Source organism: Pedobacter ghigonis (genome assembly GCF_903166585.1).
GTDB classification, from domain to species: Bacteria; Bacteroidota; Bacteroidia; order Sphingobacteriales; family Sphingobacteriaceae; genus Pedobacter; species Pedobacter ghigonis.
Genome location: NZ_CAESCM010000020.1, coordinates 57,672 through 102,029 on the forward strand (window position 1 = coordinate 57,672; position 44,358 = coordinate 102,029).

Annotated in this window: 41 protein-coding genes (1 of these 41 cut by a window edge); 17 read left to right on the forward strand and 24 right to left on the reverse strand. The window is 40.7% G+C overall.

What is annotated here, in order from left to right:
- Positions 1 to 1,954, forward strand: partial view of a M1 family metallopeptidase gene (locus tag HWV58_RS22125; RefSeq protein WP_175636183.1) — the 3' portion only. 608 nt of this gene lie to the left of the window's left edge; 1,954 of the gene's 2,562 nt are visible here — the last part of the coding sequence; its start codon lies beyond the left edge, outside the window; it ends in the stop codon at positions 1,952 to 1,954.
- Between the two features lie 190 nt (positions 1,955 to 2,144).
- Here the strand turns inward: HWV58_RS22125 and HWV58_RS24540 are convergent, their stop codons facing one another.
- The 6 genes from HWV58_RS24540 to HWV58_RS22150 all read right to left on the reverse strand — a co-directional run bounded on the left by HWV58_RS24540 (position 2,145) and on the right by HWV58_RS22150 (position 7,720).
- Positions 2,145 to 2,279 carry a hypothetical protein gene (locus HWV58_RS24540; RefSeq protein WP_262890337.1) on the reverse strand — a complete coding sequence of 45 codons (135 nt, stop codon included), beginning with the start codon at positions 2,277 to 2,279 and terminating at the stop codon, positions 2,145 to 2,147.
- Between the two features lie 203 nt (positions 2,280 to 2,482).
- Positions 2,483 to 3,553 (reverse strand): aminotransferase class V-fold PLP-dependent enzyme, encoded by a 1,071-nt coding sequence (locus HWV58_RS22130; RefSeq protein WP_175636184.1) that lies wholly within the window; start codon positions 3,551 to 3,553, stop codon positions 2,483 to 2,485.
- A gap of 74 nt (positions 3,554 to 3,627) precedes the next feature.
- The gene (locus HWV58_RS22135; protein WP_175636185.1) at positions 3,628 to 4,830 is read right to left on the reverse strand and encodes an acetate/propionate family kinase; all 1,203 of its coding nucleotides are present in this window, start codon (positions 4,828 to 4,830) and stop codon (positions 3,628 to 3,630) included.
- A gap of 1 nt (position 4,831) precedes the next feature.
- Positions 4,832 to 6,919 carry a phosphate acetyltransferase gene (gene pta, locus HWV58_RS22140; protein ID WP_175636186.1) on the reverse strand — a complete coding sequence of 696 codons (2,088 nt, stop codon included), beginning with the start codon at positions 6,917 to 6,919 and terminating at the stop codon, positions 4,832 to 4,834.
- 139 nt (positions 6,920 to 7,058) lie between these two features.
- Positions 7,059 to 7,442, reverse strand: a complete 384-nt coding sequence (locus HWV58_RS22145) for a transmembrane 220 family protein (RefSeq protein WP_175636187.1) — start codon at positions 7,440 to 7,442, stop codon at positions 7,059 to 7,061.
- A 59-nt stretch (positions 7,443 to 7,501) separates the two neighbouring features.
- Positions 7,502 to 7,720, reverse strand: a complete 219-nt coding sequence (locus HWV58_RS22150) for a DUF6965 family protein (protein ID WP_166211874.1) — start codon at positions 7,718 to 7,720, stop codon at positions 7,502 to 7,504.
- Positions 7,721 to 7,916: 196 nt separating this feature from the next.
- Here HWV58_RS22150 and HWV58_RS22155 point away from each other — a divergent pair, with 196 nt between their 5' ends.
- A complete protein-coding gene (locus HWV58_RS22155; RefSeq protein WP_235972796.1) occupies positions 7,917 to 8,579 on the forward strand; it encodes a competence protein CoiA family protein in 663 nt (220 codons plus the stop codon).
- 170 nt (positions 8,580 to 8,749) lie between these two features.
- Positions 8,750 to 9,145: a response regulator gene (locus HWV58_RS22160; protein WP_175636188.1), complete on the forward strand. Its 396-nt coding sequence runs from the start codon at positions 8,750 to 8,752 to the stop codon at positions 9,143 to 9,145.
- Positions 9,146 to 9,181: 36 nt separating this feature from the next.
- On the opposite strand, the gene HWV58_RS22165 is transcribed toward HWV58_RS22160, so the two are convergent.
- Positions 9,182 to 9,769, reverse strand: a complete 588-nt coding sequence (locus tag HWV58_RS22165; RefSeq protein ID WP_175636189.1) for a DUF4142 domain-containing protein — start codon at positions 9,767 to 9,769, stop codon at positions 9,182 to 9,184.
- A 251-nt stretch (positions 9,770 to 10,020) separates the two neighbouring features.
- Here HWV58_RS22165 and HWV58_RS22170 point away from each other — a divergent pair, with 251 nt between their 5' ends.
- From HWV58_RS22170 to HWV58_RS22180, 3 genes are read left to right on the forward strand one after another with little or no spacing between them, the layout of a single operon-like run.
- Positions 10,021 to 12,387, forward strand: coding sequence for a TonB-dependent receptor (locus HWV58_RS22170; protein WP_175636190.1), 2,367 nt, complete (start codon positions 10,021 to 10,023; stop codon positions 12,385 to 12,387).
- A 30-nt stretch (positions 12,388 to 12,417) separates the two neighbouring features.
- On the forward strand, positions 12,418 to 13,644 hold the full coding sequence (locus HWV58_RS22175; protein ID WP_175636191.1) for a DUF4374 domain-containing protein: 1,227 nt from the start codon (positions 12,418 to 12,420) through the stop codon (positions 13,642 to 13,644).
- Between the two features lie 39 nt (positions 13,645 to 13,683).
- Entirely contained in the window at positions 13,684 to 14,997 is a 1,314-nt protein-coding gene (locus tag HWV58_RS22180; protein ID WP_175636192.1) for a PepSY-associated TM helix domain-containing protein, read from the forward strand.
- Positions 14,998 to 15,044: 47 nt separating this feature from the next.
- Here the strand turns inward: HWV58_RS22180 and HWV58_RS22185 are convergent, their stop codons facing one another.
- Complete coding sequence (locus HWV58_RS22185; RefSeq protein ID WP_124559904.1) at positions 15,045 to 15,254, reverse strand: hypothetical protein; 210 nt, start codon at positions 15,252 to 15,254, stop codon at positions 15,045 to 15,047.
- 236 nt (positions 15,255 to 15,490) lie between these two features.
- Here HWV58_RS22185 and HWV58_RS22190 point away from each other — a divergent pair, with 236 nt between their 5' ends.
- Positions 15,491 to 16,135: a Crp/Fnr family transcriptional regulator gene (locus HWV58_RS22190; RefSeq protein WP_235972797.1), complete on the forward strand. Its 645-nt coding sequence runs from the start codon at positions 15,491 to 15,493 to the stop codon at positions 16,133 to 16,135.
- A gap of 11 nt (positions 16,136 to 16,146) precedes the next feature.
- Positions 16,147 to 16,731, forward strand: coding sequence for a molybdenum cofactor guanylyltransferase (gene mobA / locus HWV58_RS22195; protein ID WP_175636194.1), 585 nt, complete (start codon positions 16,147 to 16,149; stop codon positions 16,729 to 16,731).
- A gap of 11 nt (positions 16,732 to 16,742) precedes the next feature.
- On the opposite strand, the gene HWV58_RS24460 is transcribed toward mobA, so the two are convergent.
- The 7 genes from HWV58_RS24460 to nirB are packed head-to-tail and all read right to left on the reverse strand — an operon-like array spanning position 16,743 to position 27,083.
- Complete coding sequence (locus HWV58_RS24460) at positions 16,743 to 18,221, reverse strand: rubredoxin (protein WP_175636195.1); 1,479 nt, start codon at positions 18,219 to 18,221, stop codon at positions 16,743 to 16,745.
- Positions 18,222 to 18,231: 10 nt separating this feature from the next.
- Positions 18,232 to 18,729, reverse strand: coding sequence for a nitrate reductase associated protein (locus HWV58_RS22205; protein WP_205944117.1), 498 nt, complete (start codon positions 18,727 to 18,729; stop codon positions 18,232 to 18,234).
- Positions 18,730 to 18,744: 15 nt separating this feature from the next.
- Positions 18,745 to 22,290, reverse strand: coding sequence for a nitrate reductase (locus tag HWV58_RS22210; protein ID WP_235972798.1), 3,546 nt, complete (start codon positions 22,288 to 22,290; stop codon positions 18,745 to 18,747).
- A 39-nt stretch (positions 22,291 to 22,329) separates the two neighbouring features.
- Positions 22,330 to 23,697, reverse strand: a complete 1,368-nt coding sequence (locus HWV58_RS22215) for an MFS transporter (protein ID WP_175636196.1) — start codon at positions 23,695 to 23,697, stop codon at positions 22,330 to 22,332.
- Positions 23,698 to 23,733: 36 nt separating this feature from the next.
- Positions 23,734 to 24,129, reverse strand: coding sequence for a hypothetical protein (locus tag HWV58_RS22220; protein ID WP_235972799.1), 396 nt, complete (start codon positions 24,127 to 24,129; stop codon positions 23,734 to 23,736).
- Between the two features lie 49 nt (positions 24,130 to 24,178).
- Entirely contained in the window at positions 24,179 to 24,529 is a 351-nt protein-coding gene (gene nirD / locus HWV58_RS22225; RefSeq protein ID WP_175636197.1) for a nitrite reductase small subunit NirD, read from the reverse strand.
- A gap of 43 nt (positions 24,530 to 24,572) precedes the next feature.
- Positions 24,573 to 27,083 carry a nitrite reductase large subunit NirB gene (gene nirB / locus HWV58_RS22230; RefSeq protein ID WP_175636198.1) on the reverse strand — a complete coding sequence of 837 codons (2,511 nt, stop codon included), beginning with the start codon at positions 27,081 to 27,083 and terminating at the stop codon, positions 24,573 to 24,575.
- Positions 27,084 to 27,324: 241 nt separating this feature from the next.
- On the opposite strand from nirB, the gene cobA reads away from it, so the two are divergent.
- Entirely contained in the window at positions 27,325 to 28,089 is a 765-nt protein-coding gene (cobA, locus tag HWV58_RS22235; RefSeq protein WP_175636199.1) for a uroporphyrinogen-III C-methyltransferase, read from the forward strand.
- A 97-nt stretch (positions 28,090 to 28,186) separates the two neighbouring features.
- On the opposite strand, the gene HWV58_RS22240 is transcribed toward cobA, so the two are convergent.
- Entirely contained in the window at positions 28,187 to 29,536 is a 1,350-nt protein-coding gene (locus HWV58_RS22240) for an alpha-L-fucosidase (protein WP_175636200.1), read from the reverse strand.
- 220 nt (positions 29,537 to 29,756) lie between these two features.
- Between HWV58_RS22240 and HWV58_RS22245 the strand changes: the two genes are divergently transcribed.
- Both HWV58_RS22245 and HWV58_RS22250 read left to right on the forward strand, forming a co-directional pair.
- Positions 29,757 to 30,608 (forward strand): SDR family oxidoreductase, encoded by an 852-nt coding sequence (locus HWV58_RS22245; RefSeq protein WP_175636201.1) that lies wholly within the window; start codon positions 29,757 to 29,759, stop codon positions 30,606 to 30,608.
- 27 nt (positions 30,609 to 30,635) lie between these two features.
- Positions 30,636 to 31,460, forward strand: a complete 825-nt coding sequence (locus HWV58_RS22250) for an ion transporter (protein ID WP_175636202.1) — start codon at positions 30,636 to 30,638, stop codon at positions 31,458 to 31,460.
- A 48-nt stretch (positions 31,461 to 31,508) separates the two neighbouring features.
- Here the strand turns inward: HWV58_RS22250 and HWV58_RS22255 are convergent, their stop codons facing one another.
- Positions 31,509 to 31,817, reverse strand: a complete 309-nt coding sequence (locus HWV58_RS22255; RefSeq protein ID WP_175636203.1) for a hypothetical protein — start codon at positions 31,815 to 31,817, stop codon at positions 31,509 to 31,511.
- A gap of 200 nt (positions 31,818 to 32,017) precedes the next feature.
- Here HWV58_RS22255 and HWV58_RS22260 point away from each other — a divergent pair, with 200 nt between their 5' ends.
- Entirely contained in the window at positions 32,018 to 32,614 is a 597-nt protein-coding gene (locus HWV58_RS22260; RefSeq protein ID WP_175636204.1) for an FMN-dependent NADH-azoreductase, read from the forward strand.
- Positions 32,615 to 32,662: 48 nt separating this feature from the next.
- Here HWV58_RS22260 and HWV58_RS22265 read toward each other — a convergent pair whose 3' ends face one another.
- Complete coding sequence (locus HWV58_RS22265; RefSeq protein WP_175636205.1) at positions 32,663 to 33,025, reverse strand: response regulator transcription factor; 363 nt, start codon at positions 33,023 to 33,025, stop codon at positions 32,663 to 32,665.
- A 291-nt stretch (positions 33,026 to 33,316) separates the two neighbouring features.
- On the opposite strand from HWV58_RS22265, the gene HWV58_RS22270 reads away from it, so the two are divergent.
- Entirely contained in the window at positions 33,317 to 33,631 is a 315-nt protein-coding gene (locus tag HWV58_RS22270; RefSeq protein WP_175636206.1) for a hypothetical protein, read from the forward strand.
- A gap of 144 nt (positions 33,632 to 33,775) precedes the next feature.
- On the opposite strand, the gene mnmA is transcribed toward HWV58_RS22270, so the two are convergent.
- Positions 33,776 to 34,867: a tRNA 2-thiouridine(34) synthase MnmA gene (mnmA, locus tag HWV58_RS22275; RefSeq protein ID WP_124559919.1), complete on the reverse strand. Its 1,092-nt coding sequence runs from the start codon at positions 34,865 to 34,867 to the stop codon at positions 33,776 to 33,778.
- 408 nt (positions 34,868 to 35,275) lie between these two features.
- Between mnmA and HWV58_RS22280 the strand changes: the two genes are divergently transcribed.
- A complete protein-coding gene (locus HWV58_RS22280) occupies positions 35,276 to 37,561 on the forward strand; it encodes a GH92 family glycosyl hydrolase (RefSeq protein ID WP_217707047.1) in 2,286 nt (761 codons plus the stop codon).
- A gap of 104 nt (positions 37,562 to 37,665) precedes the next feature.
- On the opposite strand, the gene HWV58_RS22285 is transcribed toward HWV58_RS22280, so the two are convergent.
- From HWV58_RS22285 to HWV58_RS22300, 4 genes are all read right to left on the reverse strand, one after another.
- Positions 37,666 to 38,079 (reverse strand): EamA family transporter, encoded by a 414-nt coding sequence (locus HWV58_RS22285; protein ID WP_175636207.1) that lies wholly within the window; start codon positions 38,077 to 38,079, stop codon positions 37,666 to 37,668.
- Positions 38,080 to 38,507: 428 nt separating this feature from the next.
- Positions 38,508 to 39,431 carry an SDR family oxidoreductase gene (locus HWV58_RS22290; RefSeq protein WP_317174810.1) on the reverse strand — a complete coding sequence of 308 codons (924 nt, stop codon included), beginning with the start codon at positions 39,429 to 39,431 and terminating at the stop codon, positions 38,508 to 38,510.
- Positions 39,388 to 40,227 carry an SDR family NAD(P)-dependent oxidoreductase gene (locus HWV58_RS22295; RefSeq protein ID WP_175636208.1) on the reverse strand — a complete coding sequence of 280 codons (840 nt, stop codon included), beginning with the start codon at positions 40,225 to 40,227 and terminating at the stop codon, positions 39,388 to 39,390. The genes HWV58_RS22290 and HWV58_RS22295 overlap by 44 nt, the downstream gene beginning before the upstream one ends.
- 83 nt (positions 40,228 to 40,310) lie before the next feature.
- On the reverse strand, positions 40,311 to 41,222 hold the full coding sequence (locus tag HWV58_RS22300) for a helix-turn-helix domain-containing protein (protein ID WP_175636209.1): 912 nt from the start codon (positions 41,220 to 41,222) through the stop codon (positions 40,311 to 40,313).
- Between the two features lie 266 nt (positions 41,223 to 41,488).
- On the opposite strand from HWV58_RS22300, the gene HWV58_RS22305 reads away from it, so the two are divergent.
- The 3 genes from HWV58_RS22305 (at position 41,489) to fabF (ending at position 44,164) form a co-directional block, all read left to right on the forward strand.
- Positions 41,489 to 41,974, forward strand: a complete 486-nt coding sequence (locus tag HWV58_RS22305; protein ID WP_175636210.1) for a PaaI family thioesterase — start codon at positions 41,489 to 41,491, stop codon at positions 41,972 to 41,974.
- A 12-nt stretch (positions 41,975 to 41,986) separates the two neighbouring features.
- Positions 41,987 to 42,751: an SDR family oxidoreductase gene (locus tag HWV58_RS22310; RefSeq protein WP_175636211.1), complete on the forward strand. Its 765-nt coding sequence runs from the start codon at positions 41,987 to 41,989 to the stop codon at positions 42,749 to 42,751.
- A gap of 162 nt (positions 42,752 to 42,913) precedes the next feature.
- The gene (fabF, locus tag HWV58_RS22315) at positions 42,914 to 44,164 is read left to right on the forward strand and encodes a beta-ketoacyl-ACP synthase II (RefSeq protein WP_175636212.1); all 1,251 of its coding nucleotides are present in this window, start codon (positions 42,914 to 42,916) and stop codon (positions 44,162 to 44,164) included.
- Here the strand turns inward: fabF and HWV58_RS24350 are convergent.
- A partial coding sequence (locus tag HWV58_RS24350) for a hypothetical protein (protein ID WP_217707048.1) occupies positions 44,099 to 44,358 on the reverse strand: 260 nt, incomplete at its 5' end. The genes fabF and HWV58_RS24350 overlap by 66 nt on opposite strands.

The following is a 44,358-nucleotide window of genomic DNA, read 5'->3' on the forward strand; positions in this document are numbered from 1 at the left end:
TAAACTCCCCACATATCTGTTCTCTTTTACTGCCGGAAAATATAATTACCTAAACCGAAAAGTGAAAAACCGAAACATGGAATTTTTGCACCGCGAAACAGATTCTGCTAAAATTAAGCTCAGTGTCGATTCGGTGTTTACAGGCCATAGTGATGCGCTCGATTTTTTGGAAGATTGGACGGCCATTAAATATCCTTTTCAAAAAATCGGTTTTGCCGCCATTCCCGATTTTCAGTTTGGAGGTATGGAGCACCCGGGCGAAGTGCAATACAAATCGTCGGCCTTGTTTCTGGATCAGGGGGCTACTAAAGATCAGTTTATTTCGCGTTCAAATCTTATTTCACACGAAACAGCACACATGTGGTTTGGCGATTTGGTTACCATGAAGTGGTTTAATGATGTGTGGATGAAAGAGGTGTTTGCCAATTTTATGGCCGATAAGGTTACAGAAAAGCTGATGGGTAAAAGCACTTTCGATTTGAAGTTTTTACAAGATCATTATCCTGCGGCTTATGGTGTAGATCGTACTTTAGGTGCTAATCCTATTCGTCAGCAATTGGATAATTTGCAGGAGGCGGGGTCGATGTATGGAAACATCATTTACCACAAAGCGCCAATTATGATGCGCCAGCTGGAGCAATTAATGGGCAAAGCAGCTTTTCAGAAAGGAATTCGCGAGTACCTTAAACTTTATGCCTATAAAAATGCTACCTGGAACGATTTGATTGCGATTTTGAGTAAATACACCAAAAATGATTTGTACAGCTGGAACAAAGTTTGGGTAAACCAACCCGGTCGACCCATATTTGGTTACGAAATTAAATACGATGGCGATAACATCAGTAGCTTAATTTTAACGCAAAAAAGTGAAAATGGAGAGCCTCGCGTATGGCCTCAGGCATTTACCATTAAACTGGTTTATGGCGATAACAGTAAGATTTTAAATGTGAATGCGGCAAATGCTACTACAATTATTAACGAGGCTAAAGGATTAGCCAAACCGCAGTACATGCTGTTTAATGCCGATGGTGCGGGTTATGGCTTGTTTCCTGTTGATATGCTGATGATGGAGAATATGGATGTGAAAAGCAATCCACTGGAGCGTGCATCAATTTATATCAATGCTTACGAAAATATGCTTGCAGGCAATCACTTTAAACCTAAGTCATTGCTTAATTTTTATCTGAAAGGATTAGCCATTGAGAAAAACGAAATGAATTTAAGGTTAATTACTAGCTATCTGACTAATATTTACTGGACTTTTCTTACGTCAGAAATGCGTACAGGCATGCATACTAGCCTCGAAAATGCCATTTGGACAGCTATGCAACAGCAGGAACAGCAAAACCATAAAAAGATTTTATTCAACGCTTACCAAAATGTTTATATGGGGAAAGAAGCAGGGGAAAGGCTTTACCAGATTTGGGATAAACAATTGGCACCAGATGGCGTTAAACTGCAGGAAGATGATTATAGTAGTATGGCTTTGACCTTGGCTCTTAAAACCGATACGGCAAATAGCATTTTAAAAACACAGTTAGCACGCACCAGTAATACCGACCGTAAAAACAGACTGATTTATCTGATGCCAGCGTTATCATTGGATCCAGCTGAAAGAGATCGTTTCTTTGATAGTTTAAAAGCGCGTCAAAACCGTCAGAAAGAGGCATGGACAACTACAGCATTGGCTTATCTACATCATCCGTTAAGACAGGGAACTTCTATCAAATACCTGGGGCAAAGTTTGGCTTTATTGGAAGAAATACAGCAAACAGGCGATATATTTTTCCCGCAATCGTGGTTAGCGGCAATATTCTCGACTTATAATAGTCGCGAAGCTTATCAGGTGGTGCAGCAATTTTTGAAATCGCACCCTAACTATAACTCAAAATTAAAGGATAAGATTTTGCAGACTACAGATAACCTGCGGAGGGCACAGGAAATTGTAAACTAAAATGATTTAGCGAGGTCAATGTTACTCATTTGTTACATTGGTTTTTGCCGATAATTTCTACTTTTGTCGCGAGAGCGTTAATTTAGATGGAAAGGGGTGAACATTAATTTGTTTCGCCCTTTTCTTTTTTAAAGATTTTCGTATTTCAAGTAATTCTTTTGAAAACTGAATGCCTCTGATTTTTAGTTGTTTAATTAAAAGAAGCTGTTTCTGCATTTAACCCGTCGAGTAAGCTTTTTAGCAAAGTTTCTCTTTTGTCATCAATAGATGCATCATCCTGAACGTGAACAGTAAGATCTGTGTTTTCTGCGGCTTGTGTGTACATAAGGATAGTTTTGTTAATGTCTTTTTATTTAACGCTCATTTTTTAATATAGTTTGTAACTTTTTTATTTGACGCGTTATTTTTCCTTATCCCACACGAATACTTTTTATAAAATAAGAATATTTTACAAAAAATATTTGTTGAATTTAGTGTTTTTAAGTTATTGTATTTTAGCTTGTTAATGTTTTGTTTGAATCAACAGGTTTAAGGTTTGTCTAAAACAGTTAATAGCTTGTTCAATTCTTCCTCGGTATTATAAAAGTTGAAAGAAATGCGGGTGCCGGCACCTCTTGGCGAGCAAATGATTTGTTCAGCCTGAAGCTGTTCTACCTTTTTCTGATGAAGGGGCATGCTGATAATGGTCGATTGATATTTCCTTTCCATTAACCAGTTTGGAATTAATCCTCTCGAGTTTAGCGCTAGCCTGGCTTTGTTGCTGAGTGCCTGTGTTGTCTTTTCAATTTCATCAAAACCAATCGCGCTAAGGTTTACAATGCTTTGGTTCAGTGTGCCAAAGTTTAAAGTATCTAAATGGCCTGGTTCAAAATATAGCGATAAATGATCCTTACCTTGTAAAAACGGGGCAGTAGGTAACGCTGCAAGTTTGTTTTTTTGATAAAGCTGGTCTTTTAAAGCATCAGAAAGAAAGGCGTAACCATTACCATAACCTCCCAGCAGCCACTTGTACCCACTTCCTAACAACGCATCTAACCCCGATTTTTCGAAATTAAAGGCAGTAGTTCCTGTAAATTGAGTGCCATCGCCAATTACCAGCAGTTGTGGATAGCTGCTTTTTAACTTTTGTATCCAGTCATTATCCATCCGGAGGCCACTAATGTATTGCACCATGCTAAAAGCCAGTGCTGTTGGCTTAAATTTTTCAATGGCCTGGATCAGGTTGTTTTCCAGATTTGCATCAATTTTTACGGTTTGGTATTCAAATCCCATGCTAATTACCGGATAACTTACTGATGGATATTCTTCTTCTAAAAGTAAAAAACGATGGCTTTTATCAAGTCCGCTTAGTAGCGTATTAAAACCTACCGAAAAATTTGGGACCAGATAGGTGTTATCAGCCTTTGCGCCGAAACATGCTGATAAATTATTTCTGAGATCGTTAATAATTGCCGCATTTTCCATTCTGAAAATACTGCCACCTGCAATAAATGCTTCATCATGTGTTTTGCGCCAGGCAGCCAGCTCGGTAGATAGTAAGCCGGAGTTGGCGGTATTTAAATAAGTACAAGCTTCGAGGATAGGAAAAGATAGGTTCATAACTAAAAATAAAAGAATTAGTGAGGAAAGCGATAAAGGGTATGCAGAAAATGAATGTTATACAAAACGGTAAGCTAATTAACAGTTAAAAGATCGTAACACTGATGGGCAATTTCATATTCTTCGTTTGTTGGGATAACCAATAATTTTACTTTTGATGAGGGACTGCTGATTTCCTTCAATTCGCCTGCATAACTGTTATTTTGTGTGGTGTCTAAGCTAATACCTAAGAAATCAAGGTCAGTACATACTGCTTCGCGCATCTGCTTGTCGTTTTCGCCTACACCCGCTGTAAAAACGATTGCATCTACGCCATTTAGAATGGCAGTATAGGCACCTATGAACTTTTTGATGCGATAGGCGTATAATTTAAGGGCTAAAACAGCGGCCTGGTTACCTTCTGCTGCCAGCTTTCTAATGTCGCGCATATCGCTCGATCCGCCAACGCCCAAAAGCCCCGATTGTTTATTGAGTAAAGTGCTCAGCTGCTCTAAGGTATAGCCAGAATGCTCCATAAGGTGAAAAATAACCGAAGGATCGATATCACCAGATCGTGTTCCCATCATCAAACCGCTTAATGGACCAAAGCCCATACTCGTATCAACCGATTTACCGTTGAGAATGGCCGTAATGCTGCAGCCGTTTCCTAAGTGGACACTGATAACTTTTGTATCCCCTTTGCCCAGCCATTTTATAGCCTGTTCGCTCACATATTTGTGGCTGGTGCCATGAAAACCATACACCCTGATGGCATCTTCTTTATAGTACCATTCGGGTATGGCATAACGGTAGGCCTGCTCGGGTATGGTTTGATGAAAGGCTGTATCAAAAACGGCAATCTGTTTCGCTTTTGTAAAAGTCTTTTCGGCTACTTCAATACATTTGTAATTGACCGGATTATGCAAGGGAGCGAGTGAGAACAGCTTTTTGATCTGTTTTTTTACTTCATCGGTTATCAGCGCTGGTCCGTTAAAATGCTCGCCGCCATGTACAACGCGGTGGCCAACAGCCGCAATATCATCAGGACTTGCTATTACTGCATACTCGCCTTCACATAGCAACGCGAGTACCTGTTTTAAGCCTTCGCTGTGGCTGGCAATAAATGCCGATTGTTCTATACTGTGTTTACTGCCCGCTGTATAAACGGTATGTTTTATAAAGGAGCCTTCAATGCCAATACGTTCTACCAGGCCACTGCAAACCGGGCTTTTTTCTGGCATTTTAAAGAGTTGGTATTTTAAAGAACTGCTTCCTGAATTGATTACTAAAATGTTCATATTAAAGATCCTGGCATTGAATTGCTGTAATAACAACAGTGTTAAAAATATCATCTACCGTGCAGCCACGGCTTAAATCGTTTATGGGTTTGTTTAAACCCTGTAGCATGGGGCCAATGGCCAGTGCGCCAGTTTCTCTCTGTACGGCCTTGTAGGTATTGTTACCGGTATTTAAATCCGGGAAAATAAGTACACTCGCACGGCCGGCTACTTCCGATCCTGGTAGTTTTTGCTGGCCAACCAAAGGGTCAACAGCAGCATCGTATTGTATTGGCCCTTCAATTTTTAGTTCAGGAAACCTGCTTTTTACAATTGCTGTAGCTTCTCTTACCCGTTCTACGTCTTCGCCTTCGCCCGATGTACCCGACGAATAGGAGAGCATGGCTATGCGGGGTTCGATGCCAAACCGGGCACTACTCTCGGCCGACGAAATGGCGATTTCGGCAAGTTGCTGGGTAGTAGGATTGGGGTTAACCGCACAATCGCCAAATATGGCCACACGTTCTGGCAGGCACATAAAGAAGATGGACGACACAACCGATACACCCGGCTTCGTTTTAACAAATTGCAGCGCCGGACGGATAGTATGCTGAGTGGTGTGTACCGCGCCAGATACCATGCCATCGGCATCGCCTTTATAAACCATCATGGTGCCGAAGTAAGAAACATCAGTCATCATATCCCTGGCCATTTCGAGGTTTACATTTTTGGCCTTGCGCAGTTCGTGCAGCGTATCAACATAATTATTATACTGCTCAGAATGGATAGGGTCGTAGATTTTTAATACATTGACATCCAGATTAAGGCCAAGCCTTTTGATACTGTTCCCAATTTCAACTGGGTCGCCAAGGAGTGTAATGTCAACAATATCCTGGGCAATAAGCTTTTCTACCGCCTTCAAAATCCGCTCGTCATTTCCCTCTGGCAAAACAATGTGTTTTTTATCGCGTTTGGCCCATTTAACCAGCTGGTATTGGAACATGTGCGGTGTAATGCCCTGATAGCTAAAAGTGATAATTTTATTATCCAGCGCTTTGCTGTCTACATATTTTTCGAACAGCTCAATAGCGAGTGCGATTTTCTTTTTGTTTGCTATGGTAATTTTAGAATGAATACCCCCAATGGTAGTAGTGGTTTCGAAAGTTCCTTTTTGCACTGCAATTATTGGGATAATGGTCTGTAAACCTTCTATCAGTTTAATTATGGGCTCATCGGGTAAACTGCCAGCCGTTAAAACAATACCTGCAATTTTTGGGTAATTGGCCGATAAATTGGCCTGAAGTGCACCAATAATGATATCGCCACGATCGCCTGGCGTAACAATCAGCAGGTTATCTTTAATGTGCCTTAAAAAGTTAGGCAACATCATGGCACCGGTTACAAAATTATCAACCTGATTGTCGAGCAACTCTGTGCCAAAAAGTATTTCGCCACCCAGTGCCGATGTAATTTCTTTCATGGTTGGGCTTTGCAAGCCGGTTTCTGTTGGTATTACCGCTATCAGTAGTTCGGCCGGTAACTGATTGGTTAGGGCCTGTTTAATGCGTTCGGCCTCTTCGGGGTTAACCATATTGGCCACCACGCCAAGCACCTGTACATCCCTTAATAAAAAATTGCGGTATATATTAATTGCGCTTTTAAAAAGCTGACTGGCTGTTTTGTTTTTTCCTGATACGACAATAAGCACCGGTGCACCTAGGTTTTTTGCCATTAGCGCATTCGATTCAAACTCAAATGCCATGCCTTCGCCTAAAAAATCGCTGCCTTCAATTACCGTGAAATCATAATTGTCTTCCAGTTTTTTATACTTACTGATAATGGTATTGATGATGGTACTGCTATCATCCGATTGGTGCAGCATTTCCTGCCGTGTAAAAGCAAAAGCATCTTCGTATTTAACCGGTAGCGAAAAATAATCGAGCATGGCCTCTACATGTTCGTCTCTAACATTCGGGTCATCCTGGGCAATAATGGGTTTAAAATAACCTACTTTCTGGGTTTTTGCCAACAGCATATTGATCATGCCGAAAGCGATTACCGATTTTCCGGTATAAGGTTCGGCCGAGGCAATGAAAATATTTTTTGTCATAAAGGAAGCATCAAGGTATAGGTATAACCAATTATGCCCAATATAGTTGGAAATATTTGTTTTAAAAACTGATGCTCGTCAAGTTTTAAAATCTGCCCGCAATAATTCTAAATTTTACTTTTATCAGTTAAAAGCTGTTTTAGGCCAGTCGTTTCGAAGCTGCCCTGGTGGTTAGGTAATTAATGGCAAGTACAACAATCAGGATCAGTAAGCCTCCAAATTCGCGGGTTTCTTCTATCCATGGTTTAGTTGCTTTCATGCTCATGGCTATGTTTTCGGCAGCATGGTCGTTATACCAGTTCAATACACCGTATTTATCAAAAAAGAGGTATATGGCATAAACGCTGTAAGCCAATATTCCACCTAAATAAGCTTTACGGTAATATTTTCCACGGAAATACATCCAGCATAGCCCGGCACCAAAAAGATAAATAGGCATCCAAACATAAGGATCGGGATCGTTATACTGTAAACCGGCAGAAACAATAAACAGGATGCAGAATAAGAGGTTAAAAGCTTTCACTATTTGAATTTGTTTAATAGGCTAAAATATACCAATTTATTAAGAAAATGAGTTTGCCGTTAAGCGTTCGATTCGATCAGCAACTTCAGCATTTTAAGCCGGTGTACCAGCGGTGCATTTACCTTGGCATCGGGATTAAGCCTTAAAGGAAGAAAATGGCTCTCCAGAAAATGTTTATAATCTGTAATTACGGTAGCCTCGTTTAGATAGATTGGAACCTGCTGGGGTTCTGCGTTGGCGAAAAAATCTTCTAACTGTTTTAATTCTTCCAGGGTCATGCTGCAAAGTTACCATTATACTGCTGGTACTTAAAAACAAGTTTCGTTTTAATCTGATATATGGCTCTGGTTCAGACCAAATAATTTTAGCCTGGAGTATTATGCAGACTTGTATAGCGGATATTTTTTTTGTATGCTAATATTTTTAGTTTATTTTTGCGTATCCCTAATTAAGCAATTTTCCGGGCAATAGTTGATGAAGAAATTAAATCCCCTTCCCGAACCCGTTCAGGATGTTTCGATGCTAAAAAAAGAATTTTACAGAAAAGAAACTGCCTGGCACCGTGAGTGGAAGCTTGCTTTTCCGTCTTCTTTCAGAGAAATTGCCTTTTACGATAGCGCCAATAATGACCTGCACCGGGCTGATATCTTTACGCCTTCGGGTTACACCATAGAGTTTCAGAATTCCCCAATTTCATTAGCTGAATTAAATAGCCGCGAATCTTTCTATCCAAACCTGATTTGGGTGCTGAATGGAAAGAAATTTAAAGGCTTTAAAGTGCTAAAACACTTACCTGATGTGGATGATCCTAAATTAAAGGATTATGAATTTTGCCATAGCGACCATCTTTCGATGGTGCGAAAAATTGAGGTAGAACAGGGGAATTTATTCCCCAAACCGTTGAATTTTTACCACAATGAGTTGAAGGACATAAAATTTACTTCCAACCTCTATTCTTTTTGCTGGAAACAGCCTCATAGTGTGTGGTATTGTGCTACCGCAAAGATAATCGTCGATTTGGGTGGCCATTTTCTATATGAGCTTAAACAAAGACCGCAGTTAAACGGAAATTATCCCTATTTAAAATTGCTTAGCAGGAAGACATTTATAGAACGTTATACGCCGCCAGAGTTATAATTGCATATTTGGCTAAAATTGAGCTTTAAATGCCTGTTGAGGCTGTTTTTTTGGAAATAATCCAGCCTTTGTAAGCTGCTTTTTCTGATGTTTTAAGTGGTAGAACAGCTTATTCGGCCTTGCTCAGCTAAGGGTTTGGCTTGGGGTTTGTTAACGCTTAGGAAAAGTTAATGCAGCTACCTCATCTTAAACCTTATACCTGTGTCATAATCGACGATGATCAGATCAGTATCGATATCCTGAAAGGTTGTATTTTACGTATGAAAGAATTTACCATGTTAGCTACCTATACCGATCCGATTGCGGGGGTTGAGGCAATCCGCGCATATGGTGAAATTGATTTCCTTTTCCTTGATATTGGCATGGAAGTATCGGGCATTGATATAGCCAAAGTAATACGTGATCGCGTAAAGTACCTCATTTTTGTGACTGCCCATGAAAGGCACGCACTCGATGCCTTTAAGGTGTATTGCGATAAATTCTTTGTAAAACCTGTTGGTTACGAGCAAATCAGGCAGGCAATTGCCCATTTGGTTAGAAGAGATAATTTTAAAGGCAATTATTAATCACCTTCAACCAGTGTTGAAGGTGATTAACGTTTTTTATTTCATACCATCGTTTATCTTATTGATCATTACCAAATGGCTCTGAACAATGGGAGCAGTTTTGGTTGCAAATGATTTGAGATCGGCATCTTTTCCGTCTTTAGCCTCATCTTCCATTAACTTCAGGGTTGATTTATGTCCGCTTACCATAGCATCTACATAAGCTTTATCAAAATCTGCCCCCGTTTTTTTACTCAGGTCGTCCATTTTCTGTTTATGCTCATCATCAACTGTATTTGGTAAGGTAATGTTTTTGAGTTTGGCTATGGCCATTAATTCGGTATTGGCCATGCCGTGGTCTTTTACCATCATGGTGGCAAATTCTTTCACCTTTGCATTACTGCTTTTTTCGAGCGCCATTTTTCCCAGTTCTACTTCGGCCATGCCGCCCACAGCAGCCTGAGTGGTAAATTTGGCATCAGCTTCATCTACTGCAATTCCACCGGTAGCTGCCACATTGGTTGTGGTATCTTTCGCCATGTTTAAACTGTCGGCACTTTCTTTAGCATCTTTATTCCCTCCGCTACATGCCTGGAACGTTAAAACCGAAGCCGAAATGGCCATCAAATAAATTAAATTTTTCATATACATTGTTTTTGTTGTATAGGAAGAACATGTTTTTAAGTGAAAGGGTTTGAGTGTTTTAAAAGATTTATCCTAAGCGTTTTTTCTGCCAGGCTTAAAGGTGAGGATTAACGAAATTTAACATTTATTTATTCTTATTTGGACTTGATCTAAATAGAGGCTATATTTGCCCGAAATAAAAATGCCACACGGTTTCGGACCCGTGTGGCTAAACCGGAAATCCGGCTCACCTTTAATCTCCATTAAAAGCCATGCAAATTAAGAAAATTTTGCTATTGGGCATACTATGTGCCTGTGTAATTTTTGCTTCAGCCCAAAATCCAATACCGGGCCTTTCAGGACAAGTTAAAACCAGCGGCGGCGATCCGCTTCCTGGTGCCACCGTAAAAGTTAATAAAACAAATTTTGGTACCCTTACCGATGGTAGCGGTAATTTTAAAATCGCACAAATCCCCGCCGGAAATTACACTTTACAGGTATCGGCCATTGGTTTTAAAACCCTTAAGAAAGAGATTACCATTGGCGATAAACCGTTAAGTGGACTGAATTTTAATCTTTCCGAATCTGCAGAACAGATGGAAACAGTGAATGTAATTGGCAGAACGGCTACACAGGAGGTAAACCGGCAGGCTTTTAATGTAACTGCGGTTGATGCGAAAAAGCTGTACAATACCACACTCGATATTTCGGGAGCTTTGGATCGTGTTGCAGGCATACGGGTAAGAGAATCGGGAGGGGTGGGTTCTAACTTTAACCTTTCATTAAATGGTTTTTCGGGCAACCACGTAAGGTATTTTATAGACGGGATACCGATGGATAATTTTGGTTCTTCTTTTCAGATCAACAATATCCCGATTAATATTGCAGACCGGGTTGAAGTGTACAAAGGTGTAGTACCAATGTGGCTGGGTTCGGATGCCCTTGGTGGGGCGATTAATATTGTAACCGGCGACCGTTACCGCAACTATATCGATGCTTCTTATTCTTTTGGTTCGTTTAATACCCACAGAAGTGTAATTAATGCCGCCACAACTTCAAAAAATGGCTTTACTATTCAGTTAAATGCATTTCAGAACTATTCGGATAACGACTACAAAGTAACCGTTGAAGCATCAGATATCTGGACAGGAGCTTATGCTCCAGCCGCTAAACTGCGGAGGTTTAACGATACCTACCATAACGAAACTTTAATTGCCAATGTTGGTGTAGTAGGAAAAAGCTATGCCGATAAACTCTTATTTGGTGTTACTGTTGGCCAGAATTATAAAGAAATACAAACTGGTGCCCGGATGGCTTCGGTTTTTGGGGGCTGGCACCGCAGGGGAAATATTTTAATGCCCAGCTTAAAATACAAGAAAGAAAACCTCATCAAAGGGCTGGATGTAACCATCAATGCCAATTACAACCTGGGTAATGAGCAAAATATCGATACGCTCAATGTACGTTACGATTGGTATGGCAATAGTAAACCAAACGGATCGAATGGCGAGCGCGCAAGAAGTTTATACAAATACAAAAACAACAATGGCCTGGCCACAACCATGCTCAATTACCGCATTAACGATAATCAATCGGTAGCGCTGAGTAATGTTTTCAGCACTCTTAACCGTAAGGGAAGTGATGAACTGAATCCAACCAATGCAGAGTACGAACGGACAAAGAAAACCAACAAGAATATTTTAGGACTTGGCTATAACTTTGACGTGAAAAATAGATGGAGCGCTACGGTTTTTGGAAAATACATTAACCAGAATAATGTTAACGGAAGTGGTACTGGCGCAGGTAAAAACAACCTGGAGCGCCTGGGTTACGGAGCAGCAGCAAGTTATTTTTTAAACAGAAACCTTCAGTTAAAAGCTTCGTACGAATTAACCAACCGCATGCCCGAAGCCCAGGAAATATTTGGTGATGTAGAAAACCAGGATGCCAACCCCGGCTTAAAACCTGAGAAAAGCGATAATTTTAATTTAGGATTAAGCTATGCTTTTTCGGTTTCTCACGATCATAACTTTGCTTTTTCGGCCAATGGAATTTACAGAAACGCAACCAATTTCATTTATAGCCGCTTAAACCAAAACCAATCCAAACTGGTAGCCGATAACCGCGATGGGGTAAGAACAGTAGGTGGCGATGCCGAAATCAGGTATTCTTACAAGAACTGGTTAAGCGTAGGTACAACCGTAACCTATCAAAACCTTAAAAACCTGCAGAAATACGAAACCGACCCCAGTACCGGACAAAGATTCACTTCAATCAGTATCGTTTACCTCGATCAAATGCCCAATATCCCTTATTTATATGGAAACGGAGATGTTTCGGTATCACTCAGAGATGTTGGCCATAAAGGCAATAACCTTACTGTAGGTTATAATTTACTGTATGTACATGCTTTCTGGTTATACTGGCCAAGCCAGGGTGGTAAAACCATCAGCGACGATAAAAAGGTTATTCCACAGCAGTTTAACCACGATGTAAACCTCGTTTATAGCTTAAAACAAGGTCGCTACAACATTGGTTTGGAAGCCAAAAATATCACCAACGCCAATCTCTTCGACAATTTTAGCCTTCAAAAACCAGGCAGGGCTTTCTACCTCAACCTTCGATATTTTATCAATTAAATCAATAATTAATTATTAAAACAGTTCATAATGAAAACAAATTTAACCAAAGCGTTTATAGCTTTAGCTTTTGCTGCTGTGCTAACCTCTTGTTCTAAAAAAGAAGAAGGCGAAAGTATTCCCAACAACCCCGGTAATTTTATTCTGGCAGTAACGCCGGTAGCATCAACCGGAGTAGCAGATTACCTGCTTACTGCAAGTGATTTAGATAAAGGCAGCATTTCTACCGTTGGTAATGGTGTAGAACAAGACGGAACCTACCGTTATTACGTTACCCATAACAATAAATTTTTCAGCATGCTTTACGGACAAGGAAATCCAGGTGCTGTAACTACCTACAACATCCTGTCAGGTAAGCTAAATAAACTATCTAATTTCCAGACCGAAACGGTGCAGGCTTTTGCTCCGGTAAATGATGATATCCTTTTGGTTAAAATACCAAGAAATATTGTTACGCCACTGGCCAACTGGTACAGGGTAAATACCAATAGTTTATTAATTGCAGGCGAAGGAACCATTGACGTTCAGGCACCATCAAGCAACGGCGAATCGGCCCACTTTAGCTGGATTAAACAAGTAGGCAACAAAGTTTATGCACCATATTTTTCAATTAAGGCCTGCTGCGGTGAATCTTTTGGTACAAATTTCCCTAACAATGCCTGGATTGCTGTTTATTCTTACCCGGAGATGAAACTTGAAAAGGTAATTAAAGACGACAGAACCAGCTTTATCGGCCGGTATTTTACCGATGGTTTAGGTTTGGTAGAGAACGGCGATGTGTATGCTTTCTCTTCTTCTGTAGCTGTTACCAATGGTGTATTAAGCTCTACAAAACCATCGGCTATTACCAAAATTAAGGCTGGTACTACCGAATTTGATTTGAGTTATTTTGTTGATTTTGAATCAGTTTCTGGTGGTAACGTAATTACCAACTGGTTATATATCGGTAACAATAATTTTGTGGTAAACGCTATACCAAAAGCAGAAAAAGGTGCTTACACAGTCGGAAAAACCATCGGAATTTTAAATGTGGTTGATAAAACATTTAAAAAAGTTAACGGAATACCTGCTTCTACTGATATTTCGAGCATTACCACCAATAATTATACACCTAAAGACGGTAAAACAGCTTACATCGGTTTAAACCTTAAAGATGGAACCAGCTACGTGTACAAAGTTGATGCATCGGCACTAACCGCAACAAAGGGATTAAAAGTAGAAGGTGGTTTAATTACCGCAATCCAGCATTTAAAATAAGCTTAAAATCATCATTTCAACATCAAACAAAACAGGACAATGGCAACGGTAATCAAAACTACTCCGGCAAAGAAAAAGAATAAAGATTCGTTATTTAATAGGATCAATAAATGGCTTCATCTCTGGCTGGGCCTGGTTTCGGGCGTTATTGTTCTGATTGTTTGTATTACAGGCTGTATTTGGGTTTTTAACGAAGAAATTACCGCCTTATTAGAACCTGAAACGAAAATCGAAAGACAGGATAAACCGGTTATCCAACCTTCGCAGCTGAGCGCCATTGCTTTTAAACTTTACCCGGATAAAGTGCCTTCTTATGCGCAGTATCAGCAGGGAAGGGCTATTAATTTGAATTTAAGGGGTAAAAAAGATGAAGGCAGAAGAGGTGGCGGAACAAGCCTTAAAATCAATCCATACACCGGCGAGGTAATCAGCACGGTGGTGCATAAAAAAGGCGAGGTAGACTTTTTTAGGTTTATTTTAAACGGACACCGCTTTTTGTGGTTGCCTTACGCCATTGGCCGGCCAATTGTAAACTATGGTACGCTGATTTTTGTAGTCTTACTCATTACCGGGCTGATTTGGTGGTATCCTAAAAAATGGAACAAATCTACCCGCGATAAGAGTTTCAAGATTAAGTGGGGTGCCTCATTTAAACGGGTTAATTTGGATCTGCACAACGTACTGGGCTTTTATTCGCTTATCTTTTTATTGTTTATTGCACTAACTGGTATGGTATACGGTATCAGATGGTACAGCGAAGGCCTTTATTGGATAACCTCGGGTGGCGATAAGCTGGGCGATTTTCAGCGTTTAGAATCCGATTCGCTGGCTTTAGGTAAATTTTATACCCCTCAAAAAGCCATGGATCTGGCCTGGAACAAAGTAATCAGCAGGCATCCGAAATCAGCAGGATTTTATTATAATTTCCCCGATACCAGTAAAGCGAAAGCTACCATCAACATTACAGTTTATCCCAACAAAGGTCAGTTTTACAATAACCAGGGCTATACTTTTGATCAGCACACCTTAAAAGAATTTCAGAGAAAAGGAGTTTATGCCATTCCTTACGATGAGGCAGGTTTTGGTGGTAAGCTGCGGAAAATGAATTATGATATCCATGTGGGTAGCATTTTAGGCTTTCCGGGTAAAGTGCTTGCATTTTTGGCCGCTTTAATAGGCGCAAGCTTGCCCATTACCGGTTTTCTGATTTGGTACGGACGTAAATTCAAGAAAAAATCAACGAAAAAAGAACCTATACAAACAGAAGGTAAAGCTTTGCCGGCACAGGTAAAGCCAAGGGCAAAAATTCCGGTACGTAAAACAGGCGAAACTGTTGCAGAATATGAGCACTAAGATTTTGAATGAGTTGAATTCCCGGACATTGTCCGGGTTTTCTTTTTTTAAGCCAATACGGCTTTACTTTTTTTAGCTTTAGGTTCAGCTTTTTCAGGTAATTGAATCGATAAAATCAGATCGATACTTTCTGAGTTGGTTTCATAATCAGCGGCGATTTTCTCCCATCTTTTTAATTCGCCTTGCAGGGTTTCAATTTCCTTGCCCAATGATTCGATTTTATTCTGAATTGATTTTCTAACGTTCGTATTTGCCATAACACAAAATTATAATTTGACGGCATATCTTTAAACTTCTTTATGCACAGTTAGCCGGCAAAAAACGCTAAACGTTCATCATCAGGGAGTTTTATTGCAAGAAAATTTTCAACAATGGTGGAGAAGCTGCTAATTCGCATAAAGCGGATTAAAAATCAGCAACATTTATTACTTTTACCATCCATCCCATTGTGTATATGAAGAAAAATAGTAGTTGCGATCTTAAAACGTGCTTTATGTGTCAGCTTACTTTGAAAGAATGGCATCCTGCTATCGAAAGCCATAGAAAGAATTTTATAGCCAAAAAAGGGGAGGTGATTATTAAAGAAGGTGATCCGGTGAGCGGGGTTTATTTCGTAACTTCGGGTAATGTAAAAGTACATAAGCATTGGGGCGATAAAGAACTGATTTTGCGTTTTGCCAACGATGGTGCAATTATTGGCCATAGGGGAATCAGCAATAACATTTCTACTTACCCGATATCGGCAACAGCTTTAGAAACTACCCAGCTTTGTTTTGTTGATATCGAATTTTTTAAGGCTACCATAAAAGTAAACCAGGAATTTGCCTATGGTTTGCTAATGTTTTATGCCGATGAGCTGCATACCTCTGAGAAGAAAATGAGAGACCTGGCCTTAATGTCGGTTAAAGGCAGGTTGGCTATGGCTATTTTGAACCTGAAAGATCAGTTTGGTTTAAATGAAGCTGGTTTTTTAAACCTGGCTTTAAGCAGACAAGATTTGGCAGCTTATACCGGTGCAACTTATGAAACGGTTTTCAGGACCATGAACGAGTTGCTTGCAGAACAACTGGTTGTGGTAGCGGGTAAGCAAATTGGTATTTTAAATGAAGCGGGGTTAAAAGAATTGAGTAATAAATAAAGCAATTGGCTATGTTAGGCGTAGTTTTATGTGGCGGTCAAAGTTTAAGGATGGGCTCCGATAAGGGGTTGTTAAGCCATCAGGATAAACTTTGGGCACAGCTGGCAGCCGATAAACTTGCATCGTTGCAAATACCCGTTGTATTTTCGGTTAATGCCAGCCAGCAGGAAGCTTATGCAGGTTATTTCGGAGCAGCACAGCTGGTGGCCGATCATACTTTGCTTGACGTTAGAGGGCCGCTACTGGGCGTACTTTCTGCACATTTGTTAAGCCCCAGGCATGATTTATTTGTACTGGCTTGCGATTTATTGATGATGGAACACAGGTTGCTCAATCAATTATCAGATGCGTACCATGCCACCGGATCTTTCGATGCCTATATCTTTACCCGGAATGGTCAGCAAGAGCCATTGTGTGGCATTTATACGGCCAAAGGTTTAAAAAGCATCTGGCATTTATTACAAACGCATCAATTAACCAAACACAGTATGAAGTTTGTATTGAGTAAGCTGCAGGTATGCGAAATAGCTGTTGAAGATAATGACGATCGTTTTTTCGGGAACTTTAATTCCCATGCCGAAATTAATGGACTGTAGGCCACTTGTGTTTACAGCAATTGCAATGCAGATTGATCGATCTTGCTAAAATCACTTTTATCTCCCTCGCAAAGCGGACAGCAATATTTATCGGGCAAATCTTTAAATGTAGTTCCTGGTAAAATACCCTGGGCTTCATCTCCTGTTTTTTCGTTATACACCGTGAGGCAGCTGTTACACTGGTATAAAAAGTCGCTGCGTTTTTTTGCTGGTTCTTCAGTAATTAAGGGTTGCTGCTGATCGGTTTTGATGGTGTTTAAACGGTATTTGTAAAACCTAAACACTGCACGCCTCACTTGCTCAGGTAGCAGAAAGCTTGGATTGCTGCGACTAAAAATTTCTCCTGTACGCTCATTAGGGTTAAAATCTTTGGCGCATAAAATATCGTATACCGGAAAGAGTTTTAAGCCAAACAAATCGATTAAATGGCGTTTCCGAATCAATATGCTGCTAAACACCTCGCTTTTTTTACGGGTTTTAATGCCGAAACAAATCCCAAAGGTGCGGGTATCATCAATGCTTAAGCTTTTTACCAGAAAACTTTTGAGTGCCAAACCCTCATTGCAATTGTCTTCTACCTGAAAGTTAAGCTCATTGGCCGCATGGCGCATGTTCACTTCAAATTCTTCGAGCAGCGTATTCCAAAGCTTTTTATCTTCTTCGTTAATCCCTTTAATAATGATGGTTTTCCACGAGGTACAGCAAAGCTGGCCTAATTTGGTAGCCAGGCAGAGCTGACATAGTTTTTTTAAGAAAGCGATGCTAAACAGCTCATCGCGGCGGTATATGCCCAGCCAGTATTTATTGTTATAGCGGTTTAAACCCTCATAATACGGAAGATTAAACGATGACAGGGAAACGGATTGCTGTGCAGGTTTAATGATAAAATGATCATGATCCAGCGCCGCAAACAATTCTTCGCCATTTGCTGTAGGGTTATCTATAAATTTATCCGGATTGCTCTTTATAATTGTTTCTAAACCTTTGGTTACCTGCGCAATGTGGTTGGTGTAGCAAAGGTGGTTCCATTCGTATATTACGTTAGTTTTTGGAAAACGGACGATAACATGCCAGTAATGTTCTGATTGCGAAGACGCAATCCAGTTAATGTTACCCGTTAACATTGGGGTAATGCTCTGGTCGCTGTCGCTGATATTTACTTTAATGGTTGGTTTAAAGTCGATGCTGTCGAGAATATCCTTGTACACGCCTTCTGTTAGCCATGTTTTTTGGATAAAAATTTCTTCGGCAGGGTAAGAGCTGATGATGTTGGGGAAATTATTGGTGTTTTCTTCATAGTCAACTTCCAGCTTATCTAGTTCTGCCGTAAAAATATCAACGTTGTAAGTTGTGGTATCGATTAATAACTGTTGGCGCAGACCAAAGCGTACGTATTGTATGCGTGCTTTACTCGCTGCTACAAGGATGTTGTATAGCTTGCCGGGCGAGATAATGCCCCCTGGAAAGTTAATAATGATCGTTTTGTACATACTCAGCTGGTTAAATTCCAAATTCGATAATGGCTTTGGGGAAGTTCTTGTTTTCGTGCCCAGGCCTACATAATTTTAAAAGCGCAAATCGCTGTATGTTAGTGAGCTTTCGCCATTGGCTAATGGAAAGCTGTAGCTGCAATTCTGCCAGTTTCTCCTGAAGCATGGCTGGGATTTGGTGTAAATTGGCCCAGTCGGGCAGCGGATCAATAGGGAGAGTGGTGGCCTGGTTTCCGGTGTATTTGGCAATCAGGCTAATTAAGAACTGGTGGTATTTGTTGGTTTCCTCTTGTGTAAAAACAGGCAGTAAGGCCAGTTGCACCCGCTCTTGCGGATGAAACCGGCTCCATTCGGCGAGTTTGAGTTTTATCCCGGCAGCATCCATTTTAAAACGGACAATCATCGGGATGCAACGTACATTTTCTTCAATAAAATCTTCTTCGAACTTAAAATATTCGATGCCTTTAACGTTAATAAATTCAGAAGGACCAAGAGTTGTTTTCATCATCGCTTTCAGTTTAATTTATTCGGCCAGAGCGGCTTTAGGTTCGGTTTTGAGTACGTTTACAAAAGAATCGAGAATGGCTTTAACTTCGGGACGACAACTGCCACAGCCCATGCCTGCGCCGGTTAGCTGGCAAAGTTGTAAATGGTCTTTACAGCCATCTTTTATTTTGTTGATTAAGTTACCCTCGCCCACATTGTTACAGCTGCAAACGGTTCGGCCAATAAGCGGTTCCGTTGTTTTGCCGCTTCTTAAAAGCTGAAGCCTTTTTTCGCTCAGCTCCATCTTGTTTTCAATCAGGTTGCGGAACTCCAGGAACTCGCCTTTATCGCCAATTAATATTGCGCCTACTAGTTTGTCGTTGTGTACAATACATTTTTTATAATAGCGTTTGGCCTTGTCAATAAAAACAATTTCTTCGTAGGTAGGGTCGTTGTTGGGTATTTCGGCCAGACCTAACGAACAAAGTTCGAGACTGTGCATTTTTAAAATATTCATCAACAAGCTGCCCTGGTAAAATTTAGCAATATCGCCACATAGAAATCGTGCTACTATTTCAGCCTGTTGCTCTGCGGCGGCGGTAATGCCATACATTTCGCCTTTAAATTCGGCAATTTCACCTATGGCAAAAATGTCTTCTTCGTTGGTTCGCAGGTATTCATCAACCACCACACCTCTTTTGCAGGTTATGCCGGCTTCTTTAATCAATTCGATATTTGGCACAGTACCAATGGCGGTTACAAAAGATTCGCAATCGATCATCAACCCGCTTTTTAAGCGTACACCCGTAATATTTTTTTCGCCGATAACACGGTCTACCTCATCGTTGTAAAATATTTCGATTCCCTTGCTAATCAATTCTTCGTGTAATAACTGGCTACCCAAAGCATCGAGCTGGCGGCCCATTAAACGCGAAATCCTTTGGATTATGGCTACTTTTGAGCCTGTTTCGGCAAGCGATGTAGCCAGTTCAATTCCCAGCAAACCACCACCTACAATTACCACTTTGCCGTTGGTTTGGGTTACGTGTTTCTTAAATTCATCTGCATCTGTACGGCTACGCATGGTAAAAATACCATTCAGCTTTGGCAGGTCTTTAAGCACAAAAGCTCTGCTTCCGGTTGCAAGGAGCAGTACATCGTAATGATGCGTTTTTCCGTTGCTATCGGTAACAGTTTTATCTGCTTTATTTATTTTTTCGATACTTAAGCCACGGTGTAGCTTAATTCTGTAATCTTCCTCTTCGCTATCGCTCATTTTGATGAGGTTGTGCCATGGGAGCGTGCCGATAATGTAATCGGGAAGGAGTACGCGGTTGTAAAAAGGGAAATCTTCTTTGCTAAAAATCTCGATATCGTCGGTTGTGTTTAGTGCCCGGTAGCTTTTAACAAAACCGCAGGCTCCGGCACCAGCACCAATTACAATAATTTTTTGCCTTGCTTTTTTATAAAGCTTTACTTCTACAGCGGTAAACTTGAAATCGGGTTCTTTACTTAACGGATCAACCAGGTTGTTGGTTAGGTTGTTTACGCGGTTTAAATCGCTTTTCAAAATCAATCCCCAATGCATGGGCATAAAAACAACACCGGGTTTAATATCAGTAGAGTATTTGGCTTTTACACGCACATTGCCGCGTAAGCTTAACACTTCGATTATATCGTTGTCTTTAATGTTTCTTGCTGCTGCATCAACCGGATTTATTTCTAAAAAAGATTCGCTGATGTGTTGGTTCAGTTTGTTAACCTTCCCCGTTTTGCTGCGGGTGTGCCACTGATCTCTGATCCTGCCTGTGGTTAAAATCAGCGGATGTTCAGGGCTGAGGGCTTCCGATTGGTTGGCATCGTTTACAGATACAATGTTGGCCCTTTTATCGGGCGTAAAGAATTTATGGTCGGTAAATAAACGCGCAGTTCCATCCGTGTTTTTGTTTTTGGGGTAAGGCCATTGTACCGCCCTTTTCTCTTTTAAAATCTGGTAGTTAAGCCCGCTTATATCAATATTGGTACCTTCAGTAAGTGCTGCATGTTCATCGTAAATGGCGGCTGCATTTTTAAAGCCAAAGCCGCTGTAGCCCATTTTTTGTGCAAAGCGGCAAATGATTTCCGAATCGGGTAAAGCCTCTCCGGGTGCCTCGGTAATTTTACTCAGATAGGCAATATAGCGTCCGGCGTTGGTCATGGTGCCTTCTTTTTCGGCCCAGGCGGCTGCCGGTAGCACTACATCGGCATACTTTAGTGTTTCTACCTTATTGCTGATGTCTTGTACCACTACGAATTTGGCATTCTTTAGACCGGCTTCAGCTGCGCGTACATCAGGCAGGCTGATTAATGGATTGGTGCACAGAATCCAAACGGCTTTCAGTTTTCCTGAGTTCAGCTCGTCAAACATTTCGGTGGCAGTTAAGCCCGGTTTAGCCTGGATGGTGCCCAAAGGGATTTGCCAGAATTTTTCTACCTCGTTACGGTGGTTTTCGTTGGCAAGGTTGCGGTGTGCGGGTAATAAATTGCTTAATCCACCTACTTCGCGACCGCCCATGGCATTGGGTTGCCCGGTCAGTGAAAATGGACCACTGCCGGGTTTGCCAATATGCCCCGTTATCAGGTTGAGATTAATTAACGAAAGGTTTTTATTGGTGCCCACCACGCTTTGGTTAAGCCCCATGGTCCACATGGTAATAAAACCTTTGGCATTGCCAATGTAACCGGCGGCTAGGCGGATGTCGCTTTCTTCGATTCCGCAAATGGCGGCTGCTTCTGCTATCGTGGTTTGAAAAACAGTTTCATGGTATTTTTCGTAACCGTTGGTGCTGTTGATGATAAAATCAGCATCTGCTTTCCCGTCTTCAATCAGGCAGCGGCCAATGGCGTGGTGCAGCGTAATATCTGTTCCGGGGTTTAGTTGTAAATGCACATCTGCCAGTGAGCAGGTTTGGGTTTTACGCGGGTCGCTGACAATGATTTTTAAATTGGGGTTATTTTGTTTAGCGGCTTCAACCCGGCGCCACAGGATGGGATGGCACCAAGCCGGGTTTGCGCCAGCCACAAAAATGCAATCGGCAATTTCAATATCATCGTAGCTAATGGGTACGGTATCTTCGCCCAGGCTCATTTTATAACCAACAACCGCACTGCTCATACATAAGCGGCTGTTGGTATCGATGTTATTGCTACCGATAAAACCTTTAATTAATTTATTTACTACGTAATATTCTTCGGTTAAACATTGCCCGCTGGCATAAAAGGCCACACTATCAGGGCCATATTTTTTGATAAGTGCTTTAAATACAGCGGCCGTTCTATCCAGTGCAGTGTCCCAGCTTACCCGTTGCAAAGGCATATTTTTATTGTAGCGCATTTCGGGGTAAAGCAGGCGGTCGCTTTTATCGTTTGCGGTATAATGCAGGTTCATCCCTTTGCTGCACAACATGCCCTTGTTTACTGGGTGGGTTTTGTCGCCTTCAACCGTAATCCTTTCGTGGATGTCTTTATTTACCACAATACCACAACCCACGCCACAATAGCAGCAGGTAGTGGTATTTGGCGATATGTTTGTTTCGTTGTTCAAATGATAAACAAGGTTATAGGTAGTTTTCAGATTAGGTTTTTATTTACCGGTGCTAAGTACCAATTCATCAATTTCTACAGTTTTTTGAGCCATAATGGTTCTGATAATAAATACTGCAACGCCTATGGCTAAAATGATGAAACCCAGCAGGGTAAATGCACTTGTGTAATCAATTAAGTCTTTATGTACGTTAATGCCATTTTCGACTATGTTTTTTGAGGCATGGCCGGCTTTAGCTTTAAACATGAAGGCAATTAACATAGCACCGATATTTCCACCGGCCCCAACAATACCTGCCACACTGCCCACAGCAAGCGGATTAATGAATGGAACCAGACTATAGGTGGCTCCGTTAGCCATTTTTAGGCTCAGGCCAAATACAAACATCATGAAAATAGCCATGCTGATATTGCCCGATTTGGCAAACCAGATTAATCCAACACCTTCTACAAGTAATAGTATGGCTAAAAGGAGTGTTTTGCCGTCAAAGCCCCAGGTTTTACCTATTTTATCGGCCACGATGCCACCAAGTGGGCGGGCAAAAATGTTAATCCAGCCAAAAATACCTGCAACCATGCCTGCTACAGCTATTGTTGCACCAAATGAATCGGTAAAGAAAATCGGCGCAAAATTGTCGACCGTAATTTCTACACCGAAACAAGCTGCATAAGCAATGGTTAAAATCCAGGTACGGTAATCTTTTGCTGCAATCAGGAAAGTGTTTTGCGTGCTTTTGATGTTTTCGTCTTTGATGTTTTTAAAATCTCCCTGCGGACTATCAAGCGTGTAGCGATTGTATAAGAAAGCGCAGATTAAAAGCATTACTCCAGGGAAAATCATGGCATAACGCCAGCTATCTTCAGTGCTGCAAAAACCTAATGCGGTTAATGCCGAGGCAATCAGCGGCATAAATAAATTTGCAGCACCGCCACCTGCATTGCCAAAACCACCTGCTGTAGCATTAGCTGTACCTTTAATGTTTGGTGCAAACATAATAGAGGTATGGAATTGTGTAATTACGAATGATGCGCCAATTACGCCAATGGCTAAACGGAAAAGCAAAAAGGAGGTATAAGATTGACTGGTACCAATTAACAGTACCGGAATGGCACAAAGTACCAGTAGCCAGGTATAAATGAGTTTCGGGCCGAATTTATCAATCAGCCTTCCAATCAGTAAGCGTGCAATAATAGTAGCTGATACTGAGGCGATCTGGATATTGCCAACCTGATCTTTGGTTAAATGCAGTTGCTCGCGGGCAATTTTCATCAGTGGGGCCATTCCGAACCAGGCAAAAAAGCAGAAGAAAAAGGTAAGCCAGGTAATGTGGAAGGTTTTCATCTGAACGCCTTTAAGCGAAAATATATTCAGTTTATCTAACGGTTTGGGGGTAAGGTTAGTTGTCATAATGTTCAGTTAAGCGTGGTCAATTTAATGGTTGGATTAAAATTTATAGCCAAGGCCAACACCAGGGTTCCATTCGCCGTTTTTTGTTGCTGTTTTGGTGTTGTAGTAAAAAGGCACCTGAATAGCAAGGTGGCGGAAAGCTGCAGTTAAGCCAAAACCGAGGTTAGGGGTAAGGGCGGCATTTTTTGTTGCACCAGCGGCAACTTTATCCTCCTTTATTCTTAAACTCGGTAACATGCCGAGTAAAATGGTGTAAGGTTTTTTACTAAACTTGATGCTTGGTCCGGTGCAATTGATAAAAGCGCCATGATCTACGTATCCGGCGGTTAATATGCCTTCAAATAAAACAGCTTTTGTTTGTGATTTAGCTGAAAAAAAGAACAAAGAAAGTGCTAGGCAGCTTGTAAAAGCTACACGATTATTAAGTTTCATGTTGGTTCGGTTTGAGTTTAAATGAGGTTGTTTGTCTTAATGAGGTAGCTTAAGATTTAGGTACCGTTCCAACGTAAACAGTTCCGTTTTCTATTTTTACCGGGTAGGTTTTTATGGCGCATTCATCGCCACTTAAGCATTCGCCGGTGTTTAACGAAAACGTTTTTTTGTGGAAAGGGCATGCTACCTTAGGTTCGTCGGTAGTAGAGCCAATCATTCCACGGCTTAAAGCCATCTGTTTTTTGTGGGGACACTCATTTTGGGTGGCATACCACTCATTTCTTCTCGTAAAATAGAATAACGCAATTTGTTCTTCACCGTGTTTTACACATACCCCGCCATTTTCTACTGCGTCTTCAACACGACATGCGGCTAACCAGTTGTTTGTTGTTTCTGTCATAAGATTAAGTTTAAATTGAAAATTGTTGGTTGATTATATTTGGTTAGACTATTTTCCATTCAGCGGTTCTTTTTTGTCCGCGCATTTCTACAAATTCGATCGAAGGATCTTTCTCTTCCGGTGCATTCACAAAATGAGAAAAACGTTTTCTGATTGCCGGGTTTTCTACCGCCTCTTTCCACTCGCATTTGTAAGAGCTGATCAGTTTTTCAATTTCATGCTCCCATTGCTTGGCCATGCCCAGACTATCGTTGATCACTACGTTGCGTAGATAATCGATACCGCCTTCCATTTTATTTAACCAGGTGGCGGTTCTGGTAAGCGGATCGGCTGTGCGGATATAGAACATCAGGAACCTGTCGATGTATTTGATGCAGGTTTCGCTATCTAAATCGGTGGCAAGCAGGAGTGCGTGCTGCGGTTTACTGCCGCCGTTACCACACACATATAAATTCCAGCCTTTTTCGGTAGCAATAATGCCGAAATCTTTGCTTTGAGCCTCTGCGCATTCTCTGATACAGCCACTTACTGCCGATTTAAATTTATGTGGGGCGCGTATGCCTCTGTATCTTTCTTCAATGCGGATGGCAAAGCTAACGCTATCGTGCAATCCGAAACGGCACCAGGTGCTGCCCACACAGCTTTTTACCGTTCTCAATCCTTTTCCATAAGCATGGCCGCTTTCGAAGCCTGCAGCAATCAGTTCTTCCCAGATTACAGGCAAATCGTTCAGGTGAGCACCAAACAAATCGATGCGCTGACCGCCGGTGATTTTGGTGTATAAGTTGTATTTTTGAGCTACTTCGCCAATCACGATTAGTTTTTCAGGGGTTATTTCTCCGCCAGGTATGCGTGGTACCACAGAGTAGGAGCCTCCTTTTTGGATGTTGGCCAAAAAGCGGTCATTACTGTCTTGAGCTACATCGTTTCCTTTTTTAAGGATCATTTCGTTCCAAAGACTGGCCAGGATTGATGAAACCAATGGTTTACATACCTCGCAACCATCGTTTTCGCCCAAAGCATTCAATACTTCGTCATAACTTTTCAGCTCATGGATGTGGATGAGGTCGTAAAGCTCCTGTCTGCTGTAGTTAAAGTGCTCGCAGATCACATTTTTTATGTATTTGCCTTGCGATTTTAAAGTGTAGTTCAATAGATCTTTCACCATTGGCATACAACCGCCGCAACCTGTACCGGCTTTGGTGCATTTTTTTACATCATCTATATTTTCGCACCCGCCGCTGGTAACAGAAGCGCAGATGTCGCCTTTGCTAACTCCCTCGCAGCTGCAAATCAACGCGCTATCGGGCAAACTCGTAATGCCAGCACCAGCCGGCTCGCTGCCACCACGTGACCCCAGTATTAATTCTTCAGGGTCTTCGGGTAATGCAATTTTGTTGATGGCCGTTTGTAAGAGCATATTATAGGCCGATGCATCTCCAATAAGTATACCGCCTAAAAGGTATTGTCCGTCGTTACTTACATTAATCCTTTTATAAACACCTTTGTGCTTGTTTTCGAAAATAATGGTACGGCAATCAGGTTCGGTAATAAAGTTATCGCCAAAACTGGCTACATCTATACCAATTAGTTTCAGTTTCGTGCTCATGTCGAAACTGCTGAAGTTTTTGTTGCCTGCACACAGGTTGGTGGCTAAAACTTCGGCCATTTCATAGCCAGGTGCTACCAATCCGTAAATCATGCCATCAAACAGGGCGCATTCGCCAATAGCAAATATTGCCGGGTCGCTGGTTTGCATTTTCTCGTCTACAACAATACCACCGCGCGGACCAACTTCAATTCCACAGGCTTTTGCCAGTTCATCTCGTGGTTTAATACCTGCCGATATAACCAGCATGTCGGCTTCTAATACCGTGTCGTCAGTAAATTTTAATGCGGTAATCTTACCCTCGCCTTCAATATTAGAAGTGTTTTTATTTAAGTGGATTTGTAAGCCCAGGTCAGTTAATTTCGATTTTAGCATATCACTACCTGCGGCATCGATTTGTCTGGGCATTAGGCGCGGAGCAAATTCGATGATACTGGTTTTGTCGATTCCTAAATCTATTAGTGCTTTTGCGGCTTCCAAACCAAGTAAGCCGCCACCTATAACTGAGGCTGTTTTTGCTTTTTTTGCATATTCGCTAATCAGGTCGAGGTCTTCAAGGGTGCGGTAAACAAAAACACCTTCTTTTTCTATACCTGGGATATTCGGAACAAAAGCGCCGGAGCCCGTTGCAAAAACCAATATATCATAAGTGTAGTCTAAACCATTGCCAGTATATACCTTTTGTTGTTCGCGATCTATTTTAACTACAGGATTGTTTAAAAAGAGTGTAATGTTTTGTTCCTGGTACCAGTTTTCGGTAGAAAGCGAAAGATCGTCTGCTGTTTTACCATTAAAGTATTCGCTTAGGTGAACACGGTCGTATGCTCTGCGGGGTTCTTCTCCAAAAAGGATAAGATTAAAGGAAGATGTTTTTGATCTCAGTTTCTCGCAGAACTTATATCCCACCATTCCATTTCCGATTACGATTATTTGTGGTTCTTTCATAAATCTTAAAGGTATATTGTGATTATGGTATTGTTTTTTAGTTGTTTGGTTCTTTTTATGTGCTTTTTAAGATTGTTTTATCCTTAAAAATACATTATTCGTTTGTTTTGTGATTTTTGATATTCAAATATAGATTAAAAATGAATTAAAACTTATTGTTTTGTGATTTTTATCATAAAATATTTAATTTTTTAATATATTTTCATCACTTTTATATTTAAATAGTTAAAACATTAAAATTATGAATCAAAAAACGGTAGATTTTGGAGTATTTATAATGGGTGGAGGTCCTGGTGATCCGGAATTGATCACTATGAAAGCATTTAATGTGTTGAAAAGAGCAGAAGTTATATTATATGATAACTTAAGTAATGAAAAATTGCTTGAAATTGCACCGAAAACATGTAAAATGATCTATGTTGGTAAGCAACCATATGGAGAATACACTCCTCAAGAGAAAATAAATGAATTAATTGTAGAAAATGCACATCAATATAAGGTAGTAGTCCGTTTAAAAGGTGGCGATCCCTTTATTTTCGGTCGTGGCTTCGAAGAATTGATTTATGCAGAAGCCCGTGGTATTAAATGTCACTATATTCCAGGTATTAGCAGTATGCAGGGGGCTGGTTTTATTGATGTTCCTTTAACCCATCGCGGCATTAGCGAAAGTGTTTGGATACTAACCGGTACCAAAAAGGATGGAAGTTTAACCGAAGATTTAAAGTGTGCAATGAAGAGCTCTGCAACTGTAGTTATTTATATGGGTATGAAAAAGGTTGCCGAAATTTCTAAAGCTTATTGTGATGCAGGTTTAGGTACCATGCCAGCTGCAATTATTCAGCATGCTACACTTCCCAATCAGAAACAGGTGGTATGTTTGGCTAATAACCTGCAGGAAGCTGCTGAAGATGCTGGTTTAACTTATCCTGCTATTATTATTATAGGTAATGTGGTACAGGCAAAAGCTTATGCTGCTTTGCATCAGTCGGATTTGTTGTCGGCGTAAAATATGATGGAAGATGTGAGATGGATGATGGGGATTGGGTTTAAAAAAAAAGCCCGCAAGGTTTAGCTTGCAGGCCCGATCATTAAAATTAATTGGGTTAATTTAATATCAATTCAATTACTGGTATTTCGAAGTTGGGTTTTTTCTTCGGTAGTTTTAATACCAGGCTATTACCTTTCGATTTTTCGGTATCTATCTGAAGTTCAGAGTTATCATGTAAAAACTGTGCGTATTTTACTTTGTCTTTATAACCATCTAAAGCAATGTTGCCGGTGTTCGGGTATTCGAACATGTGGATGTATAAACGTTTAGTGTCCTTGTTGTAGGTAAGTTTGGTGCCTTCTGCTGCTTTAAAATCGGCTGGAGCAAAAGTACAGTGGTAAATTGATTTCGAATTGGAATGCATCCATATACTTAAACTGTCTAATGCCGTTTCTGCTCTGTAATCAAATTCGCCGCGGGCAGTTGGCCCTACATTTAACAATAAATTACCACCATTGGCTACCGATGTAATTAACAGGTCTAGTAGTTTTCTGTTGCTTTTCCAGGTATTTTCGTCGCGGTGGTAGCCCCATGATCCTGAAAAGGTTTGGCAGGTTTCCCATACTTTACCACGATATTTTTCCAGTTCTTTTGGCCCAACCTGTTCAGGAGTTTCAAAATCGGTGCCATCTTCGTAATCATTTAAATCTAAGCGGTTATCGATAATAATGCCCGGCTGCAGCTTTCTGATTTGTTTATATAATTCAACCGATCCCCAGTCGTCTTTACCTTTGCCATATTTACCCGGATAAGAGAAATCGGCCCAAAGGATATCTATTTTACCATATTTGGTCAGGAGTTCGGTTACCTGATCGTACATATATTTACGGTATTTGGCCATATCTCTGCCTTTATTTAGGGCTGCATATGCTTCTTCTGAATCTTTTTCAGGTCGTAAAGGGTGAACCTTATCTACCGTAAAGTCGGGGTGGTGCCAGTCGATAAGCGAATAATAGAAACCAATTTTTATACCTTCTGCACGGAAAGCATCCACAAATTCTCTTACCAAATCTCTTTTGGCCGGTGTGTTGGTTGCTTTATAATCGGTGTATTTACTATCAAACAGTGTAAAACCCTCGTGGTGCTTGGTCGTTAAAACAGCGTATTTCATGCCAGCAGCCTTAGCTTCTTTTGCCCACTGCTTTGGGTTAAATAAATCGGGGTTAAACTGATCAAAATATTTTTGGTAGTTTTCATTGGTAATGTGCTCATAATTTCTCACCCATTCGTGACGGGCAGGTAGTGCATATAAGCCCCAGTGTATAAACATGCCAAAGCGGGCATCTGTCCACCATTCCATTCTTCTGGTTTTTTCTTCGGCAGTTTCTTTGCTCAATCGTTTTTGCGCAGATCCTGTTAAGGCCAAATTGAGCGAGAGGAGCGTGAGTAAAATTGTTTTCTTCATTGTGTGGGTCTTTTGGTTAGGATATAGAGAGCTAATTTAATGAGCTATATCTGATCAAAATAATCGGATATGAGCAAATGATTAAGCTAAATTACCATGTACGAATGCAGGTGCTGAAAAGTTGAACGCTTGTTTCTTCAGTTTAAATTTTTGACTGTAAAACTTTGCAGTTCTTAAGCTTGTTTGTTATGAAAGAGAAGTTTAACCCGAAATATTAGCTATGAAAACTCAAAAAACACCTGCAAAGCAAAATAAACAACCTGGTATAGAAGCTAAAATGAACCCTAAACCAGAAGTAATAAAAGCGGGTTACAAAGCGGCAGCCAAACTCGATGGTAAAGTTGCTTTAATAACAGGTGGCGATAGCGGTATCGGGCGGGCAGTTGCTGTTCATTTTGCAATGGAGGGCGCAGATATTGCCATTGTATATTTAAATGAGGATATAGATGCCAAAGAAACCCGAAAAATGGTAGAGAAAGCAGGGAAAAGCTGTTTATTGATAAAAGGAGATGTAAAAAAGCCTTTATTTTGTAAAAAAGCAGTTGATGCGGTAATTAAAAAGTTCGGTAAAATAAATATCCTGGTGAACAATGCGGCTATACAGGTGCCGCAAAAAGATCCAAACAAAATTGATCATAAACAACTTGACGAGACTTTTCGTACCAATATATATGGTTATTTTTATTTTGCCAACGAAGTACTGGAATATTTTAGTGCCGGCGATACCATCATCAATACCACTTCGGTTACAGCTTACCGTTCATCGCCAAACCTGATTGATTATTCTTCAACTAAAGGGGCAATTACTTCTTTTACCCGCTCGCTGGCCACCAATTTGGCGAAAAGTGGTATTCGTGTTAATGCAGTAGCGCCTGGCCCGGTTTGGACACCGCTAATTGTAGCTACTTTCGATAAGGAAAAAATTAAATCGTTTGGAAGCGAAACGGCTATGGAAAGGGCAGGGCAACCTTCAGAACTCGGACCTGCTTATGTATTTCTCGCTTCTGATGATGCTTCTTATATCACTGGCCAGGTAATTCATGTAAACGGTGGCGAAGTGGTTAATGGTTAATTCTGTATCTTAGTCAAAAAAGCTTACATGGCATCAGATCGTTCGAAAGGTTGGCGTTTTAAATTGCACGAAATTATTTATGAATCGAATACGCCGGCCGGTAAGGCCTTCGACGTAGGGCTGCTGATCGCTATTTTTTCGAGTATTATTGTGGTAATGCTCGATAGTGTGGTGAGTATCCATCAGCACTACGGCAAGCTTTTTAATGTGATGGAATGGGGCTTTGCCGCACTTTTCACTGTCGAATACATTTTGCGGCTCATAAGTATCCGTAAACCATTGAGGTATGTGTTTAGTCCGCTTGGCATTATTGATATGATCGCATTACTGCCTTCTTATCTAAGCATTTTCTTTGTGGGCGCACAATCTTTACTGGTATTCAGGGCACTGCGTTTATTGCGGGTTTTCAGGATTTTTAAACTCGGACATTTTTTAACAGAGATTAATTTTTTAACAACGGCCTTAAAAAACAGCATCCGGAAAATCAGTATCTTCTTACTAACGGTTTTAACCATTACTGTAATACTCGGTTCGGTAATGTACCTGGTAGAGCAGCGCGAAAATGGTTTTTCAAATATCCCGGAAAGTATTTATTGGGCCATTGTTACCATTACAACAGTAGGTTATGGTGATATTTCGCCCATTACGCCACTGGGTAAATTCGTGGCCTCGGTTGTGATGTTAATTGGTTATGCCATTATTGCCGTCCCTACGGGTATTATAACGCACGATATAGCCATGGCTGCCAGACATAAAAAGGAATTGCCCGAATCGTGCCCGGGTTGTAGCAGGGAAGGGCATGACAGCGACGCTTTGTTTTGTAAATATTGTGGCTCATCGTTGTTTAGATAAAGAAAACGCCAGACTGATTATCAATCTGGCATTTTAACTGCATCTGGTTTATAGCATTTCGCTATCATCTTTATCGTACGCATTGGGATCGTTGTCGAGTTCTTCAATGTCTGATTCATTGTAATCATCAGTTTCTTCTTCGTCTTCATCATCATCCTCATCGTCCGGACCATTAATTTGTTCATTCAGTCGCGTGCCTTCGCCATCGGCAAACTGCACTTCATCTTCCGTATATTCTTCATCGTTTGGTTGAGCAGCTGGATGGCCTTCGGCGGCATTTCCCTGCGAACGGTTGATCTGAAACTGGTCGATATTTTGAATTTCTTCTTCTGGCTGATTGTTTTCCTGATTTTCCATGGCATTTTCTTTATGATTAAAACAGGTTGAGGCTGGATTAAGTTTACATAAAATTAAAATGTTAAACCATCAGGGTTGTATCTGTTTATGGGTACTTTGCTGCTGTTACTATACCAAAGGATAGCGCTATCCTTTGGTATAGTAATAACTTTTTGATAGCCGGTGTATATAATTTTGCCAGACATAAATAAAGGCAAAAAATGAAAATATTACATTTAATATCAAGCCCAAGAGGCGAAGCATCTTTCAGTGTGAAGTTAGGAGATGCGATTGTAGAGAAGTTACAGGCTGCAAATCCGGGTAGCACGGTAAGTATCCGCAATCTTACCAATACGCCCTTCCCACATTTAGAAGAGGTGCATATCAACTCTTTCTTTACGCCGGCCGAAAACCATACCTCGCAACTGGCCGAAGCGGTGCAACATTCTAACGAATCAATTGCTGAGCTTAAAGCTGCTGATGCCATTGTAATTGGCGTGCCCATGTACAACTTTGGGATCCACTCTACTTTAAAGGCCTGGATCGATCACGTGGCGCGTGCCGGCCAAACATTCAGCTATTCGGAAAATGGTCCAGAGGGATTGGTAAAAGGTAAAAAGGTTTATCTGGCCATTTCATCAGGCGGTGTATATTCAGACGGGCCTATGAAAGCTTACGATTTTACAGAATCGTATATGAGATCGGTGTTGGGCTTTCTTGGGATGGTAGATGTTACCGCTTACAGGGTAGAAGGCTTAAGTTTGCCAAATCTGAAAGATGAGGCTTTAGATAAAGCCGTTGCAGCAATAGCAGTATAGTTAATTGATTTCAACAGCGGCAGGTTTACCGCTGTTGAAATACAAAATTTAATTCAGCAGGTGTTTTTCTATTCTTTCGGCAAAATCGTTCAGGTCGAAAGGTTTATTAATAAAATCTTCTGCATCGCATTTGGCTTTAACTGTGTTTAAGTGGTTATTGGCCGACATCATCATGACCGGGATGTTGTGCGTTTTAATATTTCTTTTTAAAGTATTGCAGATATCCAGTCCGTTGCCATCAGGAAGCATTACGTCTAAAATCACCATATCCGGCAGGTGTTTATTCATTTGTAACCAGAAATCGTTAGTGTTGGGACAGGTTTTTACTTCGTAAAGTTCTTCAATCAGCAGAAATTCTATAATCTCCCTGATATTTGGATTATCTTCTACAACATAAATGCACTTTTTCATAAGTCCTCCTTTTAAATTAGATAACCAGTCTAGGTATCAGATGTTTAAAATAGTTGTGCACAATTACAGGGTTATTAACGTTTGTAAATGCCCTTGTCATGGCTGTATCTAATTTTTAGTTTAACTGAAAAAAATGTGAGAATAAATTTTGATACTAAATTTTTTAGTATAGATTTGCTTTTGGAGAAACCGAAAATACGTTAGGCAGATGTTGAAACCCAACGTATGGTGTGTAATTATTTTAAACAAAAAGCTGATGGCTTCGTTTGTTTGCTGATATATTTATTTTTTATGACCGTTACCGTTTTAGCCATATTTGAAACAGATTTCAGACCCGATCTTTCATTAGGGAAAATCATGAATGAAAGATTAAAAATAGCCGCTGCAGATTTACAGGATATTCACCTGCAATCTTTGCATTCAGTAGGGCAGCGTAGTGATGATTTAGTGGTTTACATGAGTTATAACCCCAAGTACAAAATCAGGTGGCGCGTGGTAAACGATGTACCCGAAGATGTTGAGCATTTTGTTGCCCAGGTGTGCGGTGATTTAGGATATATTCATTGGAAAACAGCTACCCTAAATGTTTTTAAGGGGAGTGAGTAATTATCTCCATTTCAACCGTTACCCTGAATTCATTTCAGGGTCTCATAAATAAAAGAGTTCCTTAAATAAATCCTATAGCCATTGGATTTATTTAAGGAACTGTAAAAAAAGAGGTGCTGAAATAAATTCAGCATGACGATCCTGTTAAATTAAAAATCCACCACCCAATAAATCGTTTCCTTCGTAAAACACTGCCGATTGGCCGGGTGCAATAGCCGATACATTGTGATCGAATACCACACGCATTTTGTCTTTTTCCTGCACAATTGTACTCAGCATCCCTGCATCTTTGTAGCGTATTTTGGTGATGATATCGCTCATCGGTTCTTCAATGCTGGCGTATTTAATCAGGTTAATATTCCGTACCATCGCTTCGCGGCGCTCCAGTTCTTCGGCTTTGCCCAAAACTACCGTATTGCTTTCGGGTAGGATCTGCGTTACAAACATGGGTTCGCCAAAAGCAACACCCAGACCTTTACGCTGGCCAATGGTATAAAAAGGGTAGCCTTTGTGCTGGCCTACCACCATACCGTTGCTCAGGATGAAATTACCACCTGCAACCCGGTCTTCTAAATCTTCTACTTTATGTTTCAAGAAAGCCCTGTAGTCGTTATCCGGAACGAAACAAATTTCGTAACTCTCTGATTTTTTAGCCAACTCTTCCTGACCCATATCTAAAGCCATTTGCCTGATTTCAGATTTGGCAAAGCTGCCCAAAGGAAATTTGGTGCGCGAAAGGTTTTCTTGCGAAACACCCCACAATACGTACGACTGATCTTTATTTTCGTCTTTTCCTTTCGAAATTACATAACGGCCGCTATCTTGCTGGCGGATATTAGCATAATGCCCTGTTGCAATAAATTCGCAGTCGAGTTTATTGGCACGTTTTAATAAAGCTTCCCATTTAATGTGCGTGTTACACAATACACATGGGTTTGGCGTTCTTCCAGCCAGGTATTCATCTACAAAATTATCGATTACATAATCGCCAAATTCGTCTCTGATATCCAGTATATAATGCGGAAAACCATAGTTTACAGCAAGCGTACGGGCATCGTTAATACTATCTAAAGAGCAGCAACCAGTTTCCTTGCTGCTACCTCCAGAGCTGGCATAGTCCCAGGTCTTCATGGTTAATCCAATCACCTCGTAACCTTGCTCATGCAACATTACAGCCGCTACCGAACTATCAACCCCGCCACTCATGGCAACCAGAATTCTACCGTGTTTACTCATTTTAAAAATATAGGATGCAAAAATAAGGTTTATTTAGCTGAAATTGTTTAAAGGAAGTCAGTTACTTGTAAAAAGCTTTAGCTTGTGAAATTCATAAAATAGAAATTGTGCTATTGTTAAATTGCCTGATTGTTGGGATTACCTCCTGTTAACCAGTTTGAACAATTAACCGTTTAGCCAATAAACTAGATATGTTCTATTGTTGAATTGCCTGATTGTTGGGATTAACTCCTGTTAATAAGCATGGATAATTAACCGGTTAACCAATAAGCCGGTTTCTCTAAATTTAAACCATATAAAATGTATTTTTTGTTTTACTTAAACGTTTTAGTCTGGTTATTTGTGCATATTTGAAGATAAATTTCTACCTTAGAATTTTAAAGAAAACAAGCTAATCTCAAAACGGATATGATTAAAAAAGTTATGCTGCCCTGTCTTTTGCTTTCAGGCATGGTTGCCTCGGCACAGCAGAATCTGGTGCAGTATGTTAAGCCGATTATTGGTACTTCAAAAATGGGGCATACCTATCCAGGTGCAACTGTTCCTTTTGGTGCAGTACAGTTAAGTCCCGAAACCGATACTTTATCTTACGAAGTAAACGGTAAGTACAATGGCGATGTGTACAAGTATTGTGCTGGTTATAAATATGAAGATAAAACCATTACCGGATTTAGCCACACCCATTTTAGCGGAACCGGGCATTCTGATCTGGGCGATTTTTTAATTATGCCAACCCAGGGCAAGTTACAGTTAAATCCGGGTACTGCATCGAATCCTAAAGGTGGTTACCGTTCGGCTTTTTCGCATGCAAACGAAGTGGCCGAAGCAGGTTATTACAAAGTGAAGCTTGATGATGATAACATCACTGCAGAGCTAACTTCGACCACACGCGTGGGGATGCATCAATATACTTTCCCTAAGTCAGATCAATCGCACATTATCTTAGATTTAATGGCGGGTATTTATAACTACGAAGATAAAACCGTTTGGACTTATGTTCGTGTGGTAAACGATACCCTGGTTACAGGTTACCGCCAAACTTACGGCTGGGCCAGAACCAGAACGGTATATTTTGCCATGAGTTTTTCTAAGCCTTTTAAAAGCTACGGTCGCAAAAGCTACGATGCCAAACAAGCTTACCGCGGATTCTGGGGTAAATTTAACCAGGAACAGAACTTCCCTGAAATTGCGGGTAAAAAGTTGAAAATGTTCTTCGATTTTGATACGCAGGAAGGAGAGAAGGTGAAAATTAAGTTTGCACTTTCGCCGGTTAGCCAGGAAAATGCCTTGCAGAACATGCGTGCCGAAATTTCGGGCTGGGATTTCGAAAAAGTTAAAGCACAGGCGCAGGCTAACTGGAACAAGGAATTGAATAAAGTGCAGGTAACTACTTCTAATGATAATAAAATAAATTTTTATACTGCTTTATATCACGCTTACATTAACCCTACAACCTACACCGATGTTAACGGCGAATATAAAGGTTTAGATCAGGGGGTGCATAAAGCTGATGGTTTTACCAATTACACTACTTTTTCACTTTGGGATACTTACCGGGCATTGCATCCATTCTTTAACATTACACAGCCAGGCCGAAGTAACGACATGGTAAAATCGATGCTTGCTCATTACGATCAAAGCAGTTTGCACATGTTGCCAATATGGTCGCATTATGCTAACGATAACTGGTGTATGAGTGGTTACCATAGCGTTTCGGTTATTTCTGATGCCATTATTAAAGGTACCTATACCGGCGATGCGAATAAAGCCCTGGATGCTTGTATAGCTACAGCAAAGCACCGCGATTACGAAGGTATTGGTTACTATATGGATAAGGGGTACATTCCTGCCGAAAAATCGGGTATCTCTGTTTCTAACAATCTGGAGTATTCTTACGATGACTGGTCTATTGCCCAACTGGCTAAGAAACTGAGCCGTATGGATGTTTATGATGAATTTATTAAACGTTCTAACAACTGGAAAAATAACTATGATAGCGCCACAGGATTTATGCGCCCTAAACTGGCCGATGGCACCTTTAAAAAACAATTCGATCCGAAAGATACAGAAGGACAGGGCTTTATTGAAGGGAATAGCTGGAACTACAGTTTCTTTGTACCACAAGATCCGGCTACACTGATTGAAATGATGGGTGGTAAAAAGAAATTTGCAACGCGCCTGGATACTTTATTTACCATGCATTTGCCTGACGAGTTTTTCGCACACACTGAAGATATTACCCGCGAGGGCATTATTGGCGGTTATGTTCACGGAAATGAGCCGGCACATCACATTGCTTACCTATACAACTGGGCCGATCAGCCCTGGAAAACACAGGCTCAGGTACGCCACATTTTAAACATGCAGTATAAACCTACCGCTGATGGTTTGGGTGGAAATGACGATTGCGGACAAATGAGTGCCTGGTACATGTTCTCTTCGCTGGGTTTTTATCCGGTTGCACCTGGTTCTGATGTGTATTCGTTGGGTAGCCCGCTAGTTAACCAAGCGGTACTTAATTTAGAAAACGGCAAAACCTTTACTGTCGAAGCCATTAAGCAAAGTGATAAAAATGTGTATGTAGAAAAGGTTTTATTGAACGGAAAGGAAATCACCGATCATAAAATTAAACATGCAGATATTACCAATGGAGGTAAGCTTACTTTCTATATGAGCGCAAAACCAAAAAAGTAATTACTCATCCCTATATAATGTTGAACCGTTGGCTATGTATTTAGTCAGCGGTTTTTTTTTGTTATTGATAGAAGTTCCTGATGAAAATGTTGGAGAAATAAGATTTACAGCAAAATCACTATGCTTCCGGCAACGATAAGTCCGCCGCCAATAAGTGTTTTAGCATCAATGGGTTCTTTTAAAATTAAAAATGCAAGTCCCATGGCTATAGCTACACTAAGTTTGTCAATTGGTGCAACTTTAGAAACATTTCCGGTTTCAAGCGCTTTGAAATAAAAAATCCATGAAAGGCCGGTAGCCAATCCGGATAATCCTAAAAACAGGAGATTGTTTTTGCTCAATGTTTTGAGCTGGGTAATTTCTCCGGTTGCCAGAACAATTCCCCAGGCGATAAATAAAATTACAATGGTTCTGATGGCGGTAGCTACATTTCCATTTACACCTTTAAGGCCTATTTTGGCCAGGATAGCAGTTGCTGCCGCGAATAAAGCTGATAGTATGGCATAGAATTTCCACATAATAGATTTTGCCTGGTTACTAATTTAGAATATGATTATATAAATATATCATCTAATTCTTTATCAACCCAGTAGTTGCTATTTTGTTTGATAAACTACTATATCGCAACAGTCTAAATTTATAGGTGATAAAGCACTAATCCAAAAACAGAAGAATCGTCATTTCGACTGAAGCCAGCTGGTTTTTCACCGGCGCGAAACGCCTGCCCGTACAGGCGGGGAGAAATCTATCTTTAAAGATTTAGCTTCGCTGAGCACTTAGTGGTTCTCGGCTACGTTGCACTTCGCTCGAAATGACGACCCTGAAGTGGCTGTCATTAATACTGATTTTTATGAAATAAATTCAAACTCAGGTTAACAATCTATTTTATGGTCCTACCTCTTCGCTGGCTCAAAAAGCCTTCTCGCAATTACGGTACTTCTAAATATTAAGCATTAACTACTTCGAAATTCGTAGCTGTAGCCAGATATTTCCAGTTGGCCATATCCCTTTGTACATCCGTTATTTTTGCTTCTGCAACCTGATAGGCATCAGGGCCCAGGAATAAATGTAATGGTGGATTTTCGCTTTTGGCGGCTTCAATCATTACTTCAGCAGCTTTGGCTGGGTCGCCAGGTTGCTGGTTGTTGATATCGTTCTGGTGCATAGCCTGCGAATCGCGCACTTCCTTGTAGGCATCGATCGGGTTTGCCGGAACAGCCAAGGAGCTTGCGTTTAGGAATTCTGTCCTGAAATAACCCGGTTCTACTACTGTTGCCTTAATGCCTTGCGATTTTACTTCTGCTGCCAGCGATTCAGTAAAGCCGGCTACAGCAAATTTAGTAGCGCAATAGATGCCAAATCCAGGGAAATTTCCGGAGAAACCACCGATTGATGAGATATTGAAAATATGCCCCGATTGTTGTTTGCGCATTTGCGGCAAAACTTTTCTAATCACATTCAGTGAGCCGAATACGTTAATGTCGAAATTCTCACGTGATTCTTTGTCGCTTAACTCTTCAAGCGCTCCCAGCATACCGTAGCCTGCATTGTTAACTACTACATCTACACGGCCAAATTTGCTAATGGTTTGGCTGATCGCCGCTTCTACGCTGCCTTCGTTGATTAAATCTACTGCTAAGGGTAAAAAGTTCTCGTGCTCACCAACTGCTTTTGACAAATCGCTTAAATTTCTCGAAGTTGCTGCAACATGATATTCATTGCCCAATAATTTTTTTACTAAGGTTAGTCCCAGGCCTTTTGATGCGCCGGTTACAAACCATACTTTTTGGATGTCCATAATCTTTTTCTTAAATTTTAAATAGGGTTTACTGATCGAAATCGGTTGAGATAGAAATAGGTTTCCACTCATTAATTTCTTTGCTTAATGCTTCAATTTTGGCTGTAGCACGGTCAAATGCATCTCTGCCCAATAATAAGTGCAATGGTGGGTTGGGCATGCTGGCAAGCGAAATCATGGCTGCTGCTGCTTTTTCCGGATCGCCGATTTGCTGACCATCCATTTTTAAATACCGGGCATGTGTTTCCCTTACTGCCGCATATTCGGCAATTGGATTAGCAGCCAGTGTCAAAGAATCGGCGGTTAAGAAACTGGTTCTGAATGCACCAGGTGCAACTACGGTAACTTTAACGCCAAAATCTTTAAGATCTTCGGCCAATATCTCGGATAGGGAAATTACGGCCGATTTAGCAGCAGCGTATATCGCCCAGCCAGTTGCACCTGTAATACCGGCAATTGAAGAAATATTGATGATATGCCCTGAACGCTGTGCCCTTAAATAAGGAGAAGCTTTTCTGATAACATTTAAAGTGCCGAAAACATTTATGTCGAAACTGTTGCGGGTTTCTGCATCGCTAAGTTCTTCAATACTGCCGCCAATACCATAACCAGCATTATTGATAATCACATCAATGCGTTCGAACTGGGTGACAGTTGCTTTAATGGCTTTTTCTACACTTTGTTCGTCTGAGAGATTAACCGAAAGCGCAAGGAATTTTTTCGAATCAGTAGCTACTGCCTGCTTAAGTTCGTCAATATTTCTCGAAGTGGCTGCAACATATTGGCCGGCTTTTAACAATTGATGAACCAAACTTAATCCTAAGCCTTTAGAAGCTCCGGTAATAAACCAAACTTTTTTCTTGTCCATAATTTTATCTTTTTTTGTTTAGACAAAATTACAGACAAGAGGCATGCTACATATTACATGATTCAAACCGATGATTACGAAATTCAAACAATTCGGTAAGAAGTAGGGGTGTGGTTGGTTAATTTTTTGAAAAAGTTATTAAAATGGGTAGGCTCTTCAAAGCCCAGGCAGTAACCAATTTCCGAAATATTCCAGTCGGTATGCTTCAATAAGGCTTTGGCCTCGCTTAGTAAGCGTTCGGTAATGTAATGGGTAGTGGTTTTGCCTGTAGTTTCTTTAATGGCGCGGTTAAGGTGGTTAACATGTACCGAAAGTTGCGAGGCGTAATCTTTTGCCGAGCGCATGGTTAACCTCTGGGTAGTATTTTCGATTGGGAATTGGCGTTCCAGCAGCTCGGTAAATACCGATGTAATCCGGCTGTTTGCATCTACATGTTTAAATAAAGCTTCCGAAGGCTGTGTTTTTAAGGCAAAGTGCGTAATCTCGGTAATGTAGTTCCTTAACAGGTCGTATTTATACACGTAATCGGTATTAATCTCTTCAAACATTTTCGAAAAGATGCTTTCTACATGTGCTTCCTGTGCTTCATTTAAAATGTAAGCTGGCTTGCCGCCGGGTATAAACATGGGTAAATCGCCAATGTTACCACGGATTTTTTCTTTAAAAAAGGATTCCGTAAAAATGCAAAAGAAACCGGTAACATCGCTTTTTTGCCCGCTCGCCAATTCCCAGGTGTAAGGAACAAGCGGGTTGAAAAATATCAATGCAGTGCCATTTATCTCTACACTTTTATCTGCGTAGTGATATACATTGTGGCCGCGGATCAGCGAAACTTTATAGTAATCCCGGCGGTTATAGCTCATTGGTCTGGCGTCTTCTTTCAGGCAGTCTTCCAGTTTAAAAACATTAAAGTGACCCACGCCATTCTGCAGGTTTTCGGGTAGAAAACTGAATTTGTTTTTGTAAAAATCTTCTATGCTTTCTGGTTTGCTCATGAAATCAAAGTTACAAAATTCAAACGTTAAAATGGAAATCCCGTTTTATGCAGAAGGTGGTGTTTTCGCAGAATAGGTGTAGTCTATAGAAAAAAAGATTTTCTGGTGACAAATAAATATACCAATCGGTATATATTTGTGCTGTCAATTGATGAGTGTTTGACAATGGCCTTTGTTTAAAGCTGAAAAATGAAAGATTTTTTGTTGGGATATTGAACGATCACAACATTTTTTTTAATTAAAAATATACCGATTGGTATTTAATAATGAAACGAACTAAAGAAATAACCTGGGAAGACCCGATGAAAGGTGCGCTGGAAGCTACAAAGATGGATGGCATAGCTTATTTGCAAGCCATGAGCGATCATCAGTTTCCCTTGCCACCACTTTTATACACTTTAGATTTTAGCGTTACTGAAATAGAAAAGGGTAATGTGGTTTTCGAATTTACCCCGCAGGAATTTCATTATAATCCCATCGGAACGGTGCATGGTGGTGTAATTACGGCCATTTTAGATTCGGCGATGGGCTGTTCGGTACATTCGCTTTTACCTGCCGGAAGGGGCTACACCACCTTAGAACTTAAAGTAAATTTCCTGAAAGCGGTTACCATCAAAATCGGAAAATTAAAAACCCGGGCTAAAGTGATCAATCTTGGAGGGCGTACTGCCCTGGTTGAAGCGCAGTTGCTTGACGAAAATAATACCATTTACGCTCACGCCGTGAGCACTTGTTTAATCTTAAAATTTTAAAAAAAATATAAAATGAAAACTTCACAAAATACTGTTTTATTAATCGGTGGTACTGCCGGTATCGGTTTAGAAATTGCTAAACAATTAACTGCTTTAAATAACCATGTAATTGTTACCGGAAGGAACCAGGAGCGTTTAGACGCTGTAGCGGCATCGTTAAGTAATGTTACAACCATCCTGTCGGATGTAAGCAAGGCCGAAGATGTAGACGCTTTGGTTGCACGCATTAAGGCCGATTTTCCGCAGTTAAATATCGTGATTAATAATGCTGGCAGGGCCATTCTGTATAACCTGGCCGATAATAATGAAGATGCTTATGCCAATGCAGCAGATGAAATGCTGACCAATTATTTGTCTATCATCAGGGTGAACCAGAAATTATTGCCTGTGCTTACCAGGCAGGAATCAGCAGCTATTGTAAATGTTTCCTCAATTGTGGCTTATGTACCAGGGGTTACCTTGCCAACCTATGCGGCCAGTAAAGCAGCTTTACACTCTTATTCTACTTCGTTAAGGTTAAGTTTAGAAGGATCGCCGGTTAAGGTTTTCGAATTGATGCCGCCACTGGTTGATACCGAATTCTCGAAAGAAATTGGTGGTCATAACGGTATAAAACCAAGTGTGGTAGCTGATGAGCTGATTGCTGCTTTGGCAAACGATGATTTTGAAATCAGGGTGGGCGATACTGCAAAAATCTACGAATTGTACAGACAATCGCCGGCAGATGCCTTAAATGTCATGAATGCAAACCGAAAAGCCTGGATTGAATCTGTTTAACAAGCAGGAGATAAGCGGGAACAAAAAGGATTCAGGCTTTACATTTATCATATCAATTTTAGCTACAGGAATAGTACTTTTGCCGCGATAAGTGTAAATCCCGGATTTGCGCTTGCCTTTAATTACAAGCTGATTTAAAGGCATTGACTATAAATAATTAACATGAAAAGAGTAGTAGTAACAGGTTTGGGCGCAATAACCCCACTAGGAAATACCGTTGAAAGCTTTTGGCAACAGATACTAGATGGCAAAAGTGGTGTTGGTCCGATTACAAAATTTGATGCTTCAAAGTTTAAAACCCAGTTTGCAAGCGAAGTAAAAGACTTTAACGCCGAAACCTTTCTGGATAAAAAGGAGATAAAAAAATACGACGTTTTTACGCAGTACGCAATCGCTTCAAGCGATCAGGCGATAACCGATTCTGGCCTCGATTTTAGTACAATGACCGATGATGAACTGGCTGAAGTTGGGGTAATCTGGGCAACCGGAAATGGGGGTATCGGTACTTTTGAAGCGCAGCTTGAAGAATTCCATGCTGGTGATGGCACGCCGAGGTTTAGCCCGTTTTTTATCCCTAAAATGATTGTGGATATCGCAGCAGGGGTAATTTCGATCAGACACCGTTTACGCGGTCCAAATTATTGTACCGTTTCCGCTTGTGCTTCTTCTAACACGGCTATTATTAATGCTTTTGATACCATTCGTTTGGGTAAAGCAGCCATTATGATTGCCGGAGGTTCGGAAGCTGCCATTACCAAATCATCAGTAGGTGGATTTAACGCTGCCCAGGCCTTATCAAAAAGAAATGATGATCCAAAAGGAGCTTCACGACCTTTCGATGTAGACCGCGACGGATTTGTGATGGGAGAAGGTGCCGGAGCCTTGATTTTAGAAGAGTTAGATCATGCTGTTAGCCGTGGTGCACATATTTATGCTGAAATTGTTGGTGGCGGTATGGCAGGAGATGCTTATCATTTAACCGGAACACCACCTGATGGGGTTGGTGCAGGATTGGGTATGACCAGCGCTTTAAAGGATGCAGGAATTACTGCTGATCAGATTGATTATATTAATGCGCACGCTACTTCTACAGGTTTAGGCGATTTAAGTGAACTACAAGCTATCAACCGTGTTTTTAAGGGTTTACCGGTAATCATTGGAGCAACCAAATCTATGACTGGCCACTTATTGGGTGCAGCTGGCGCAATTGAAAGTGTGATCAGTATTTTAGCAATCAGAGATGGTATTGTTCCACCTACGATCAATACGAAAAAACTGGATGAGAATATTCCGAAAGGTTTAAATATTGTTCTGGGCGAGCCAATTAAGAAAGAAATCAATTATGTATTAAACAATACTTTTGGTTTTGGAGGGCATACCGCCAGTACGATATTTAAAAAGTACACGGCTTAATTTATTTTTTATTATAAAGTGATTGCCTGGTTCATAGCCGGGCATTTTTTTGCCTTGAGTTTTTTGCCACGGAGATTCTGTGTTGATATCCAAATTAATTTTTAATTTTGTAGTCCAAGGCAGCTCTAAGCTAGCTTCATTAGGGCAGTTCATTTTTAATGGCTGCTCTAACAATTTACTTCGTTTTCCACCTC

Bases quoted from the DNA above. Each gene is read 5' to 3' on its own strand.
- HWV58_RS24540 (WP_262890337.1), bottom strand. From the start codon at position 2,279: ATGTACACACAAGCCGCAGAAAACACAGATCTTACTGTTCACGTTCAG.
- HWV58_RS22130 (WP_175636184.1), bottom strand. From the start codon at position 3,553: ATGAACCTATCTTTTCCTATCCTCGAAGCTTGTACTTATTTAAATACC.
- HWV58_RS22135 (WP_175636185.1), bottom strand. From the start codon at position 4,830: ATGAACATTTTAGTAATCAATTCAGGAAGCAGTTCTTTAAAATACCAA.
- pta (WP_175636186.1), bottom strand. From the start codon at position 6,919: ATGACAAAAAATATTTTCATTGCCTCGGCCGAACCTTATACCGGAAAA.
- HWV58_RS22150 (WP_166211874.1), bottom strand. From the start codon at position 7,720: ATGACCCTGGAAGAATTAAAACAGTTAGAAGATTTTTTCGCCAACGCA.
- HWV58_RS22155 (WP_235972796.1), top strand. From the start codon at position 7,917: ATGAAGAAATTAAATCCCCTTCCCGAACCCGTTCAGGATGTTTCGATG.
- HWV58_RS22160 (WP_175636188.1), top strand. From the start codon at position 8,750: ATGCAGCTACCTCATCTTAAACCTTATACCTGTGTCATAATCGACGAT.
- HWV58_RS22165 (WP_175636189.1), bottom strand. From the start codon at position 9,769: ATGAAAAATTTAATTTATTTGATGGCCATTTCGGCTTCGGTTTTAACG.
- HWV58_RS22170 (WP_175636190.1), top strand. From the start codon at position 10,021: ATGCAAATTAAGAAAATTTTGCTATTGGGCATACTATGTGCCTGTGTA.
- HWV58_RS22175 (WP_175636191.1), top strand. From the start codon at position 12,418: ATGAAAACAAATTTAACCAAAGCGTTTATAGCTTTAGCTTTTGCTGCT.
- HWV58_RS22180 (WP_175636192.1), top strand. From the start codon at position 13,684: ATGGCAACGGTAATCAAAACTACTCCGGCAAAGAAAAAGAATAAAGAT.
- HWV58_RS22185 (WP_124559904.1), bottom strand. From the start codon at position 15,254: ATGGCAAATACGAACGTTAGAAAATCAATTCAGAATAAAATCGAATCA.
- HWV58_RS22190 (WP_235972797.1), top strand. From the start codon at position 15,491: ATGTGTCAGCTTACTTTGAAAGAATGGCATCCTGCTATCGAAAGCCAT.
- mobA (WP_175636194.1), top strand. From the start codon at position 16,147: ATGTTAGGCGTAGTTTTATGTGGCGGTCAAAGTTTAAGGATGGGCTCC.
- HWV58_RS24460 (WP_175636195.1), bottom strand. From the start codon at position 18,221: ATGTACAAAACGATCATTATTAACTTTCCAGGGGGCATTATCTCGCCC.
- HWV58_RS22205 (WP_205944117.1), bottom strand. From the start codon at position 18,729: ATGATGAAAACAACTCTTGGTCCTTCTGAATTTATTAACGTTAAAGGC.
- HWV58_RS22215 (WP_175636196.1), bottom strand. From the start codon at position 23,697: ATGACAACTAACCTTACCCCCAAACCGTTAGATAAACTGAATATATTT.
- HWV58_RS22220 (WP_235972799.1), bottom strand. From the start codon at position 24,129: ATGAAACTTAATAATCGTGTAGCTTTTACAAGCTGCCTAGCACTTTCT.
- nirD (WP_175636197.1), bottom strand. From the start codon at position 24,529: ATGACAGAAACAACAAACAACTGGTTAGCCGCATGTCGTGTTGAAGAC.
- nirB (WP_175636198.1), bottom strand. From the start codon at position 27,083: ATGAAAGAACCACAAATAATCGTAATCGGAAATGGAATGGTGGGATAT.
- cobA (WP_175636199.1), top strand. From the start codon at position 27,325: ATGAATCAAAAAACGGTAGATTTTGGAGTATTTATAATGGGTGGAGGT.
- HWV58_RS22240 (WP_175636200.1), bottom strand. From the start codon at position 29,536: ATGAAGAAAACAATTTTACTCACGCTCCTCTCGCTCAATTTGGCCTTA.
- HWV58_RS22245 (WP_175636201.1), top strand. From the start codon at position 29,757: ATGAAAACTCAAAAAACACCTGCAAAGCAAAATAAACAACCTGGTATA.
- HWV58_RS22250 (WP_175636202.1), top strand. From the start codon at position 30,636: ATGGCATCAGATCGTTCGAAAGGTTGGCGTTTTAAATTGCACGAAATT.
- HWV58_RS22255 (WP_175636203.1), bottom strand. From the start codon at position 31,817: ATGGAAAATCAGGAAAACAATCAGCCAGAAGAAGAAATTCAAAATATC.
- HWV58_RS22260 (WP_175636204.1), top strand. From the start codon at position 32,018: ATGAAAATATTACATTTAATATCAAGCCCAAGAGGCGAAGCATCTTTC.
- HWV58_RS22265 (WP_175636205.1), bottom strand. From the start codon at position 33,025: ATGAAAAAGTGCATTTATGTTGTAGAAGATAATCCAAATATCAGGGAG.
- HWV58_RS22270 (WP_175636206.1), top strand. From the start codon at position 33,317: ATGACCGTTACCGTTTTAGCCATATTTGAAACAGATTTCAGACCCGAT.
- mnmA (WP_124559919.1), bottom strand. From the start codon at position 34,867: ATGAGTAAACACGGTAGAATTCTGGTTGCCATGAGTGGCGGGGTTGAT.
- HWV58_RS22280 (WP_217707047.1), top strand. From the start codon at position 35,276: ATGATTAAAAAAGTTATGCTGCCCTGTCTTTTGCTTTCAGGCATGGTT.
- HWV58_RS22285 (WP_175636207.1), bottom strand. From the start codon at position 38,079: ATGTGGAAATTCTATGCCATACTATCAGCTTTATTCGCGGCAGCAACT.
- HWV58_RS22290 (WP_317174810.1), bottom strand. From the start codon at position 39,431: ATGAGTGGAAACCTATTTCTATCTCAACCGATTTCGATCAGTAAACCC.
- HWV58_RS22295 (WP_175636208.1), bottom strand. From the start codon at position 40,227: ATGGACAAGAAAAAAGTTTGGTTTATTACCGGAGCTTCTAAAGGCTTA.
- HWV58_RS22300 (WP_175636209.1), bottom strand. From the start codon at position 41,222: ATGAGCAAACCAGAAAGCATAGAAGATTTTTACAAAAACAAATTCAGT.
- HWV58_RS22305 (WP_175636210.1), top strand. From the start codon at position 41,489: ATGAAACGAACTAAAGAAATAACCTGGGAAGACCCGATGAAAGGTGCG.
- HWV58_RS22310 (WP_175636211.1), top strand. From the start codon at position 41,987: ATGAAAACTTCACAAAATACTGTTTTATTAATCGGTGGTACTGCCGGT.
- fabF (WP_175636212.1), top strand. From the start codon at position 42,914: ATGAAAAGAGTAGTAGTAACAGGTTTGGGCGCAATAACCCCACTAGGA.